This window comes from Bradyrhizobium manausense (genome assembly GCF_018130615.1).
Classification (GTDB): Bacteria; Pseudomonadota; Alphaproteobacteria; order Rhizobiales; family Xanthobacteraceae; genus Bradyrhizobium; species Bradyrhizobium manausense_A.
The window spans coordinates 1-57,671 of sequence record NZ_JAFCKB010000012.1 but is presented as its reverse complement, the minus strand read 5'-3'; the positions used below and the strand labels follow the sequence as shown (position 1 = coordinate 57,671).

The following is a 57,671-nucleotide window of genomic DNA, read 5'->3' as shown; positions in this document are numbered from 1 at the left end:
CCGACGGCGTATTATAGCCGATCAGCACCATTTCGACGCCCTGCAAGCCCATGACACGATAGGTCTCGGGCCAGCGGCGGTCGTTGCAGATGGCCATGCCGATGATGCCGCCGAGCTCACGCCAGACGTTGAAGCCGAGATCGCCCGGCTCGAAATAGCGCTTCTCCAGATGCTGATGCGAGCGCCTGGTGTCGTATTCCACATGGCCCGGCAGATGGACCTTGCGGTATTTGCCGACGATCCTGCCGGACTTGTCGGTAAGAACAGCGGTGTTGAAGTGGTGGCCGTCAGGGGTCAGCTCGGCATAGCCGAAATTCATCGCCATCTGATGTTGCGCCGCCCGCTCGAACAGCGGCCTGGTCGCGGCGTTCGGCATTTCACGCTCGAACCAGCTATCGAACTCCGCCCGGTCCTCCACGTACCAGCGCGGGAAGAACGTCGTCAGCGCCAACTCCGGATAGGCGATCAGGTCGGCGCCTTTTGCTTTCGCCTCGTCCATCAACGCGATCATGCGCTTGACCACCGCCTCGCGGCTGTCGGCCTTCTGAATCGGCCCCATCTGGGCGGCGGCAACGTTGACGATACGCATCAGCGAGTTCCTGATTCTTGATGAGGCTGACGATTGCAGCTTCGACGGCGTGTCGGCGCGCTCAGCATAACGCAGCCTCGCGCCGGTTGACCACCCAAGCAGCTTTCATGCCGTGAGTTGATCGCATCGCTCTCAAAGGGCGCGGCAGCTTGTCCCGAATTTGCGCTTCCGCGTGCGCTCTTCGCGCTTCTGCGGACAAATCGTCCCCTCTGGGCCATAACCATGCAATGACAGCAACCATGCTATGACAGTGTGCGGAACCTCTCTCCGCATCTTGGGTTGTTAAACTCAGCCCCTTACCCCCGATTCCCTCCCGGAGTTACACGAATGACTTCAGCCGACCGGCCGGCGACGCGGCTCGCCACGCGCCTCTCGTTTCTGGTCGCCGGATTCGGCCTCGCGTGCTGGGCACCGCTGGTGCCGTTCGCGAAGGAGCGGCTCGCGGTCGATGACGCCGTCCTCGGCCTGCTGCTGCTCAGCCTCGGGATCGGCTCCGTCGTTGCGATGCTCGCGACCGGAATTTTGAGCGCCCGTCATGGCACCAAGCCTATCATCATCGGGGGCGGGATCGGCCTCGCGCTGGTGTTGCCCCTGCTCGTCATTGCCGGCACGCCCGTGACGTTGGCAATTGCCTTGCTCGCATTCGGCGCGGCGCTCGGCTCCATCGACGTCGCCATGAACATCCATGCCGTCGAGGTCGAACGCGCGGCGCGACAGCCGCTGATGTCGGGCTTTCATGCGCTCTTCAGCATTGGCGGCTTCGCTGGATCCGCGGTGATGACGGCGCTGCTGTCGTTTCATCTTGGGCCGCTGGCGAGCGCGTTGATCTGCTCCGTGCTGATGCTGATCGCGATGGCGCTCGCCTCGCCGCGCCTGCTGCGCAGGGCGCAGGCGCAGGAGGGACCGCTGTTCGTGCTGCCGCATGGCATCGTGCTGTTGCTGGCGCTGTTGGCTGCCGTCACCTTCCTGATCGAAGGCGCGATGCTCGACTGGGGCGCGCTACTCGTCATCGACGCGGGTCTCGTTAGCGAGGCACGAGGCGGGATCGGCTACATCGTGTTCTCGATCGCGATGACCATCGGCCGGCTGGGCGGCGACGTCGTCGTGGCGCGTATCGGTGACCGCGCAACGCTGGTCGGGGGAAGCCTGCTTGCGATCGCGGGCCTGGCGGTGCTGCTGCTGGCACCGAGCCCGGCCATCGCCATTGCCGGCTTCCTGCTCATCGGCCTCGGCGCGTCGAACCTGGTGCCGGTGCTGTTCCGCGGGGCCGCAACGCAGACCGCGATGCCTACGGGGCTCGCGGTGGCGTCGATCACCACCGCCGGCTATGGCGGTGTTCTGGTTGGCCCTGCCGGCATCGGTTTCGTCGCCCACGCCGTCGGCCTGCCGACGGCGTTCTGGATGCTCGCAGCGCTGATGGGCCTCGTCACATTATCCGCGCGCGCCGTCACCACAAAATAGAAGGGCGCGCCACGGCCTGCCGTGACGCGCCCTGCATGAGGGTCGTGCGAGCTTTACGCGCTCGCCTGGGTCACGAACTTGGTGTTGAGGTACCCCTCGATCGCCTCGAGGCCGCCTTCGGAGCCGTAACCGGAATCCTTGATGCCACCAAACGGTACTTCCGGCAGCGCGAGACCGTGATGGTTGATCGAGACCATGCCGCTCTCGACGTCGGCGCCGATCGCCTGCATCGTCTTGGTGGACGTCGTGTAGGCATAGGCCGCCAAACCATACGGCAGGCGGTTCGCCTCGGCGACCACTTCATCGTAGCTGCGGAACGACGTGATCGGTGCCAGCGGGCCAAACGGCTCCTCGTTCATGATGCGGGCATCGCGCGGCACGTCGGTAATGACGGTCGGCTCGAAGAAGAAGCCTTCATTGCCGATGCGCTTGCCGCCGGCCTGCACCTTGGCGCCGCGCTGAACGGCGTCGGAGACGAGACCTTCCATGGCGTCGACACGGCGCGGGTTGGCCAGCGGGCCCATGCGGGTATCCTTGTCGAGGCCGTTGCCAACCTTCAGGCTCTTCGCCGCCGCCACGAATTTGTCGACGAAGGGCTGGTAGACGCTTTCATGCACCAGGAAGCGCGTCGGGGAGACGCAGACCTGGCCGGCATTGCGGAACTTGTTGGCCGAGAGGATCTTGGCGGCGTTGTCGAGATCGGCATCCGCAAACACGATCGCCGGCGCGTGGCCACCGAGCTCCATCGTGACGCGCTTCATATGCAGGCCCGCTAGGGCAGCCAGATGCTTGCCGACCGCGGTCGAGCCCGTAAAACTGATCTTGCGGATGATCGGATGCGGAATGAGATACTCCGACACGTCCGACGGCACGCCGAACACCAGCTGGACGACGCCGGGCGGAATGCCCGCGTCGGCATAGGCCCGCACCAGTTCCATGCAGCTTGCGGGTGTTTCTTCCGGACCCTTGACGATGATCGAGCAGCCGGCGGCGAGCGCGGCCGAGATCTTGCGCACCGCCTGGTTGATCGGGAAATTCCAGGGCGTGAACGCCGCGACCGGGCCGACCGGCTCCTTGGTCACGAGTTGGGAGACATTGCCCATCCGCGGCGGCACGATGCGGCCATAGGCGCGGCGGGCTTCCTCCGAGAACCAGTCGATGAGATCGCCGGCCAGCATGGTCTCGCCCTGGGCTTCCACGACCGGCTTGCCCTGCTCCATGGTCATGACAGGCGCGATTTCGGCGGCGCGCGAGCGAATGATGTCGGCGGCCTTGCGCATCAGCTTGTAGCGATCGAACGGCGAAGTCTTGCGCCAGACTTCGAAGCCGGCCTTGGAAGCCTCCAGCGCGCGGTCGAGGTCCGCCTTCGAGGCGTGCGGGGTCTTGCCGATCGGCTGGCCCGTTGCGGGATTGAGGATGTCCTCCGACTTGCCGGAGGTGCCGTCGGTCCACTCGCCGGCAATGAACATCTGAACTTTCGGGTACATCCTTTGGCTCTCCTGCGTGATTTCAACGGCGGGACTGACACCCTGCCCAATAAGTGGGCGCAGAGCTACACCGAAAGGCAGTCCCCGGAAAGGGAGCAGCAGCGCATCACTGATCTTCCCGGCGGCCATGCGCGTCATGCAGCTCAGGTCGAAAATTTTGCCTGCAAACGCCGCCAGCCGACCACGATGCCGGTGACGGAGAACACCAGCCCCAGCGCACAAAGCCCGACGATCAGGACGTCGCGCAGGCGCGGATGCGCCATCAGGACCGGGAAGTCGAGCGTGTGCAGCGCGCTGTAGGCCCAACGATAGGCTCGGCGCGAGTTATCCAGCCGTTGCAGCACGCTGCCGTCGGCGCCGTCGACGTCGAACCAGAGATCGCCGCAGCGGGAGCGGTAGACCGGCGCGCCGGGAACGATGGACTGCGCGGGATAGTCGTCATTGTCGGCAAGAACAGATGCAACGCCGCAGCCTGCCGCAATGCGCGTCGTCAGGCTGAGGACGTCCTGCTCATCCAGGAACGCCATCTGCCGATCGCGAGTCGGCTGTCCCGCCTTGGTCAAGGTCTGGCTACCAAGACCGGTGCGGTCGCGCCGAAAGACATTCGCGTTGAAAGCAAACCATTCGACTTCGCGCGCTGAAGTCGACAGCGGCTGCTGATAGGGCGACGGAGCCCCGCGCCAGTCCGGCACCGCATTCGTCACGCCGGCCTCAGCCGGGGTTAGTTGCCCGCGCGAGAATAGGCGACCGTGATCCATGGAGAGCCAGCCACTGAAGATCCAGGTCAGCACGAACGCCGTCGCCGCGAGACCGACAATATGATGGAGAGCGTGCCAACCGCGGTAGGGTGAGCCGATCAGCCCTCCTCGCAACCTGATCCGGACAATCCCGACCACCGCGCCCAGTGCCGCAGCGATCAACGCCAGCAGCGATAAGGTCCAGACCAGCCGATCCCACAGCGGCCAGTCGCTTCTCAGGACCGTCGGATAGATCCAGTGCAAGACGCTGCCGGCGAGGTTCCAGCCTCGCTCGAACCGCGTTGTATCCAGCACGACCTCGCCGGTGCGCGATGAGACGTACACTTCCGTTCCGGCTGCGTCGCCGAGAGCGATGCGGAACAGTGGCCGATGACGATCGAAGCCGTTCGGCACGCTCCATTGATCGTAATCGGCGCGCGCAATGATCGTGGCGTGTGTGACATCAAGCCCGCGCCCGCGAGCATGATCTTGCACGATGGCGAGCGCGACGTCGGGGGATTTCACCGATGCATCGGCCCCATCCGATGCACGAACCGACCTTACACGCGACGGTCCCGACACGAGATAGACCGGCCCGTCGCTGCGCCGGATCAGGCGAACACGCGTGGCGTCCGTGATCCCGCTCGCGACGACTGCGCCGCCGACCGCCATGATCGCCTCGCCGCGCTCCACCGGCGCGAGCCCGGCAAAGCGCTCCGCTTCCGTCAACACTGGAAACGGAACGAAGTGCATCACGATTCCGCTCGCGAACCACATCGCGAACAGGAGGCAGAACGCGATCCCGAGCCAGCGGTGCGAGAGGACGATCGCGCCCATCATCCGGTCAGCACCCTACCATTTGAACGCCGCAGAGATCTCGTAGGTCCGCGGCGCGCCCAACAAGATTTGGTCGGGATAGAACGGGTCACCCCAGATCGCGTAGCGCTTGTCGGTGAAGTTGCGCACCCGGAGGGTCAGGCGGGCCTGGTCGACCGCATTGAACACCGTCTTGGGGATATCGACGAAGGCGTAGACATCACCGACGGTGTAGGCATTCATGGTCACCGTGTTGGCGTCGCTGTTGTAGCGGTCGCCGACATGGCGGCCGGCGATGCCGAACTCCACCGGCCATGGTGTGAAGAAGCGCCAGGATGCGCCGGCATTGGCGACGATGCGCGGCACGTTCGGCGGCGTGTTGCCCGAGAACGAGCCCCCGGCAAAGTCATAGTCGGCATAGCGCGCATCGACATAGGCGATGTTGCCCCAGAGCCGCAGAGGCTCGATCGGGCGGATCGACCCGGCAAGCTCGACGCCCTTGGACTCCTGCCGTCCCGCAATATTGAGCGTCTGGCCGCCGGCCGCGGCATAGACGTTCTTGCGGACGATATCGTAGGCCGAGAACGACCACTCCGCCCTGTTGTCCCAAAATACGTGCTTGACGCCGGTCTCATAAGTGCGCGCGGTCGTGAGATCCAGCTTCTGGGTCGGTCCGAGCAAAAAGATGTTGTTGGCCGAGATGTCGGCGCCGGTGGCGTACTGGCTGAAGAAGGTCAGGCCCGGAACGGCTTCCCAGGTGTAGCCGATGCGGCCGGTGACGGGCGCCCAGGACTTCGTGAACGGAAAGCCCGTATTCTCCAGACCAAACTTGTCGGTCGAATTGCGGTCGAGCCCGATATGCTCGGCGCGCAGGCCGCCGATCAGCGAAAAGGTCCGCGTCAGCTTCAGCCGGTCCTCGAACGACAGCGCCTCGTTGTCGATGCGCGCGGTCTGCTGCTTGGTCGTGAGCAGGCCGTAGACGCCCCGGTTCGGATCGACGAGATCAACGGAATCGCTTGGGAAATTCGCAGCACCCGGCCGGACAAAATCGAGGTAGCTCGACGACAGCGTCGTGACGAGACGATTGTCGAAGCCTGCGATGTTCGCATCCCAGGTCAGGTCGGTGATGTTGCCGACCAGGCGCTGGCTGTGCGCCACGTAGAAGCGGCTGCGATCGATCGTATTCGTGGCCGTATTGAACGCCTCGACCTCGTTGTTGAACCACGAACGTTCCGCGCCGTAGGCATAGGCCTGGCTCTTCAGCGTCAAATCGGGCGCGAGCTTCAACTCGAAACCACCGCGCAGCCAGACCTCCTGTGCAACGTTGCGATTGTCGAGCACGTTGTAGTTGGTGTTGAACGTGCGATCGTCGATCGTAATTGGTCCAAGATTCGATTTAGTGAAATCCGACACGTAGGTACCCGAGACGATGCCTGCCGTCGCGTGCGAGCCGCTGAAAGCGACCGGCACCAGCGGCGCGCCCCAATAGGCCTTTCCGCGGTCCTCGCGATATTCGATCGCACCCCAGACCTTGAGGCTGTCGGAGATGCGGTGGTTGAGCTGGCCGGAGACGTCGAGCGTCTTGGTATTGGTGTCGTCGGCAAACCCGTTGAGCGTGGAGCGGCTGATGTCGAAGCGGTAGTCCAGGCCCTGCACATTGGTGCTACCACCGGAGCCGTAATATGCGCGGAACGAATTCAGGGAGTCATATGAGAAGTCCGCCTCGTTCCGGATCGGCCCTGTGTGCGGCTGCTTGGTCACAAAATTGATCGCGCCGCCGGCGGCGCCCTCGCCCGAGATCAGCGAGGCTGGCCCTTTCAGGATTTCCACGGCTTCGAGATTGGCCGTGTCCATGATCCGCGAGGTCATGTTCTGCGGGCCGATCTTGATGCCGTTGTAGAGCGTGTTGATCTGGCTGTTGGTGAAGCCGCGCATCGAGAAAGCCGAGGGCTCGGCCGGATTGTCGCCCGCAGTGACGCCGACCGCACCTTGGGCCACGTCGGAGACGGTGCGATAGCCCTGCTCACGGATGGTTTCGGCAGAAATCACCTCGACGGTCGCGGGCGTCTGCCGCACCGTCAGGCCGAGGCGCGAGGCGCTTTCGGCGACGGCGTTGCTGTTGAGCGGCGTCGGGGCCGCGGCGTTGGGCACGACCGGCTTTGGCGCAGCCACTGCCACGACTGGCCTGCGCGCAGCCGTGCGGCGTGCGCTTGCCGCGTCCCGGCCGGCTGGCTTTGCCCGCTTGCGGGATTGCGGCGGCGATACTTCCACAGCCGGCAGTCGCTCGCGGGCCTGCTGCGCCAAGGCAGCTGGCATGTCGATGGCGACAAAAGACGCGAGAGCGGTGGACGCGATCAAAAGGCGGCGCGGTTGTACAATATCAATGGAAAACACGGTCCTGGACCTCGGTGTGACGTCAGTGGCACGTCACCGCGAACCAAGGTCCCATCTTCCGGCTGTCAGCCGTCCGATGAAGCCGAATGTCTGTACTCCCCGACCGACATCTTCGCGTGTGACCACGGCTGACGGCAGGTCTCCTGGCTCGCGGGTCGTGACCGCTTCGTCGCCTTCCCGGGACCGAGGACCCAGTGGCTCCTGACGAAGGATTCACCGCTTACAGTTGCGGGGGCAGCTACGGCATTGGGGACAATGTCCCCGCACCGCATTCCCTTTTCATCCCCTTTCGGGGAAACCGTCATCGCCATCTAGGATTATGGCGAAGACGGAGTCAATGTGCCTGTTGCGGCGATACTGCCACAGCGGCCAACTTCCCTGGGAGATCTGCATGGAAGGCGAGACCTTCCTCTGGCTGATACGACACGCCCCCGTCGACGGCGCCGCAGGCACTATCCATGCGAATGATGCGCCCGCCGATCTCGGCGACCGCGCGCAACTGGAGGCGCTGCGCCGGTGTCTTCCACGGAATGCCGCGAGCTATGCCAGCCCGGCCCGGCGCACGGTCGAGACCGCGCGCGCGCTCGGGCTTGACGCCGTGCTGGTACCCGAGTTCGGTGAGCAAAATTTTGGCGACTGGACCGGCCGACGCCATGACGAGCTCGCGGCCAGCGGAGGCGAGGCCTATGCGCAATTCTGGAGCGATGCCGCGCGCGGACGGCCTCCGGGCGGCGAGAGCTTCGAGGATCAGGTCGCGCGCGTCAGGCTGGGCCTCGCGCGGATCGGTGCCGGTCCCGCGACGCTCGTCGTGCATTCCGGCACGATCCGCGCCGCGCTCTGCATCGCGCTCGACCTGACGCCACAAGCCGCCTTGCGCTTCGTGATCGATCCGCTGTCGATGACCCGGATCGACCGGCTCGCGACCAGCTGGCGCGTCGGCTCGGTCAATCAGCGGATCAGTTAGGACGATCCGGCACATTGGCCTGCGCGAACGTCGCCATGTCATTGTGAAGCGCGCAGGCCGACCGCACCAGTGGCAGCGCGATCGCGGCACCTGATCCCTCGCCGAGCCTGAGGTCGAGGCTGATCAGCGGCTGCACGTTCAGCGCGCGCAGCACCAGCCGATGCCCCTGCTCGGCCGATTGATGCGACGGCAGCAGGAACGGCTGACACGATGGATTCAGCCGCACCGCTGCGAGCGCGGCAACCGAGACAATAAACCCGTCGATCAGCACGGGAATGCGCGTCTGCGCGGCCGCGATGATCGCACCGGAGATCGCCGCGATCTCGAGACCGCCGACGGCGCACAGGATGTTTTCGGGCGAGGCACCAGCGATGCCATGACGCGCAATTGCAGCATCGATTACGCGCGCCTTGTGGGTACGGCCGGCAGCATCGACACCGGTGCCGCTCCCTGCGATTTCCCCGGCGTCGATGCCGAGCAGGCTCGCGGCTATCGCAGCCGACGTCGTGGTGTTGCCGATGCCCATCTCGCCGAAGATCAGCAGATCAGGCTGATTGACCTTCGCCCGCGCCACTGCGCGCTGCCCGGCCTCGAAGGCGAAGGCCAGCTCCGCCGGCGCGAGTGCAGGCTCAATGCTGAAATCGCGGGTACCGTGGCGCGACTTGTCCGTGACAATGCCCGTCATCTCGTTCTGCGCCAGCGTGCCGGCGTCCACGACCTCAAGGCTCGAGCCGAGCTCGCGTGCCAGCACCGAGATCGCAGCACCACCGGCGGCAAAATTCGCCATCATCGCGATGGTCACGGCCTGCGGATAGGCCGACACGCCTTGCGCGACGATGCCGTGATCGCCGGCGAAGATGATGATCGGTACGCGCACGGCGCGCGGGCGTTCGGTTGCCTGCAGGCCGGCAAGCTCGATCGCGAGTTGCTCGAGGCGGCCGAGCGCGCCGGTCGGTTTTGTCAGTTGCGTCTGCCGCGCGATCGCCGCTTCGCGATGGACGACGGAAATCTCGGGGCATTTTTCGGTAACCCAATCGGGGAGCATGCTGCCTCGCTTATGGCCTGCGCTTGAGGATGTAACTGTCCATGATCCAGCCGTGCTGCGCGCGCGCGTCCTGTCGGGCTGCGACGATGCGCGGGCCGACCTCAGTCAGCGCGCCGGATAGGATGATCTGATCGGCCATGCCGAGATAGGCACCCCACCAGATGTGAAGGCCTTCCGGATCGAGCGACTGGAACGCGGTGCCGCCGTCGAGCATCACAACAACGGTATCGACACCTTGCGGCCAGCCGCCTTCGCGCAAGCGACGTCCCGTCGTGACCAGGAAGGGTTCGCCGATGTCGTTGAGCGGCAGCGCATGCACCGCGCACAGTGCCTGGATCGAGGTGATGCCGGGCACGACTTCAATCTCGGGCAACGGATCGAGCCGCCGCGCGATGCGCAGCGAGGAATCATAGAGCGAGGGATCGCCCCAGATCAGCAGCGCGACCTTGCCATCGCCACCGAGATGATCCGCGATCGTCTGCGACCAGGCCGCGGCGACTGTGTCGTGCCAATCGTCCACGCCCTTGCGATAATCGGCTTCGCCGGCGTCGCGCACGGGAAGATCGAACTCGGCAATGCGCGTGGTGCCGTTCGTGAGCACATCGGCGCAAATGGTCCGCCTGAGATCGGCGAGATCGGATTTTGCGGTCCCCTTGCGCGGGATCAGGACGAGATCGGCAGCGTTGATGGCTTGAATCGCGGCGCGCGTGAGCTGCCCGGGATCGCCGCAACCGATGCCGATCAGCGAGAGCGTCGTCATGACGACCCGCCCTCCGCCAGCGCCCCGAACATGATGACGGCCGCCGTGGAAGCCGCGCCACCGCGGGCAAGCTGCTCGGCCAGCTCGGCAATGGTGGTGCGCATCAGCCGCTCGTCGGAACGGCCGAGGGATTCCGCAAATAACGCCGGAGTGTTCGGCGCAAGGCCGTGCTCGATGAGCTTTGCGACCAGCGCCGGAAAGGTGCGCCGGCCCATATAGACCACTGTCGTCGCATCCGGATCGGCGAGCGCCGTCCAGTTCAAATTCAGCGGCAGCTCGCCGGTGACATCGGCGCCGGTGACGAACTGCACCCGGCGAGAGGTGTGGCGACGCGTCAGGGGAATGCCGGCCCGCGCGGCGGCAACGCAAGCCGAGGTGACGCCGGGAACGATCTCGTAGCCGATGCCGGCCTCCCGCAACGTCTCGAGCTCCTCCTCGAGCCGACCAAAAATGCCGGCGTCGCCCGACTTCAGCCGCACGACCCGCGCCCCCGTTGCGGCATAGTCGACCAGGAGGCGGTTGACGTGGTGCTGTTTCGTCGACGGCCGCCCTGCCCGCTTCCCGACTGCGACGAGGTTCGCGCCGGGCCGTGCGAGATCGAGGATCGCGCCCGAAGCGAGATCGTCGTAAAGCACCACATCAGCCTCGCGCAGCCGCGCGGCGCCCTTGAGCGTGAGCAACTCAGGATCGCCGGGTCCGGCGGAGATAAAGGACACAAAACCGCTCACCGGTCCTCCGCGATCAGATGAAAGAATGTGCCGGTGGCCTGCCCGCGGCGCGAGCCGGTCTCGGCGATGACCGCGCCGGTGGCGTCATGCACGACCGCCAGCGGCGTATCGGGTTGTGCGACGATCGTCGAGTAATGGAATTCATGCCCGCGCAGCCGCGCGCCGGCCTGATGCCCCGGCATGGGGGCAGCGAGCGCGGCCAGGCGATAGCCCAGATGCATGCGGCGCTTGGCAAAGCTCGTCTCCAATCCGAGCAGGCCCGCCATTTCATGACGGACGCCGTCAGCGTCGGTCAACGCAGTTCCCAGCACCATATACCCTCCGCATTCGCCGTGCACGGGCCGCGTCTCAGCAAAGGCGCGCAGACCGCTGCAAAAACGTGCACTCGCCGCGATCTTGCCGGCGTGGAGCTCTGGGTAGCCGCCGGGCAGCCAGCACACATCGGCGCTCGCATCCGGCGCTTCGTCGGCGAGCGGCGAGAATGTCGAGATCTCCGCGCCCGCCGCGCGCCAGGCTTCCAGCATATGCGGATAGACGAAGGAGAATGCAGCGTCCCGGGCGAGCGCGATGCGCTGGCCGGGCGGCGTCACGTTGAGGCCATTCGCTGCTGCTTGCGGTGACCAGACAGCCGCCGCGCGCAGCACCGCATCGAGATCGACGTGCTCGACGACAAAGCGCGCGGCCTCGTCAATCAGCTTGCCGATCTCCGCCTGCTCCTCGGCCTGCACCAGGCCGAGATGTCGCTTCGGCAGGCTGATCTCGGCATGGCGCGGCAGCGCGCCAAACACAGGAATGCCAATGTCGTGCAGCGCACGCCGCACGAGATCTTCATGGCGCAGGCTGGCGACGCGGTTGAGCACGACACCGGCAAGGCGCACGCCGGGCCGATAGTCGCGAAGGCCCGCGGCAATCGCCGCAGCGGTCTGCGCCTGCCCGGAGGGGTCGATCACCAGCACCACCGGCCAGCCCAGCATCTCCGCGATGTCGGCGGTGGCACCAGTGCCGGAAACGCCGCGCGCGGCGACGCCATCGAACAGGCCCATCGAGCCCTCAGCGAGAACGATGTCGGCATTCGTGCCCCGGCTGACCAGATGTTCGATGGTGGCGCGGTCCATCGCCCAGCTGTCGACGTTGACGGAAGCACGGCCCGTGGCGGCGGCATGGAAAGCGGGATCGATATAGTCTGGGCCGCTCTTGAAGCACTGCACGTTCAATCCGCGATCTCGCCAGGCGCGCGCGAGCGCCAGCGTCAGCGTGGTCTTGCCGACGCCGGAGGCAGGCGCGGAGATGACGAGGCCTGCCGGCATCACGAAGCCTCCGGAAAGCGCGGCTCGGCGCCCACCGGCCGATAGCGGCGATCATAGTCGGCCGCATAGAGGCGGCTCTCATCAAAATCCGCAGCCCCAAGCGTCTTGCCGACCAGGATCAGCGCAGTGCGTTCCATCTCGCTGCCGATGGCGGCATCGAGCGTTGCCAGCGTCGCGCGGACGATGCGCTGGTCGGGCCAGCTCGCGCGCCAGACGATCGCGGCCGGGCAGTTTTCGCCATAATGCGGCGCCAGCTCGGCGATGACCTTGTCGAGCAGATGGATCGACAGGTGAATGGCGAGCACGGCGCCCGTCGCGGCGAATGCGGCAAGCTTCTCGCCCTCGGGCATCGCGCTGGCGCGCCCTGGCGTACGCGTCAACACCACCGACTGCGCAAGACCCGGCAGTGTCAGTTCAGCTTCCAACGCGGCCGCGGCGGCCGAGAACGACGGCACGCCGGGCGTGACGGTGAAGGGAATGCCGAGCGCGCGCAGACGGCGAAGCTGCTCTCCCATCGCCGACCAGATCGAGAGGTCGCCGGAATGCAGCCGCGCCACATCCATGCCTTCGGCATGCGCAGCAGCAATCTCCGCGATGATCCCATCGAGCGACAGCGGAGCCGTGTTGACGATGCGCGCGCCGGGCGGGCAATGCGCGAGCACGCCTTCGGACACGAGCGAGCCGGCATAGAGGCAAACCGGGCACGCCGCGATCAGATCGCGGCCACGCAGCGTCAGCAAGTCAGGCGCGCCGGGCCCGGCGCCGATGAAATGCACGGTCATGCGCCATCTCCTTCGGCGATCGCCGCGGTCGCGGAGCGATCCTGCGAGACCACCCGCGTCATGATCAGCCGCGCGCGCGGGCCGGCGACCGCGAGCGCTGCAGCTTCGGCGACGGATCCCGTGCCGAATTTTTCGGCGACGAATTTCGACTGCGTCGCCGTGTCGACGCTCGCAAGCACATCTGCCGGAACCGCCTTGATCGGCAAACCGCATTCGCGCGCGAGCAATTTCAACGCCTCCGCGTCGGCCTTGTCGCTGACGGTCGCCAGCGCCGCAAGGCCTTCAGGGCCGCCGGCTACCAGCAGCGCCTCTCGCAATGAGGCCAGCGTGACATCCTGCCTGAACCCGAGCCCCGCGACCTTCATCGGACCGCACTCCACTGCACCACCGGCCGCGCTGCCTCCCACGAACGGTAACGGCCGAGCGGAGCGCAATGCGCGATCTCGACCCGCATCAATTCGCCGCCATGCTGCCCGTGCAGTTCGCCAAGCAGCGCTTCCGTCTCCAGCGTCACCGAATGCGCGACCAATCGCGCACCCGGCGTGAGCCGCGACCACACCGCGTCGAACATCGTGCGATCGAGACCACCACCAATGAAGACAGCATCTGGCGGGTCCAGTGCGGCGAGAGCTTCGGGTGCCATCCCCGAGACGACAGTGATCCTATGCGCCAGCCCAAACGTAGCCGCATTGTTCCGGATGTTCGCGGCGCGGTCCTCGCGCGCTTCAATCGCGGTCGCCGTCCCGCCGCACAGCGCCCACTCCACCGAGATCGAGCCCGAGCCGGCGCCGATATCCCACAGCCGCTCGCCGGGGCGCGGCGCCAGCGCGGAGAGAGCCAAAGCGCGCACCGGCCGCTTGGTGATCTGGCCGTCATGAACGAAGAGATCGTCCGAGAGTCCCGAGCTGCGGGGAAGGCCCCGCCCACCCCTTGCCTCGACAGCGACCGCGACCAGGCGACAAGCGAGATCGCGCCCAAAGCTGTCGGCGCGATGTTTCGCGATGTCTTCCCGCGGTCCACCAAGCGCGTTGAGTGTCCAGAACGCCGACGCGCCCCATCCACGCTCGCTCAGCCATTTCGCAAGATCGCCGGCGGCCTTGCCGTCGCGGACGAGACAAACGATCCGCGCGCTTGGCGCGAGATGCTGGACGAGACGCTCGAATGGCGCGGCATGAAGCCCGAGGCAGGCAATGGATTCGAGCCGCCAGCCCAACCGCGCCGCCGCGAGCGAGAAGGTCGAGGGTCCCGGATGCGCGATCCACTCGTCGCCACCGAGCTTCTCGGTAAGGCCCGCGCCGGCGCCGTGCCAGAATGGATCGCCGGAGGCCAGCACCACCGTCGGCCGGCCGCGGCAGCCCAGCACGACACTCGCATCGAAAGGCACCGGCCACGCACGACCGCGGCTTCCCACGTCCGCGAGCGCAAGGTGACGCTCCCCCCCGAACACGGTTTCCGCGCGACCAAGCGCCTTTCGGCTTGCGTCGGACAGCCCCGCAAGGCCATCTTCGCCGATACCGATGATGGTCAGCCAGGGATCAGCCAAGGAATCAGCCATGATGCGCGCCCTTATTCTGGGCGGAATTGCCGATGCGAGCCTGCTCGCCGCGGAGATCGCGCGCGCAGGGATCGATGCCGTCTATTCCTATGGCGGCCGCACGCGCGCGCCCGCCGATCAGCCGCTGCCGACCCGCATCGGCGGCTTTGGTGGCGCGAGCGGGCTTGCTGATACCATCAGGCGCGAAGGCATCACGCATGTGATCGACGCGACGCATCCCTTCGCGGCCGAGATGAGCCGCAACGCGGTCGAAGCCTGCGCGGAAACTGCGACGCCACTGATTGCGCTCGAGCGCGCGCCCTGGGCCGAGGTGCCCGGCGACAACTGGATCGAAGTGACCGATGTCCACACAGCGGTCGACGCACTGCCGGAAGCGCCGGCCAACGTGTTCCTGGCCATCGGCCGCCAGCACATCGCACCGTTCGTGAAGCGACCGCAGCACGCCTACACGCTGCGGTTCGTCGATCCGCCCGAGGCGTCCCTGCCTTTCGCAGCCGAATTGATCGTGTCGCGCGGGCCATTCACGCTTGATGGCGAGTTGGCGATGATGCGCACACGCGGCATCAATTGGATCGTCGCCCGCAATTCCGGCGGTGACGGCGCGCACGCCAAGATCGACGCCGCGCGCATGCTCGGCCTGCCCGTGATCATGATCTCCCGGCCGCAATTGCCCGCGCGAAAGCGGGTTGAAAGCGTCACGGAGGTGATGCAGTGGCTCGGTCATCGGACCTGCCTCGGTGCATAAACCCAGCGGCCGACGCGGCGCGTCTGCGAGTTGCCGACGATCACCAGCGTGCGCATGTCGGCCATCTCGGGCGTCGCGTCGTTCAGCGTCACGGTCACGATCTTCTCGTCGGGCCCGCTGACGGCGCGCGCAAGGATCACCAGGCGCTCACCGCAGCCCGCTTCTTTCAGCACCGCGAGCGCGCGGCCAAATCCCTCCGGTCGGCTTGCCGAGCGCGGATTGTACATCGCAATCGAAAAATCAGCCTCCGCAGCGAGCCGCAAGCGCTTCTCGATCACCGCCCAGGGCTTGAGATTATCCGAGAGATTGATCGCGCAGAAATCATGACCGAGCGGCGCACCGGCGCGCGCAGCCGCCGCCAGCATCGCGGTGATGCCGGGCAGCACGCGGATCGGCAGGTTCTGCCATTGCGGCGCCTGTTCGAGCGCCTCGAACACGGCCGAGGCCATCGCGAAGACCCCGGGATCGCCGGATGAGACGACCACCACTTGCCCACCCTCCGCAGCAAGCCGCAAGGCCTTGGCTGCGCGCTGCAGCTCTTCGCGATTGTCCGAAGGATGCAGCGTGAGTCCCGATCGCAGTGGGATGCGCGCGACATAGGGCGTATAGCCGAGAACGTCGGTCGCGGCGGCGAGCGCGGCGGAAACCTCCGGCGTCACCAGCGTCTCACTGCCGGGGCCGAGGCCCGCGATGGTCAGCGTGCCCGTCATTCGGCGGCGTCCGGAAGCCGGCCCTTGCCATGGACGAGCACGATCGCAAAGTAAGGACAGTCGGCGGCGTCGATCTCGGCAAGCCGCGCCACGCGTTCGCCCGGCATGGTGCCGCGCTCGACCAGCCAGGCATCGTCGAGCCTGCCTGCGGACGCAAGCGCACGGCGCACCTTTGCGAGATTGCGGCCGGTCTTCATGATGACGAGCGCATCGGAATCGCGCATGCGACGCTCGAGCTCGGCTTCGGGAAGCGTCCCCATCAGCACCGTCGTCACGTCGTCGCCGAGCGCGATCGGCTGGCCGACGCCATTCCAGCAGCCGACCATGCCGGGAATTCCCGCGATCACCTCGATCTCGACACGGCCTTGCAAGCGCGTGTGCAGATGCATGAAGGAGCCGTAAAAGTAAGGATCACCTTCGCAGAGCACGACCACATCGACAGCGCGCGCCAGTCGCGCCAGGCGCTCCGCCCATTCGTCGTAGAAGCCGGCCAGCAGCTCGACGTATTCAGCGCTGTCGAACGCAATCTCGGTCGTAACCGGATATTCCATGGGGTATTCGGTGACGTCGGCCGCCAGCATGCCCTCGACGATGCGACGCGCCTGGCCGGGCCTACCCTTCTTGCGGAAAAAGGCGACGTGCTTCGCGCCGCGCACCGTGCGATCGGCACGCACACTCATCAGGTCAGGATCGCCGGGGCCGAGACCACAGCAGATGATATGCCCCATGGCTATTCGCTCCGGCTCGCCAGCGCGTTCACGGCGGCAACCGTGATCGCGGAGCCGCCGAGGCGGCCTTCGACCGTCAACGCCGGCGTCGGCGGATCGGCCATCAGTGCGGCCTTGGATTCGGCGGCACCGACAAAGCCGACGGGACAGCCGATGATTGCCGCGGGCCGCGGACAGTCGCGATCCTCCAGCATGTTAAGCAGATGAAACAGCGCGGTCGGCGCATTGCCGATTGCAACGATCGCGCCGTTGAGATGCGGCCGCCACAATTCCAGTGCCGCGGCCGAGCGCGTGTTGTGCATGGATTGCGCCAGCGCGGGAACGGCCTCGTCGCCGAGCGTGCAGATCACGGCATTGGCCGCGGGCAGCCGCGCGCGCGTAATCCCTTCCGAGACCATGCGGGCGTCGCACAGGATGGGCGCGCCCTTCTGCAGCGCGGCCCGCGCGGCGGTCGCCATGCCCGATGTGAAGCGGATATGCGCTTCGAGACCGACCATGCCAGCGGCGTGGATCATGCGCACCACGACCGGCTCCTCGTCGGGCGTGAAACGCGCCAGATCGGCCTCGGCGCGGATGGTCGCAAAGGATTGGCGATAGATCTTCGCGCCATTGGTCTCGTAAGTGTGCGGCATCAGTGCCCTCCCATCAGGATGGAGGGATTCTTGACGATGTCGTCGCGATCCAGGCCGCGCAGGACGGGCTCGTCGCGCGTCGATCCGCCGCGCACGAGATCGAAGCCCGAAGCCGTCGCGACCAGCGTGATCGCGGCAGCGCCGGAATGGGCGCACCCCTTGGCACAGCCCGAGACGTGAAGCCGCGCCGCTGAGCCGAGGTTCGGCGCAAGTGTCGCGGCCAGGGCGCGGGTATCGGCATGGGCCTCGCGGCAGCGCGGCGCGCCGCTACAGGCAATGACGCGCAACGCGGGATCGAAGGCCTCGGTGATCAGGCCGGATGCGGCCGGCATCGTCCGCTTCCCCTCGCTTAGGACCATGCGCCACGGCGTCATCCGCAGCGCATGCCCGCAACCGGAGAGCTGATTGAGTGTCGCATGTGGCATCTGTCCGAAGGCGACACCGATCATGGCACCTTGTGGATAAAGACCGGGACGCGCGGCGGCCATGATGGGCGCAGGCTCTGCATCGCCGCGCAGGGCCGCCGGCAATTCCGCGCCGGCCGCAAGATACGTCGCCATCCGCCCTCGCCCATCCCTGACGCCGGACCCGACGAACCAGCGAGCGACAGCAAGGGCGGTCGCCACGGCCTCGCCGCGCGCGACGCTGCGGCCGAGCCTGGCCCCGTCCGCGCGCACCAGAAGGCCGCCGGTAGCATCGCGCTCGATCCGCACATCGGCGGAATTGCCGGCAAGCACGCGTGACTTGCCGTCGTCAATGGCGAAGCCGAACTTCGCGGGCAGCTCGAACATGCTGTCCGCCAGCGCCTCCTCGAGCTCGGCGGCAAGCGCCTGGGTTTCGTCGCCATCGCGCCAAAACGGCGTGACCAGGATGTTGCGCCGGGATTCTGTGACGGCATCCGGATCGAGCAACGTCAGTTGCGCAAGACCGTCAAGCAACAGCCGGTGGCTGCTCTCGCTGACGCCCCTGATCTGAAAATTGGCGCGGCTGGTCACGTCAATCAGACCATTGCCATGGCGCTCGGCGAGATGCGCGAGCCCGGCGGCCTGCGCCGCATCGAGCCGGCCTCCGAACGGACGCACGCGAACCACGAGCCCGTCGCCCGATTGCATCGGTCGCAACGCGCCGGGGCACCAGCCCTTGACCTTGGACGCGCTCATGATGCCTCCTTCAACGCAGCCGCGATCGAATTGCGGCGCGTTCGCCAGAGCGAGGCTTCGTGCAGGCGCGCAAAACTGGCCTCCATTGCGGCAAGCGCCGCCGGATTTTCGCGGGCCATGAAAGCGCGGACGTCGGCGTCGCCGAGGGTTGCGTCATAATAGAGATCGAACAGATGCGGCGGCACGGCACCGGCGAGATGCGCAAAGGCGGCCATGTGCTCCAGCGTCGCGGTGATCTCGGCAGCCCCGCGAAAGCCGTGGCGCATCATGCCGGCGATCCAGGCCGGGTTGGCCGCGCGGGCACGGACGACACGCGCGATTTCTTCGGTGAGCGTACGCGCATGCGGCTCGTCGGGCCGCGTCGTGTCGAGGTGATAAAGCGACGGCTCCGACGCGCCGAGATGCGCGGCCGCCGCCGCGACGCCGGCTTCATGCGCGGCATAGTCGGCGGCGAGCAGAAGATCGGTTTCCGGCAGATCCTGGAGGTGGACGAAAGCATCGGCCGACGCGAGCCGCTGCTCGATCCCGGCGCGATCGGGCTTGATGGCGCCATCGGCGGAGAATGCCCAGGACGACGCCGACAGCCAGGCCTCGCCGGCCGCATGGCGCGTCTCTGGCGTGAAAGCATCGGGGATCGCCGAGAGGCCAACACCATATTGTCCGGGGCGCGGTGCGAACACGCGCGAGGCACGGTGACGATAAGGATTCTCGTCGCCTTCATCGTCGCGCGATGCAAGCGCTTCCGTGGCGGCTTCGAACAATTGCGCAAGTCCTGCGAAGACATCGCGGAACAGGCCCGACACGCGCAGCGTGACGTCGATGCGGGGACGACCAAGCTCGGCCGGTGCGATGATGTCATAGCCGGTAACGCGGCCGGAGGCGTGATCCCAGCGTGGCGAAAGTCCGGCGAGATGCAGCGCCATCGCAAACTCCTCGCCTGCGGTGCGCATCGTCGCCGAGCCCCAGAGATCGACGATGAGGCCTTTCGGCCAGTCGCCGTGATCCTGCAAATGACGACGCAGCAGCTCTTCGGCGAGTTTTATCCCTTGCGCATGCGCCGACGGCGTCGGCACCGCACGCGGATCGACGGCGAAAAGATTGCGTCCCGTCGGCAGCACGTCTTGCCGCCCGCGATAGGGCGAGCCCGATGGCCCCGGCGCAACGCGCAAGCCCGCAAGCCCGGCCCGCAGCGCATCCCGCTCCGCTTCGCCACAAGCGCCACGGCCGAACACGTGCAGGCCGTCGCCGAACTGGCTTTCCTTGAGATCGCAGACGAAGCGATCGATGCGCGGGATCGCTTCGGCGGGCGCCGCCGACGCGTCGAGGCCGAGATCGTCTTCGAGGCCTGCGGCGCGCGCCTCGTCGCGGATCGCAGCGATCAGGCGCTGGCGGCGGGCGGGGTCGAGACCGTCGGCGGTCGAATATTCGTCAAGCAGGCGTTCGAGCCGGCGGAGGCCTTCGGGCACCACGGATTGTTCGAGCGGCGGCGGCAGATGGCCGATCGTGACGGCGCCGATGCGCCGCTTGGCTTGCGCGGCCTCGCCGGGATCATTGACGATGAAGGGATAGACCACGGGTAAATCGCCGATCAGCGCTTCCGGCCAGCATTGCGAGGACAGCGCGACGGATTTCCCGGGCAGCCATTCCAGCGTGCCATGCGCGCCCATGTGGACGACGGCATCAATCCCCTGCTCGCGGAGCCAGAGATAGAACGCGACATAGGCGTGGCGCGGCGTGCGGGCGAGATCGTGATAATCGGAATCGCGCGTCGTCGCGTCGCCGCGCTCGGGCTGAACTGCGATGATCGACTGGCCGGACTGGATCGCAGCGAAGTGGAACACACCATCACGGCAGTTCGGATCGCTCTCAGGCGTGCCCCAGGCTTGCGCGAGATCGTCTTGCAAACTTTGCGGAAGACGCGGGAGCGCGGCACCATAGTCGGCGACGCTCCAGGTCAGGTTCTGCTTGAGCAGCGTATCGCCGAGCGCCCCAACTGGTTCAACATTGAAGCCGGCATCCCCGAGGTCGGATACCAATGCTTCGACCGAAGCGAGTGCATCGAGACCAACGGCATGCGCGATCTGGTGCAGACGGCCGGGATAGTTCGAGAGCACGATGGCCAGCCGTTTCTCGGCGACCGGTGTCTCAGCGATACGAAGCCAGGCCGCAACGCGTGCAGCGACGGCCTCCACACGCTCCTGATCCGGCCGATGCGCCAGGTGCGAGAACTGGAGATCGGGATCACGCTCCGCCGCTGACTTGAAACTCACCACGCCCGCGAACAGGCGGCCGTCGACCTCGGGCAGCACCACATGCATCGCGAGATCGCCGGGCGACAGGCCGCGCAGCGAGTCCGCCCAGTCCTCGCGCCGCGCCGACGACAGCGCGACCTGGAACACGGGACACGATGCGACATCGAACGGTGTGGTGCCGTCCTCGCCCATCGCAGAGAACGCCGTCGCGTTGACGATTGCGGCCGGAGGCTTCTCTACGAGATGTGCCCGCAACCAATCCCCGACGCCTGCGGCTTTCAGCGACGTCACGAACACGCCATACGCGTCAAAGCCTTTCTCGCGTAGCGCGGCGATCAACGCATCGACCGGCCTCGTGTCCGCGGCGGTGAGATAGGAGCGATAGAACGCCACCAGAGCGCGCGGCTTCTCCTCGCTCGCCGCCGGCGCAGCAATGACGCCACGCGCCGGATCGTAAAAGCCCATCTCGGGCACGTTCATCTCGCCAACGACCGGGCCTGCATAAAGACCGGAGGCCAGCGCGAGCTGCGCGATCGCGGCTTGCGCGGCGACCGGGCCGCCGGTGTCGCACAGCACCTTGAGCCGGCGCAGCGTCGAGACCGGCAGGGTCGAGTACGCATCGAGCCTGATGTCGTCGCGGCCATCGGCCGGCAGGACGGCGAGCACGATGCCGCGATCCTTCGCGAGCTGCTGGAGCGCCGCGAGGCCGTAAGGCCAATAGGACTCTCCGCCGATCAGGCGCACCAGAATGCCGCGTGCCTGCGTCAGCGTGCGTTCGACATAGGTATCGACCGACAGCGGATGACGCAGCTCCGCAAGATTGGCGAGCCGCAGCGACGGCAGACTGTCGCGGCCACGCCGCCAGCCGGCGGCAAACGCCGCGAGATCGGAGTCCGAGAACGAGAGCACCACGAGATCGGCCGGATCCTGGCCGATGTCTCTTGGCGTCGCGGTCTCCTCCAGACCGCGGCTCTCGCGGAAGACGACGTGCATCAGACTCCCAATCCCGCTCGGATCGCGGCCTCGTCGATATCGCCGTGCTCGCCGATCACGACGAGCTTCGACTGCCTGCGGCCTGCGCCCCAGGGCTTGTCGAACTGGTGGCGCACGCGTTCGCCGACAGCCTGAAGCAACAGGCGCATCGGCTTGCCCGCGACCGCGAGATAGCCCTTGGCACGCAGCACGTTCTGCTCGCGCGCCAGCTTCTGGACCGATGCGACCAGCGCATCGATATCAGTGACCTCGGGAAGATCGATCACGACGGAGGCGAAATCATCATGCTCGTGCTCCTCCTCGCCGTCATGATGCGAGGGACGCGCGGCGAGATCATTCTCCGCGGCGGCGCCGAGGCCGAGGATGACGCGCGCATCGATCGCGCCGTCGGTGATGGGGAGCATCGGCACGCGGCGCGGCATCTCGGCGCTGATCGCGGCCTTGGCGGCTTCGATGCCGGCGGCGCCGGCGAGATCGGCCTTGGTCAGCAGCACGATATCGGCGCAGGCGATCTGGTCCTCGAACACTTCGGACAGCGGCGTCTCGTGATCGAGATTCTCGTCCGCCGCGCGCTGTGCTTCCACCGCATCCGGATCCGGCGCGAAGCGGCCGGCGGCGACGGCCTCGGCATCGGCGAGCGCGATCACGCCGTCCACCGTGATGCGCGAGCGGATCTCCGGCCAGTCGAACGCCTTCAGCAAAGGCTTCGGCAGCGCGAGGCCCGATGTCTCGATCAGGATGTGATCGGGCCGCACCGGACGCGCCAAAAGCTTCTCCATGGTCGGAATGAAATCGTCGGCGACGGTGCAGCAGATGCAGCCATTGGCGAGCTCGACGATGTTCTCCTCCGGGCAGTTCGCGTCTGCGCACGATTTCAGGATCTCGCCGTCGACACCCTCGCTGCCGAACTCGTTGACGAGCACGGCGAGCTTCTTGCCGCCCGCATTGCTGAGCAGGTGCTGGATCAGCGTCGTCTTGCCGGAGCCGAGAAAGCCGGTGACCACCGTCACCGGGACTTTTGCGAGCGAGTTCATTCAGCGGCCTCCGGCAACGTGGCAATGGGGGGAATGCGGGCAAGCGATTGCTTGCGGAAGATTTCGGAACGACTGCGCCAGGGCACGAGGCCATCGGGCGCGGCGGCATAGGCGGCGGCGCCGGCGACGACGTCCTGCGCGTTGGCATCCGAGAGGCGGCCATAGACATAGGACCAGCGGCCGGGCGCACTTAGCGCGACCGAGCAGCCCTGGTTGCACGCAGACAGGCATTCCACGGGAACCACAGTAACGCCGTCGGGTACGCCGGCCTCGAGGATCGCCCCATGCAGGCGCTTGCCGGGCGTCGTCTCGCCCTCGCCGAGCGTCTGGCCGGCGCGGCAGGTGATGCAGACGTGCAGTGTGACGGTCATCGCCTCTTCCAGAATATTGAGCGGGAGGCGAAGAGGCCCACGGACCGTTCTTGCGAAGGCCCGTTTCCCCGTCGCGGAACACCCCGTCCGCCGGTCCAAAAATCGTCCGCGTTGGCAGGTCTCCCGGCTTGCGGAGCAGGGTTTCCCCTTCGATCCCCGCCTTCCCGATCCGCAAGATGGATCAGTGGCTTCGGGCATCTCTCCGGTCACGGTCGCGGGGGCGGCTGCATTTTGGACCCAAATCTTGCCGATTCGGACCCTATCGCATTCCCTCTTCGCCTGTCATAGGACAGGAACCAACGCCGGGCCACCATTTGCCCCCGGCCGCCTCTTGTCAAGCCGAAGGACCCCATCCGATGACGCCTGAACCGGATACCCAAACGGCCCAAGAAACCGACGCCAAGACCGACGCCAAGCACGCCGCGAAAATGGCTAAGATCAAGGTCGCCCGCGACAAGATCATGGCGACCAAGAGCGGCGAAAAGGGCCTCATCATCGTCCACACCGGCGCCGGCAAGGGCAAGTCGTCTTCCGCCTTCGGCATGATCGTGCGCTGCGTCGCCCATGGCTTTCCCTGCGCCGTGGTGCAGTTCATCAAGGGCGCCTGGGATACCGGCGAGCGGCGCCTGCTCACCGGCCATTTCGGCGAGCTCTGCCAGTTCCACGCGATGGGCGAAGGCTTCACCTGGGAGACGCAGGACCGCGCCCGCGACATCGCCGCGGCGCGCGCCGGCTGGGAGAAGGCGAAGGAGCTGATAGCAGATGAAAGCCTGCGCATGGTCGTGCTCGACGAGATCAACATCGCGCTGCGCTACGACTATCTCGACATTGCGGAGGTCGTCGATTTCCTGAAGACCTCGAAGCCGCCGATGACGCATGTCGTGCTCACCGGGCGCAACGCCAAGGACGAACTGATCGAGATCGCCGATCTCGTCACCGAGATGACGCTGGTGAAGCATCCCTTCCGCTCCGGCATCAAGGCGCAGGCCGGCGTCGAGTTCTGAAGACACGATGGCGCGCGCATTGATGATCCAGGGCGCCGGCTCGGACGTGGGCAAGTCGCTCATCGTCGCCGGTCTCGCGCGCGCCTTCACGCGGCGGGCCTTGCGCGTGCTTCCGTTCAAGCCGCAGAACATGTCGAACAATGCCGCCGTCACCGTCGACGGCGGCGAGATCGGCCGCGCCCAGGCGTTGCAGGCGCTCGCCGCCGGCGTCGAGCCGCACACCGATATGAACCCGGTGCTGCTGAAACCCGAGACCGATATCGGTGCGCAGGTGATCGTGCAAGGCAGGCGCATCGCGACCGCGCGGGCGCGCGACTATGCGGTGATGAAGCCCTCATTGATGGGCGCGGTGCTGGAGAGTTTTGAGCGGCTGAAGGTGCGCGCCGATCTGGTGCTGGTGGAAGGCGCCGGCAGCCCGGCCGAGGTAAATCTGCGCAAGGCCGACATCGCCAATATGGGCTTTGCCCGCAAGGCCGACGTCCCCGTCGTGCTGGTCGGCGACATCGACCGCGGCGGCGTCATCGCCCAGCTGGTCGGCATCAAGACGGTGATCGACCCTGACGATGCCGCGATGATCCAGGGATTTGTCATCAACAAATTCCGTGGTGACCCCACGCTGTTCGATGACGGCTACAGGCTGATCGCGCAAAAAACGGCTTGGCGCGGCCTTGGCGTGCTGCCCTGGTTTTCGCGCGCCGGCGAGCTGCCGGCCGAGGACGCTCTGGGCCTCAGCGATGCGCGTAGGCCCGGCCAGTGCAAGATCGCCTGCCTTGCGCTGTCGCGGATCGCCAATTTCGACGATCTCGATCCGCTCAAGCTCGAACCGGGCGTCGATCTGGTGATGGTGCGCCCGGGCGAAGCGATCCCTGGCGATGTGCGCCTCGTCATCATCCCCGGTTCAAAATCCACCCGCGGCGACCTCGCCTTTCTGCGCGCGCAGGGCTGGGACATTGATCTGCTCGCGCACCATCGCAGAGGTGGCCATGTGCTCGGCTTGTGCGGCGGCTATCAGATGCTGGGGCGCAGCGTCGCCGATCCCGACGGCATCGAAGGTCCCGCGGGTGACGCGCCGGGCCTCGGGCTGCTGGATGTGACGACCGTGATGAGTCCGCAGAAAACGTTGACGCGTGTTGTGGCTGTGCATGCGGCGACGGATCAGCCGATCGCCGCCTACGAGATCCACATCGGCCGTACCGACGGACCCGATCGCGCGCGACCGTTTGCGAAGCTCGATGGCGAGCCGGAAGGCGCGATCTCAGCAGACGGACGCGTGCAAGGCAGCTATTTGCACGGCCTGTTCACGTCGGATGATTTCCGCAAGGCGTTTTTGGCAAAGCTCGACATTGCCGCAGGCGACGAGCCCTATCATGCCAGGGTCGAGAGCGCACTGGATGCGCTCGCCGATCACATCGAGAAGCATCTCGACGTCGACGGCCTGCTCGCGCTAGCGCGCTAGGACCGCGGCGAGGCGCGTCCATTCGGCTTCGCTGCCGGGAAGCCCGAGCCGGAGCCAAGTTGGATTTTGTACGAAGACGCGCGACCAGATATGGTCACGCGCGAGCTTTTCTTGCGCAGCGAGTGCATGTGGCGTCTCATAGAGACGGAACAGCGAAGCGCCGCCGACGAGCCGCCAGCGCTGCCCCCGCGCCATTTCATCGAGACGAGCCCCGTCACGCGCCAGCCGTGCTGATGTCGCCTCAGACCAAGCCTCGTCTCGCAAGGCGCGGCAGCCGATGGCGATCGCTGCTCCCGAGACCGGCCACGGACCCGACATCGCAGCGAGCCCGGCGATATCCGCCGCATTGCCGATCGCAAATCCGAGCCGCAGGCCGGCCAGACCGTAAAACTTCCCGAAGGAGCGCAAGATCAGCAACCCGGGCCGATCCGCCTCCGGCGCAAGCGACAGCTGTGGAACCGCGTCTGCAAAACTCTCGTCAACGACGAGACGACCGACGCGCGGCAACAGCGCGAGCAGATCCTTTGGCGGAAAACTCCGGCCATCGGGATTGTTAGGATTGACGATCACAGCAAGATCCGCGCCTGCCAGCGCATCGAGCTCGCGGACCTCCTTTGCATCCCAGCCCGCAGCCGAGAGAACGCCGGCATATTCATTGTAGGTCGGCGCCAAAATGCGCGCCCGGCCGCACGGCGCGAGCTGTGGCAACAGTTGAATGGCGGCCTGCGCGCCGCCCATCGCGACGATCGGTGCGCTTGTCGCATAGGCGTGCCGCGCGGCCTGACGCAACGCCTCGATCTCGGATCGCGATGGCAGCGCCTGCCAATGATGCGCGCCGATCTCGCCCACGGGATAAGGCAGCCGGTTGATGCCGGTCGACAGATCGATCCAGTCCGCCGCGCGTCCGCCGAAACGCTGCTGGGCCAGATCGAGATTTCCACCGTGCTCGCGCATACCCTGTTCTTTCACGCGAAAGCCAGGATCGCAAGCAGGCCGGCAAGCAACAGCATGGCGCGGCGGTAGATCGTCAGTCCCTCGACAATGTCCACGGCGAGCGGATCGCGCGCGCCCTCGTTGAGCCAAGGCTCGTCGGTCGCGCTGCCGTGATAGATGCGGGGGCCGCTGAGCCGCACGCCAAGCGCGCCGGCCATCGCCGCTTCCGGCCAGCCGGCATTGGGCGAGCGATGACGGCGCGCATCGCGCGTCATGCACGACAATGCTTGGGATTGCCGCGGCGCGAGCAGCACGAACAAAAATCCGGTCAGGCGCGCCGGAATGAAGTTTGCGACATCATCGATGCGGGCAGCCGCCCAGCCAAACGCTTCATGCCGTTCGCTGCGATGGCCGATCATGGAGTCCAGCGTGTTGATCGCCTTATAACCGAGGATGCCGGGCAGACCGAACAGCGCGCCCCAGAACACCGGCGCGACGATGCCGTCGGACGCGTTCTCCGCGAGGCTCTCGATTGCGGCACGCGCGATCCCGGATTCGTCGAGCGCTGTGGGATCGCGGCCGACGATGCGCGAGACCGCCACGCGCGCAGCCGCGATGTCGCCGCCCAGCAGAGGATTTGCGACGGCCGCGACATGATCATGCAACGAGCGTAGCGCGACCAGCGGCCAGGCCAGGACGCCGATCAGCGTGATCTGGATCCAGCTCCAAGGAAGCAAGAACTGAAGCAGGGACTGCAGCAGCCAACCAAGCGCAGCCGCGAGCGCAATCACCAGAATCGCGCCGGCGACGCCGGCGCCGCGGCGCAGCGCCGGCGCGTCAGACTCGCGATTCCAGCCGGCATCGATGGCGCCGATCAGCCGGCCGAGCCAGGTCACGGGGTGGCCGATCCGGGCAAACAGCGGTGACGGCCAGCCCGAGAGGGCATCCACCGCCATTGCCACCACCATCGCGCCCGCAAAACCCACACCCGCCTCCTGTCCCGCCCCTGTTGCGCAAAGCGGGGGGCGAGCGCAAGCCCCTACCCGCCTGATTTCGGCTTTGTCTTTGGCCTCGTTTGGTGATTAGTCAGGCTCATAGGAGACTTTGATGGCCGTCATCTTGATCACGGGTGGAGCGCGATCGGGCAAGAGCAAGCGTGCAGAACTACGTACGCGCGCCTTTCCCGGGCAGCCCGTCTATGTCGCGACGGCCGAGGCGCTCGATGCCGAAATGGAAGCACGAATCGCAAAGCACCGCGCGCGGCGCGGAACCGACTGGATCGAACGCGAGGTGCCGCTCGACCTCGTGCCCGCGCTGGTCGCAAGCGATGGCGGCGGCGCGAGACTGGTGGACTGCCTGACGCTGTGGCTCTCCAATCTGATGCACGCCGAGCGCAACTGGGAACGCGAGGTGAGCGAGCTCGCCGGCGCACTGCCCCGCCTGAAAAGCCCCGTCGTCTTCGTCACCAACGAGGTCGGTCTCGGCATCGTCCCCGACAACGCGCTGGCGCGCAGTTATCGCGATGCCGCGGGGATCATGAACCAGATCATTGCTGATGTCGCCGACGAGGTCGAGTTCGTCGTCGCCGGCCTGCCGATGAAGCTGAAATGATGCCGCGTACCGAGATTCTGAAAGACGTCGTCGCCGATTTCAGAATCGCAGCGTCCTTCGTCACGATTGTGCCGGTGGCATCGTCGAAACCGGCCGGCGACGGCGCCATCGCGCGCGCGACCTGGGCGCTGCCGGTCGCGGGATTGCTGGTGGGCCTCGCTGGCGCAGCATCCCATGCGCTCGCGAGCAAACTGGGACTGGCGCCAGGTACGGCTGCGCTACTCGCTCTCGTCACAACCACCCTCATCACCGGCGCGCTGCATGAGGACGGCCTTGCCGACACCGCCGACGGGCTCGGCGGCGGGCGCACGCGCGAGCGAAAGCTCGCGATCATGCGCGACAGCCGGATCGGCAGCTATGGCGTCTGCGCGCTGATCCTGTCGTTCGGCCTGCGCTGGAGCGCGTTGGCCGCGATCGCCAATCCGTGGGCCGTCGCGCTCGCGCTGTGCGCCGCGCATGCCGCCGCACGCGCGGGCGTGCCGGCTTTCATGTCGCTGGTCCCACCGGCGCGGCCGGACGGGCTGTCGGCGAGCGCCGGAACGCCGCCTGGACGCAGCGTGGCCGCGGCCTTCGCGCTTGGAACGCTCGTTCTCACTCTTGCGTTAGGACCGGGCAAGGCCCTCGCCGGACTGATCCTGCTGTCACTCGCCGGGCTGATCATGGCGCGGCTCGCCATCCGTCAGATCGGCGGCCAGACCGGCGATATCCTCGGCGCGTTCGAGCAGGTCGGTGAAATCCTGATCATGCTGGTCGCCGCAGCCTTCCTTCACGCGGGAGGATGACAATGGTGGAATTCGACGACGCCTTCCGCCGGCAATTGCGCGATCTGTTCGTATGGCGCCGCGACGTGCGTCGCTTTCGCACCGATGCGCTGCCCGACGGTGCCGTGGAGCGGCTGATCGAGACCGCCTGTCTGTCACCGTCGGTCGGCCTGAGTCAGCCGTGGCGCTTCGTCGTCGTCGATGATGCTGCACGGCGGCGCGCCGTGATCGATGATTTCAAAGCTTGCAACGCCGATGCCCTGAATTGCTATTCCGGCGAGCGCGCCGGCCGCTACGCCGCACTCAAGCTCTCGGGCCTCGAACAGGCGCCAGCCCACCTCGCAATATTCGCCGACAAAGCCAGCGACATCGGCCATGGCCTCGGCCGCGCGACGATGCCCGAGACAACGGAGTATTCCGTGGTCGCAGCGATCACCGCGATGTGGCTCGCCGCGCGCGCCGAGGGGATCGGGCTCGGCTGGGTCTCGATCCTCAATCCGGACCGTATCCATGGCACGCTCGACGTGCCCACCTCCTGGAAATTCATCGCCTATCTCTGCATCGGCTACCCCGAGGCGGAGTGCGACCAGCCCGAGCTCGAACGCGCGAAGTGGGAACACCGGCGTGGTGCGGAGGAATTCACGTTGCGGCGCTAGCCCCAAGCCCGGCCATGACGGAGAGGAAGAAGCCCGCCGGCCTACGACTTGGTCTTGCCTGCAACGGCCGCCACAGGCGTGGTGGTCGGCTGCTTCTCGAACATCAGCAGCGGGCGGACGATGACACGGCCATAGGCTTCGTAATGATGCTGGGTCGAGACCGCCGTCTTCAGCGGCGTCGCATAATTGGCTTCCAATGTCATGAACTGCGCATAAGTCCAGGAGAACCCGACGCCGACCGAGGCCATTTCGGTCACGCCGGGGAATGTCGAATACACCGCGCCCCAGTCGGTGAAGACGTAGGTGTCAAATCCCCTCAGCCATTGCGACCAGTTGTAGTGCAGCTCGGCGTTGAAATAATAGCCGCTGTCGCCGGACGCTGCGTTGGTCGGGTAGCCGCGTACGGTGCTGGGGCCGCCGATCGTGAATATCTGGTCGCCCGGCAGCAGCTTCTCCTGCGTGTACTGCCAGCTCGCCAGCACGTTGGCGCTGAAATTGGCCGGCCCCGCGGCACTGTTCGCGATCAGCGTGCCGGTATAGGTGTTGAACGCACGGTTGTTGCCGAGCACGTGGTCTTGCCACGCGATGTAGTTCACCGCCGGCGAGACCGTGATCGAATAGGTATTGCCGGAATTGGTCACGGAGACGCCGGCCGTGGCCTTGTCGTAATGGTCGTCGGTCACCGCGACGGTCGCGAAGCGGCTCACCGTCTTGCCTTCGGTCTCCGCGGCGTTGAGCAGTATCAGCCAGTTCTGCGTCACCCAGACCGGCTGGCTGAAATTGACAGCGGCCTGGCTCGACCGCCCCGTGACGTCGAGCGCAGCGAACGGCCCGTCGATGATCTTGATCTTGCCCTCGGTATAGCTGACGCCCGCGCGCCCACCCCAGGGGTTGACCGGGATGCTGTAGGCGACGTTGCCGTTGAGATTGCCGTCGGAGCGGACGCCATAGAAAGTCAGACGGTCGTCAACGCCGAACAGGCCGTGACGCTTGTAGAAAGTGCCGCCTTCCCAGCGGCCGGTGTTTTCGGAAGCCTGATTGTCGACAAAGAGCTGCCAGGTGTCGACCGGCGGCTCGATCACCGCGAACTGGAGGTCGGTCAGGCCGAAGCTCGCGCCGGGCTGGAGCAGCGCCTTGATCTGCACGTCGTTGGTCCGGTTGAACCAGGTCACGTCGCGATTGAGCTTTGGAACGTCGAGAACCTCGCCTTCCGGCTCCTTGACGCGCTGGAGGATGTAGTCGGTGCGCGTCTGCTGGTTACCCTCGACGGTCGTCTTCTGCAGCCGGCCCTCGGTCAGCTTGATCTTGACCGTCCCGTCCTTGGGATCCTGATCCGGCAGGGTCGCAATGCCCGTGACGATGCCGCGCTCGGTGTAGATCGCATTGATGTCGGCGACGATCTGCAACAGTGCCGCGATGTCGACATTCTTGCCGACATATTTCTTCGCGATCTCGTCGAGCTCCGCCGGCGTGATGAATTTGGATGAGTCGAATTCGAGCTTGCGCAGGTGAAATTTCGGCCCGCCCGGCTTCATGAGCGGCGACTTCTCACGTGCTCCGCCGATCACGGCCGGGCCGTTCAGCTTGGGCGGCGCGCTCTGCTGTTCGAACTGGCGGCGCTGCCGGTCGACGTCGTTCTGGATCGCGCCGGGATTGATCGAGGGCACCTGCGCGCGCGCGGTTACGATGCTCGACGCAACAAGCCCGATCGTCAATGCTACGCCTAGAACACGCATCTCGACCTACCACGCCTCCGCGAGGCGACTCATCGCCGGATTCGTCATGGCGCCAATTGCCGCATCCTTCCAGCCCGGGCGACCCGCGCGCTGTCCCTGGCGGCGCAGCTTGCGGATGTCGCTGAGCCCTTCAACGTTCACGGCAGGACCAGACCCGACAGTCTCGACCGGACGCGGCGACAGCAATGCGTCGAGCCGTGCGTGGCCGGAGAGACCGAGCTGGTAGAACGTTCCTGCCCCGCTCTTCTGCGCCAGCCAGGTGTCGATCCTCTCATAGCCTTCGCCATCGACGGCCACGTTGCGCGTCATGCTGGCACCGGTGTAGCCGCTGCAGCAGTCGTGGCTCGAACCGTAATTGGTGACGCTCGCCGAGATATCACCGGTGTAGAACACCACATAGGCGTTGGTGACATTGGCGTTGCCGACCTGGCTCATCGTGAACACGCCGTCCGGCTGGTAGAGCTGGAGCGTCGGCCCATTGCTCGGCGCCGGCGTGCGGTTATTCAGCAGCACCTGCTCGGTCGCCGTGGTGAGTAGGAGCTGGCCCGGCACGTAGCCGTTCAGGATCGTCACGGAGTGCGCGTCGGTCAGGAAGTTCGCGTCGACCACCTTGAACTGGTTGACGATGATGGCGTCCGGATCGATCGAGATATTGGCGTACTTCGCGACACCGCCATTGTAGCCGGTAATGTTCAGGACCAGCGGAATCTGCGGATTCGAGCGGACTTGCTCGCCGTGGACGGTGATGGTGTCGGCAGCGAGGTCGAGCTCCCTGACCACGCTGACCCAATTGATGGTCAGGTCGCCCGACGAGGTCATCCTGACGACGTCGCCGCTGATCCGGTCGAACGAGACCGGTCCGGCCACGTCGAAACGGGTATCGCCACTGGCCGAGATTGATCCACCGCGAAGCGAGCCGGTGTCGGACTTGACGATCAGGTTGCCCGCATCGCCCGGGATACCGGTCGTGGTGAGCTGGCTGAAGACGATGTCGTTGACCGCATGCAGGGTCTGCGTGCCGCCGCTGATGGCGGTACCGAGGGTGATCCCTCCGGCCGTCGCAGTGATATCGAGCGTGCCGCCGACATTGAGATTGTCCCACGTGACGACGGAGCCCTTCAGAAGCGCATTGCCGGTCGAGGCCGTGAGGCTGTGCCCCATGTTGGTGCCCGCGGCGATCAGGCTCGCCGAGCCATTGGCCGAGACAGAGCCCAGCGTCGCCACGCCGCCGGCCATCACGGTCTGCGCGAGGATGAAACCGTTATCCGCATTGACGTTGATGTTGCCGACATCGCCATTGATGCCAGTCGCCGTCAGCGCGTTGAAGGTGACGTTGTCGTGGGCGTGAATGGTCTGCGTGCCACCGCTCTGTGCGGTCTGGAAGGTGATGCTGCCCTCGCCCGCGGTCGCGCCCAGCGTCGTCGCGACGTTGAGGACGTTCCAGTTGACCGGGCCGCCGGCGGTCAGCAGGCCTGAGCCGGTTGCCGCGGCAAGCGTGTTGCCGGTGATGGTCGTGGCGGCAAGCAGCGTCGCCGAGCCATTGGCGGAGAGCGTTTGCGCAAGGATGAAGCCGTTGTCCGCATTGACGTTGATGTTGCCGGCATCGCCATTGATGCCCGTCGTCGTCAGCACGTTGAAGGTCACGTTGTCGTGGGCATGGATGGTCTGCGTGCCGCCGCTCTGTGCGGTCTGGAAGGTGATGCTGCCCTGGCCCGCAGTCATCCCCAGCGTCGTCGCGACGTTGAGGACGTTCCAGTTGACCGGGCCGCCGGCGGTCAGCAGGCCCGAGCCGGTCGCCGCGGCAAGCGTGTTGCCGGTGATGGTCGTGGCGGCAAGCAGCGTCGCTGAGCCATTGGCCGAGAGCGTTTGGGCCAGAATGAAGCCGTTGTCGGCGGTGACGTTGATGTTGCCGACGTCGCCGGCATTGCCGGTGGCGGCGAGCGCGTTGAACGTCACGTTTTGGCTCGCGTGGACCATCTGCGAGCCGCTGGTGCTGGCCGTCCCGATCACGATGCCGCCATTGGCGGTGACGGCGCTGAAGCCGCCGCTCGCGCCCGTCACCATGCCCGCCACCACCTGGTCGAGCGTCAGGTTGCCGGTGCCGAGAATGTCGACGTCGCCTTTCGCCGCCGACAGCAGGCTCGCCTCGATGTCGGTGAGAGCCTTCAGGTAGATTCCGCTGTCGGCGGTGCTTGCCGACAGCCGCGCGGCGCTGAGGGCGAGCCGGTTCGTGGTGCTGCCGATGCCGTTCGATGCGTTCAGCGAGACTTCGGCGCCCGAGCCGGACGCGACGAACTTGGTCTGGCCGTCACCATTGTCGATGATCGCGCCGAGCGAAGCGACGCCACCGGCGGTGACGATGATCGACGGCGCGCTGCCGGCCGCGGCGTAGGACAACGACGAGTTGAGCTGGCCGATCGTCGCATCGCCTGTGGTCGTCACCGAAATCACGCCGGCCGCGTTGATAGCCGAATAGGCGCCCATCGACAGCGTCCCGGCCACCAGGGTCACCCCGTCAGGCGCGCTGGTCGCAACCACAGGCGCCGCGCTGGTGCCGGCCGCAAAGGTCATGCCGCGGTTGGCGAGGAGTTGCATCAAGCCGCCGCTGGTGAGATCGGCATTGATGGTGAGCGCGCCGCGCGCCACGTTCAGCGTCATCGCGCCGCCGGCCGTCAGCGCGCCATAGGGACCGCTGGTGCCGACCGCGAGATCGCCGGTGACTGCGAGAAGGCTGAAGTCACCGCCCGCGGAGCCGGTGACGGCGCCGGAGATATTCACCTGCAGCGGCTGGAAGGTCGAGCCGTTGAAGCCGATGTTGCCGGCGGCGCGCAGATCGAGGTCGGTGCCCAGAATGTGGATCGCGCTGCGGTCGGCAAAGCCGGCCTCGCCATAGATGCTGCCGGTCGCGGCCAGTTGGATCTCGTTGCCGGCCGAGATGTTGCCGAGGATGAGGTCGCCGGTGGTCTGCTTCACATAGATGCCTTGTCCGGACGAGACCTGGTCGAGCTGGTCGTTGCCCGGGTTGGCAAAGGCGATCTGGATTGCATTCGCGTTGTTGGCAGGATTGCTGCCGGCGGTACCGGGTGCGCCGATATTGCCGTGCTCAGCAATGAGGGTCAGGTTGGCGATATCGCCCGAGATCACGGGCACGCCGGTCACGCCGGCGGCAGCGGTGATGCCGGTCACCGCGTCGAGCTTGACGTCGCCGCGGCCGGTCACCTGGATGCCGTTGGCCTGCGCCGCCGTGATCGGGCCATAGCTCGCGGTGACGCCGCCGAGCGTAAGGCTGTTCTTGCTGCCAAGATAGACGTTCGATAGCGCGTTGGCCGAGATCGCGGTCGGGTTGTCGAGCACGACGAGGTTCTGCTGCGACAGGCTGACCGTATAAGTCACGACGTGGGTCGTCGGGTCCGTGACCGCGCCGACGGTGAGCTGGCCGGGACCGGCCGATGAGAGCAATGCCCGCTGGTCCGTCGTCAGCTGCGAGGAATCGACGCTGGTGAAGGTGAACGTCTGCGGCGCAGCCGAATTGCCGACCGAACCATGCGGCGCGTAGAGCATGATCTGGTTCGCGCTGATGTTGGCGGCGACGTTCGGATCGATCGGCGGCGGTGCCGCACCGACGGCCGACGACGAGACCGTGTAGGCAAGCTGGCTCTGCGTCCACTGCGCGCCCGCGGTGATGACGCCGTAGACCCGCTCGGTGCTCGCAAGCGTGTAGCTGTAGTGCGCGTTGTAGACATCAAGTGCCGTCTGCAGCGCCGTATTGGTCGGCAGGCGCTGATCGGAGGTCGCCACGCCGTCGAACAGTTTTGCGAACAGGGTCGACGACAGCGAACTGCCGAACACGGTCGCCAGCGGATCCGCAGGCGCCGCGCCGAGCAAGGTCGTCAGCGAGCTCTTGAGCTGGTCGGTGTTGATCTTTCCGAGCAGGAACTGGTCCCGCAGGAACCGCGTCGTCGCCTCGACCTGCATCTGCGTCGTCGTGACGTTGGCGGGATCGATGCCGAGCTTGGCCGCCACCTGCGCCCGCAGCACCGTCAGGCCGACCGAGGTCGGGTTGTAGGTGCTGCCGTTCGCGAAGGCGATGTTCTTGAGCTGGAAATAGTCGTTGTAGGCCGACGTGACCATCGACTGGTAGCTGTTGACGGCGGCGGTGGCGGGGTTGCCGTTGAGCAGGTCGAGATTGGCCCAGACCGACTGGAGATGCGCGCTCTCCGCCGCGGTGATACCGGCGGCCGCCCGGCCGTTCAGGATGCTGGCCTGGTTGCCGTCGGAGCCGGCCGCCTCCAGGAACACCGGGCCGCCGGTCGACTGCACCGTGCCGAGGCGCAGATCACCCTTCGACTGGACGATGTAGGTGCCGGTCGCCGAACTGCTGTCGAGAACGCCGCCGTCGACGGCGCCGCTCGCCTGCACCGTGCCCGTCGCCTGGATCACCAGCGGATTGATGTTGGTCAGGGTGGAGGCGCCGTTGACGACGGCGCTCGTTGCGCCGATCGCCCCGGCGGTGGAGTTGATCTCGATGTTCTTGCCGATCACGACGGGGTTGGCGACGTTGTAGGCGGAGGCCGAATTGATGTCGCCGGTCGCCGACAGGAAGACGCTGCCCTGCGGCGTGGCACCTGCCGAATTCACCTTCACCTGGTTGATCGACAGCGAGCCGATCGCAGAGATCGCGATGTCGCGGTCGATCGAACTGGCCGTCAGGCTGCCGCCATAGATCTGCACCTGGACGGGAGCCTTGTTGGTGCCGAGCGTGCCGATGCCGCCATCGGCCGACAGCGTCACGCTCGTGCCCGAGATCACCGGGTTGTTGGCGTTCGCGGCGACCGTGATGGACGAGTTGGCGCCGGTGGCGTTGAACGTCGTCGTGCCCTGAAGGTTGTTGATCGACCCGTTGATGACGATGCCGGAGGTCGAATTGACCACGACGTCGCTGCTCCCGCCACCGGTGAACTTGATGTTGATCGGGTTCGACGCCTTGACCGTGTTGGTCAGCGTGAGCGTCAGGTGATCATAGATCGCCTGGTACCAGTTGAACTGGGCGTCCGCGCCGCAGCACTTGTCGGCGTGGGTGTTGAGCGGAATGATGTTGCCCTGCGCGTCCACGCCGGCCGCCCAGTGATAGCTGCCGGTGGCGGTCGTCACCTTCTGGTAGTTGCTGCTCTGCGTGCCCGAAACCAGGCTGGTCGCGCGGGTCCAGCCCGCCGGCGTGAACGCCCAGCCGTAGTCGAACTGCGTGCTGGTCGGCGAACGCTCCACTGTCGCGGTGTCGACCCACTGATAGAGCATGTTCTGCTGCGTCGCGTACTGGATGCCTGCCGTACCGGTCCGAGCTGCAAGCATCGAGGCGTCGAACGCGTTCGCGGTGACGCTGTTGACCTCGTACTTCGACACTTGCTGGTTGCTCGCAGCCTTGGGATCGTAGACCCACCACGTCGTCTTGCTCTGGAGCTGATCGACGATCTCGACCACGCTCTGGGCGCTGGCGCCGGTGTTGATGGTGTTGGTGACGAGCTGGAGTCCGCTGGTGTTGTTGACCTTGATCGTGCCGGCGCCGCCCTTGATCTCGATGTTGCCCTGGGTCTGGGTGTTGTCGGTCGAGGTCGAGATGATCTTGCCGTTCAGATAGACGTAGCCGCCCGCGCCCTGCACCACGCTGTTCATGACGAGCTGGTCAGTGAGAGCGTTGTACTTCACCCCGATCTTGGTGTCGCCGCCGACCTGCGTCGTCACAGAGCCCGATACGTCGTAAAAGACGCCGTTCCGCGCATTGGCCTGGGCCGCGGCAAAGTCCGCTCCGTTATTGCGGTTCTTGAGGCCGTTGGCGCCATAGATGGCATCATACGCCGCGGCGCCGATGTCGACCGAGTAATTGCTGCTCGAGCCGGCCTGGATGGTGCCGTTGATGTTGATCACCGACGCCGAGATGATGACCGCCTGGCCGGTGATGGTCCGGGTGGCTGTCGCGGTGGCCGGCGCATCCGCGGTCTTCGGCGTGATCGCATCCGGCTGGATGTTGATGACCTGGAAGAAGCCCGAGCTGTCGCAGGCTGACGCACAATTGAACGGCGTCTTGTAGGGACCGCTATCCGTGTAAACGTTGCGGCCGTCATAAGTCGTTTTCTTCCACTGCGCGAGCACGACATTGGTCGAGGTCGACGACTGCCCCTCGATGATCTTGAGCGTATTGATGTCAGGAACGCTGCCGGCGTTCTCATTGCCGTTGCCGGGCGCGCCATGGCCCACCGGCAGGAAGATCGACGAATAGAGCGAGGTGCCGTCGTAGTACGTCATCAGCATGCGCGCGGTGAAGATCGTGCTGGCGTCGGCGTTGGCGACCGGCTGATACACGCCGTGGACGCCGTCGGCGCAGCAATAATAGAAATACGGATGATCCCCGCCCGAGGCGATATGCGGAGCGGACGCGTAATCGCCGTAGGCGCCGAGATAGGTCGCCGCCGTCATCACCGCCGTCAGCGCGTCTGTCGGACGGTCCTCGGTCGTTTCCCATTGCGAGGTGACCGCGCTGCTGCTGTCGTAGAAGCTCCCGATACCCCCGAGGAAGGTGAACGTGCCTTTGGGCACCACGATCTGGACGGTTGCCGCGCTGAGCGACTCCGACGCGACGACGCTGCCGAGATTATTGATGATCTTGAGCAGGCCGTTCGCGTTGTTGACGGCGCCGTTGAAATAGATGTCGGGCGTGCGGGTCAGCACGTTGCCGTTCTGGTCGATGCCTTGACCGCTGTCGGGATCCAAACGGTTGTAGGTGGCCGAGACGTCGATGACCGGCGTCGCGCTCGGCATCGCGGTGAAGGTCACATTGGAATGCGAGTCCGGGTCGACATGGTCGATCTGGCGGTAGGTGATATTTCCTCCGGTCACATCGGTGACCGTAAGGTTGCCCAGGCTCATGAAATCGAGGCCCTTGTTCTCGATCTTGATCAAGGGCGAGCTGCGCGCGATGACGGCGGGCGCTGCGGGATTCGAGCCGCTGTTTCCGGTCAGCTTCTGCGCCAGGATCGAGACGTTGCCGGCGGACACCAGCATGTCGCCGAACGCGAAGGCGTTGCCGGGCGCGTCGGAGGTGAACGGCGCCTGCTTGATCAACGTGTCGATCTGGCGCTGGATGTCGCCGGTCGGATCGGTGCCGGACGGCGACATGCTGGCAGGCGCCGCGGGCGTCGCCGCCGCGAGCTGGGAGCGAACTTGCGCCGCGGTCAGGCCGGTCAGCGTCGCCAGCTGGTTGACCACCAGCTGGTAGGGATTGAAGTTGCCGACGATGGTGTACTGGACCGCCTGGTGGTTCCAGCTCATCACCGGGCTCAAGTGATTGACGTCGGAAACGGACTCGAGGGTCAGCTCGGAGTAAGGGCTGGTCGTGCTCAGGGTCGGCGCGCTCGCGCCGAGCTCGATCGTGACGGTCAGGTCGTTGTTGATGCCCGCCACCACCAGACCATTGAGTGCGACATCACCGGTTCCGCTGGTGTGGCTGTGGTTGTCGCTGTTCTTGGCGCTGAAGATGTCCAGATACGGATTGTAATTGCTGCCGTTGCCGGCGGCCGTGACCTGCCCCTGTGTCGCACCGAGGTAAATGTTCTGCACGCCGAGCACGCTCGAGGTGTTGGCGAGCGTCAAGCTCGTGGTGTCGTCGGCATTGGCCGTGCCGCGGTAGAGCGTGGAGATCGGAACGACGGTGTTGTTGTAGACGACGGTGGTCGCCGTCGCCTGCACGCTGCTGAAGGCGCTGCCGTCGCCCGCGAGACCGGCGTAGATGGTGATGTCGCCCCAGGCCTCGACCTTCGCGTTGTTGCCGACGTTGACCGCCTGGGTGGCGTGGACCCAGGTGTTGGTGCTGGCGCCGACGCCGGCGATCGCGCCGTAGAGGCTGGCGTTGGCATTGTTGGCCGCCGCCATCTTCGCAGCCGTGCCGACATAGATCTTGCCGGCGCTGAAGAGCTCGCGGGCATTGATGTTGACCTGAAGTGTGGCGTTCGCGATCATGTCGGACTCGGCGCCGCCGCCGGCAAAGAAGCTCGCCGTAGCCAGGCTCACCGTGTCGTTCGTATTCAGCGTGTTGTAGGCCTCAATGTTGATCACCGCGCTCGATGTCCGCGGATCGTCGTTGAGGCTCAGGACGGTCCCGGCGTCGATATTGGTGGTGACGGTCTGGGTGACGGTCGAATTGCTGAGCGCCGCGGCACCCGCGAACATGCCGCCTGAGCCCGACCGCGCGCCGCCGCCGGCCTGATTGACGATGTCATTGGAGATGACATCCATGTTGCCGCCGGCGGAGTTGATGATCAGGTGCGTACCGACCTCGGCGGTCGTATCCGTGGTGACGGTGTTTTGCGCGCTGCCGCCGGAGACGCCGGCGGTGGAGGCCTGATAGGCATCGCCGCTGGCGCCATAATTCGTGGTGTGCTTGGCGCTGATGTTGAGACCACCAAAATAGAGCGTGTTGTCTGTCCCGTTGCCATCCATCCGCGCCTGGGTGGTCGCAGTCGAGCTGGTGGTCGCCACCGCCGCGGCACCAGCATAGGTGCCGCCTGCGCCGACGACAGCATTTGCGGCGTTGACATCGACGCCGGTCGCGGCGATCCGGAGAACACCGGTGTTGGTCGCCGACGTGATCGCGCCCGCCCCGAGATAGGCGTAGGTGTGCGCGCTGGACGAGACCTGCGCGACGCTCGCGCCCAAGGCCAGGAAGCCGGACGAAAGGCCGGTCGCCTCCGCGTACTGGGCGCTGTCGTTTTCGGCTGCAATGGTCACGTTTGCGTTGGGAAGCGTAATTCCGGTCCCGCCATAGGCATTGACTGTCGCGTTCTCCGAAGCCTTGGCGTAGCTGCCCTGGGCACCGATCAGCGATCCGCCACCGCCTGCGAGTGCCCAGGCGTAGATCGTCGTGCCGCCTGTCGGGACCAGCGCCATGGCGGCCACGGAGACCGCGCCGCCTGAGAAGATGGTGTCGTTGCCGATATCGGCCGTGACCTGGGCCCCGACCGTCGACTGGGCGACGGCGACGCCGACCGCACCGCCGCCGACCGAAACGCCGATCGCGCTGCTCGACAAATTGGGCGTGATCGACGCCGACACCAGCGTGCCAACCCCGGTCGCGGATGTCGCGATCGTGGCGCCCGCGCCGATCTCGGCGGTCACGCTCGAATTCTCGTGGGCCTCGGCGTCCGCACCGACGCCTGCGACGATACCGCCGCCGAGCGCCGTTGCGGTCGTCGTCAAGGTGCCCGCACCTTGCGCACCGACCCCGAGCGTCGAGGTGTTGATGTTGGCCCCCTGCAGCACATCTGCCGAGACCGTGCTCGACCGGCTTGCCGTCGAGACCGAGGCGCCGACCGCCGCGGCGCCGGCGGTGACACCGCCGGTGAAGACGATTTGGGTCGTGGAATCCTGCGCCATCACGGCGACGCCGGCGCCGCCCGTTCCGGTCACGGAGCCGCCGAGCTCGGCCTTCACGTGATTGGAGACATTGCCGACCGCCACCGCGGCATCCGCGCCGAAGTAAAGTCCGGCTCCGCCCGCGATCGCCTCGGTGTTGATGGTCTGGCCGCCGTAGGCACCGCCGCTGGCGTCCTTGACCACCGCCGCCACCATGATGGACGGCGCGGCGACCGCCGAACTCAGATTGGCCGTCACATTGCTGCTGACACTGGTGTAGCCGATGCCGGCACCGATGCCGACATTCTTGCCGAAACCGGCGCCGAGCAGGTACATCTTGGTCGCGTTGGCGCTGGTGGCGGCGACATTGACCTGCTGCGTGGTCGCGACGCTGCCGCCCGCGATCTGCGCGGTGACACCGTCGGAGCCGCCGGCCAGCACGGTGCTGACATCGTAGGTCGACGTGACGTGGGCGTTGTTCGGATCGCCGGCGGTGCCGCTCGCGACCGCATCGCCGCCGTGCGAATTGCTGGTGCTGTTGTTGACGGCCGTGATGGTGCCGTTGTTGTGGCCGTTGCTGTCGCGCTGGTCGAGCTGCCCGGTTTCCTGCTGCTGCGTATCTGCATCGGCCGTGTTGGCGCCGATGATGATGACGCCGACCGCAGCGCCGATGCCGACGCTGCCGCCAACGCCCGCGGTGACCGCGTAAGACAACACTTCCTTGGTGCTGAGCGCGCCGACATTGATCGCGCCGGAGGAGTTCAGGTCGCTGTTGTTGATTTCCGCAGTGGTCTGGCTCTTGAAGACGAGCACGTTGGCGGCCGCGCCGATACCGACGCCGGAGCCGCTGGCGCCGATCGCGATCGCGCCGGCGATCTCCTTGATCTCGACGTCCTCATTCGCGCCGACGGTAACCGCGCCGGCCGAACCACCCGCCGGCGAGCGCAGCGTGGTGTCGTAGACACCGGCGATGGTGGTGTTGTTGGCGATCTCGATGTTCGCCATGCCGGCGATCGCGGCCGAGCCGGTCGCGAGCGAGCCCCCGACCGAATAGGCCTGGAAACGATCGACCGTGTTGGCCTCGACGTCGAGCGCGCCGCTGAGATTGAGCGCGGTCGTGTGGGTCGAGCTGCCGCCGTGATAGGCAAATTCGTCGCCGACATAAGCCTCGGTCCGGTTCGCCGAGACCTGGACCAGGAAGGCTGCGGAGACCGCGGCCTGGCTGCCATAGGCCGCCGAGCCGCCGGCCGAGTAGATCGCGGTGGTGTCATAGGCATTCACGGTGAGCGACGACGCCGTCATCCCTCCGCCGTCGACATAGGCCTCGGTGGTCGCCGTGAAGACGTTCAGGGCGACCGAGCCCGTGTTAAAGCCGACGCCGATCGAGGACGCATCCTGCTCGGCATTGGCCTTCACCGTGACCGCGCCGGCCGTTGCGGTCGTCGTCGACGACAGGCTGCCCACGGTCGCGTTGGTGATTGTGGCCATCGTGGTGCGCGACATCGTCGTCGAGATGACGGTCGCGCCGCCGCCGCCGGTGCCGGTCGGCGGCACGATGCCGGCGCCGAACGCGCCGGAATAGGAGAAGCTCGAGGCCGCGACGTCGATCTGCGGCAACAGACCGGCACTGGTCAGGCGCGTATCGATGCTGGCGCCGTCGATGTAGGCCTTGGTCGACCCGCTCAGCACCGAAGTGATCGGGTTGATCATGATGGAGATGCCAGTGCCCGCAGCAACCGTCATGACGTTGGTGACGACCGCCTGGTGCGAGCTCGCGACCACGGCGAGGCCCTTCACAATATCCTGGGTCTCGCTCAGGTCGGGCGTATTGTCGGTCGGAGCCTGGAAGCCGCTGAGATCGCTCGCATGCGCCAGCGTGCCGCTGTTGACCGACAGCGTGTCGGTGGTGCTGGTTCCGAGCGCATCGACCTTGGTGTTGGGTCCGCTGATATAGGCCGAGGTGCTGCCGGTGATCTGGTTCGTCACCATCGAGCCGGCGCCGCCCGCCGGGCCCTTGGAGATCGAGAGCGCACCGGCGGACACGACCACATTGTCGTTATTGCCAGCGATCACCGCGACGTTGTTGTTCGCCTTGACGTCAGCGCCGCCTGTGGTGCCCAGCGCAGCGCTGTCTGTGATGCTGGCCGTGACGTTGGTGCCCATCAAATTGGTGGCAACCGAGCCCGCAAGCCCGACCTGCGACGAGATCGCAATACCGACCGCAACCGTCGAGATGGTGGCGTTCGAGCTCGCGCCGACGGCAACGGTGCCGGTCGAGGCCACTTTCGTGCCGGTGATGCCGGCGTTGACATTGTTTGCGATGTTGCTGTTGACCAGCGACAGGCCCGCAGCGGAGCCACCGCTCGGCGCGATCGCGGCGACCGCGGCCGAGCCGGTGATGCTGGAATTGTCGGCAGCGCTGACCGTCACGTTGCCGCCCGACACCGTCGAATTCACTGAATTCGACAGGCTGTTGCCGATGTTGGCCGAGACAGTGTTCGTGATCGAGCTGATCGTCAGGGAGGCAGTACCGGCGAACTGCCCGCTGGCTCCGCCGATGCCGAGAGCGACCGACTGGATCGACGAGGAGTCAGTTGCGCTCACGTTGACGCGGCCGATCGTCGTCATCTGCACGTTGGCGATGTAGGCCGAATGCGTCGTCGCGATGGTATCGTAGACCAGCGAAGCGCCGATATCGTTCTTGGCGGCCTCGATGACGCCGGCAACGGAGATGATTCCTCCGCCAGGTCCGCGACCAATACCTCCATTGAGCGCAGCCCCGCTGAAGTCGACGCAGTTCTGCCCTCCGGTGCCGCCGTGGGTCGTACAGGTGTCCGACGCGAGGAGCCCGTTGTTCGACGTCTTGACCAGATTTCCGAGTGCAGTGTCCAACGCCGACACGTCGCCGCTGTCGGCGATAACGCTGACGCCCCCGACATTGATGCTGACCGTCGCGCCGCTGTCGATATAGGCCGTCGTGGTCGGCGAGATCTCGTCGACCACGATGGCACCGGTCAGCGAATTGCCGTTCGTCGATGCGCCGCCCGATGCCGCGCCGGCCGCTATCACGCTGGCATTGTCGGCGAGCACCTGCAGCGTGTCGTAATTGGAGATCGAGCTCGAGAGGATGTGGGCGTCGGTTGCCTTCCCGCTCGTGGGATCAGAGATCGAAGCATAGGTCAGCGCGATGCCGACACCCGCCTTGCCACCCGAGAAATAGAGGACGCCGCCGCCGATCGCGATATTCGTGGTCTGGTAGGCGTCGACCTCGAGGGTGCGGTTTACAACGCCTGTCCGGCCCGTGATGGTCGAGTTCTCGATATAGGCATTGGCGCTGTCGGTGATGATGCCAACCGAGGCCGACAACGAGGCGGAATTGGCCTTCGATCCCGAGATGCCCAGCGCGACGACGGTCTCCGAGCCGCCGTTGAGCGCCATAACCTTCACTGTATCCTGATTGTTCAGCGCGGTGTTGTAGATGTAAGCGAGCGTCTTGTTGCTGGACATCGCCGACGCGATGGCGCCGCCGACGGCTACGCTGGTCGATCCCTCGCTTCCGGCCATGTTGGCCGCAGCCGAGCCGGAGCCATTGTCCAGGATGGTGTCGTTGAGCGCCTGGACGAGCGTCTTGGTGCTCACCAAGCTCGTCGTGGTGTATCTATCGATCGTCCCGGCGTTCTTGATATAGGCGCTGGTGCCGAGCGAGACGTCGCTCACCGACGAACTGCCGGCGAGATCGATGCTGAAACCGCTGGTGCTCGATCCGGACTTCCCTGAGACCTGGCTTGCACCGGCTGTAATGCCGGCAGTCCCCCCGGTTGCGGCCGTCGTGACCGCCTGCGCCTTGGTCGCGAAGCTGGACACGCCCGGCTCCGAGATCGCAGCCGCCACCGAGGCCGCCGTGATACGCCCCGACGTCGCCGCGGAAATGATCAGATTGTCGGCATGGACCGAGCCGGTGCCCCCGCCGGTTCCGGAGAACGGATCATCGACGTTGAACGCGCCGCCGCGGATATCGTTGCTGTTGTCACCGATATAGGCCGCCGTGTCGGCGGTCGCGCCGAGATAGGCGACGGCGAGACCGACCGCCGAATTGGCGCCGATCGAGACCGCGCCGGCAATCGACAACATCGACAGGTCCTGCGCGGCATAGACGTTGACGGTCGGCGCCGAAACCGTGGCCCCTGCCCCGATCGACGCATGGGTCGTGTTGTCGACCAGCGCCATCGACGTAATGCCATTCAGTGCCAGCGAACCCTGCGCCTTGCCCGACGTCGGCGCGACACCGAAGAACTGGTCGGTGGTGAGCGCTTCGACGGAGATGTTGTCGCTCGCTGAGACCGTCGCATTGGCGGCAACACCGGCGATCGTGTTGTTGGAGAGCTGGACCAGATTGAGCGAGCCGCCGAACGACGAGCCTCCGGACGTATTGCCGATCCAGCCGAACGTGCCGATGTTGCCGGCGACGTCGATCGAGGCGGTATAGGAGCTCGCCGTGACGGCGAGCGTTGCGTCGAAGGCCTGGGTGCCGTTGTTGAGATTTGCCGTCCACGCGCCACTGCCGCACGACGCGACGGTGCAGGTCGCAGTCAGGTTTGCGGCGGTCGCGACCCACGCCGTGGTGTTGTTGTGGACGATGAAATTGTTCAGCGAACCGGAAATTCCGAGCGTATCGCCAGCATCCGCGCCTGCGTTCGCGTAGCTGGTGATGATGTTGCCGCTGACGCCAAGGCTGCCGTTGAGATGGCTGATCACGTCGGTGAGCCCGGCCCATTGGGTCCAGGTGTTGGTGATCGGCATCGACGTGTTTGCGGCGACGCCGATGTTCGGCGCGCTGATCGTGACGCCGTCGCCGATATAGGCATTGGAATTGTGGGTGTAGGTGCCCCACGCAACGGCAGCGCTGATCGCGTAGGACTGGCCGTCGATCGGGCTCGAGGTGATCGCCGCGGTCGTCGAATTGTTGCGCACGCCGATGTCGGTCACGTTGGAGACCACCGCGACGTTGCCGGTCGTGTAGATCGAGGGCGCGCTGCCGCTCGGATTGGTCGCGATCGCCGCGGTGGCGTTTTCGGTGCTGTTGGCGAGTGTGAGGGCGCCGGAGGCCTTGAGGTTCAAATCGGCCGTGATCAGCGTGCTGGTCATCTGCGACACGATGATACTGGTCGGTGCAGAGCCGACGGCCGCGACACCCTGCAGGCCCGCGATCAGCGTGGGCGTGCCGGTGATGGTCGATGCCATGGTCGAGTTCGACGTGGTGTTCGAGACGGCATTGACCGTCACCGGACCGGTCATCGGATTGGCGCTGGTTCCCAGCGATGATCCCAGCGTGGCGTTGGCCGAGGTGTTGATGTTGCTCATCGCCATCGCGCCGCCGACATTGCCGTTGAGCGCGGGATTATCCAGCGCGACAGATGTCGCAGATGTCGAGAAGCTGTTGTTGTTGGTCGCGTAGATGGCGAGGCCGCCGGCCGAACCGCTCGCCGTTCCCGCACTCAGGTGGGCGCCGGTCTCGACATTGGCGTTGGTCGTCACCGAGGCGTTGGAATAGGCGAACGTTGCCACCACGGCCGCGCTGGTGGTTGCTGCGATTGCAGCAACGTTCACCGTGGCGCCGTTGGTGGAGGTGATGTTCAAGTACCCGCCGGCGTTGATCGTCGCACCGTTTGCGACGTTGGCGGAGACGTTACCGATGACGTTGCCGACCACGGCCGAAGCGCCGAACGGAAGACCACCGCCAATCGTGGAGGCAAGCACCGGATCCGCTGCCGTTTCCGACCCGGTCGCGGTGATCAGGACGTTACCGCTCGCGGAAATGTTGGCATGACCGTTGATGGCAACGTTGGCCGTCGCGCTCGCGGCGACATAGCCGGCATTGACGCCGAGGTTCAGCCCCGCAACGGACTCGCCGAGCATCGCGAAATCTCCGGCCACCGAGCTCAACATGTTCGACACGGCCGTCGAGGTCGCGCCGATGTTGATGTTTCCGCCGGTGATGATGCCGTCAACCGTGATGCCGGTGGTCGCATAGGCGTGGCCGGACACCAGGGTCTGACTTGCCGTCGCAGCGAGGGTGACGCTGCCGTCGGTGTAGCTTGTTCCGGAATTGACCGCCTGGGCCAGAATTTTCGCGCCGCTGACGATGTTGATCGTTTTCGCGTCAAGCTCGACATTGTTGGCGTTACCGGTCGAATGACCGTTGACGTCGAGACGGCGGGCATCGATCAGCGCGTGCGCGGCGAGCGTGATCGAATTGTCCGCCTGCACGACATAGGTCGCACCGGCGCTCAGCGCCGCGATCGCGTTGGCGACGGACGTGTTCGACAGGGTCACGCCGGTGTCGCCCTGCCCCGCATCGCCGATGACCACATCGGTCGGGTCGATCAGCAGCGTGCCCGCCTTGCCGATCGGCGCGCTGAGGTTGATGGAGACGCCGCTGCCGATATCGATGACGCCGTTTCCGCTGAGCTCGACCAGGCCCGCATTGCCCGCCTTCGAGCTGGCACTGATCGCCGCACCGCTCTTCACGGTCAGGTCGTTGCCGGCCTTGACGAGGATGCCACCCGCATCACCCGTCCTGCTCGCAGTCGTCAGTTTCGCATTCTTGCCGATCTCAGCGTTGTTGCCGGCCACGACCGCAATCGTGCTCGGCGTCGTGGTCTTGCTGCGCGCCGTCAGACGTCCGTTGACCGTGGCGTTGTTGACGGCGCCGATATGGATCGAGCCGTTGCTCACGGTGATGGCGCTGGCGCTGCGCAGGCCCTTCGAATTGACGGAGGCGGCGAACTTCGCAGCGTGGTCGAGATTGGCGATGTCGCGCTGGCTCGCGCCGCCGACGAGGACGTTCTGCCCGGTGAGGCGGACGCCGTCGATGGCGTTGATCCGGCCGTAGATCCTGACATTGCCGTCCGGCGAGACCGGGAATGAGCCCGCCATCAGATTGCCGACCGCCGTGCCGTTGATCGCCCCGCCCGGGCCGATCAGGCTGTCGGTAAACTCGCGCGTCGGCGTCGAGACGTTGAGGCTGCCGACATTCACTGCGCCGGAACGGCCGACGACGAAGCCCTTGGGATCGGCGAAATAGACGTTACCGCCGATGGCGCCGTTCATGTAGGAATTCAGCGTGCCGTTGACGTAGACCGGCGCATCGCGAACGATGTTGACGAGGTTTTGCGTGCCGGTCGGCAGTTGCAGATTGACGGTGTTGCCCTGCCCGACGCTGAACTGCGAGAACGAGTTGAAAGCGTTGACGCCCGAGACCGTCGACGTCGTAACGTTGGTGACGCTGCCCGAGGTCTGCAACGACGTACCGGTCCGTCCGTCAGGAACGATGACGTTCGCCGTCTGCGCCTGAAGGCGGACGCTGAACACCGGCAGGAAGACCATCTGCATGGCGCAGAGCAGCGACATCGAGCGGAAGCCTGCAAGTCCCTGCAGCATCCGCTCGTTGTTGGCTCGCTTCGCAGATGGTCCGCGCATTTCAGATCCTCTTCATCGGCATTGACGCCGATCCACAACCGGGTGGGAGAATGGCGTGAGATCGTCCGTGATCAGAACTGGCCCGGCGGAAGCTTGAAGACGTCGGGGCTCTTGGCATCGGCCACGTAGAACAGCAGCAGGCTCGTCGGCGTGAGCACGCGCTGGTTGTTCTCCTTGTTCTCGAACGTGCCCTGGAGCAACAGGATCACCGAACGATCCTTGGCGTCGCTGCCACGGAACATCACGATGCCGCCGTTGACGGGCATGTTGACCGCGATGGAGTCGGGCTTGAACCCTTCGCTGAGGAAGTGCGCGCGCAGGATATTGGCGTTGGAGAACAGCTTCTCCGCCGTCAGTGCCGGATCCGTGCCTTTGGACCAGACTGCGCCGATCTGGATCAGCGACTTGGACTTGTAGCCGAACACATAGGAGAGCTCGGCGGTGCCGCCGTTCGGCAGCAGTTCCGGAACAGAGAGCAGCACGCTGTGGGTCAGCTCGGACGGGTTGTCCTGCGACTTGACCGCGTCGGCCTTCGGGTTGAAGTCCTTGGTGATCGCCGCGCGCACGTCGGTCTCGTTCATGCCGAACCTGGCGGAGCGGAAGCCGTCGATTGCCTTGATCTTGTCGTCAGCGGCGGTTGCTTCGCCCGACGCTGCGGGTGCCGCAGCAGCCGGAGCGGCGGCGGCCGGCGACGCCCCTGCCGCGACCGCCTTCGGCGCCGGCGCGGCCTTCTGCTTGGGCGCTACACCCTGCTGGGTGCCTTGTGCCGCCAGCGGCCCGGCCGCAACGTTGGTGAGAAGGCCGACAAGGGCCGGGACGAGGTAGATTTTGCGCATCGTAGACCTTCGAAACAAACCTGAAACAACGGCTCAAAAATCGGCAGTTACTGGATCGGCCTCCCCGATCCGTCACCGCAACCGAGACGGAAAATGTTGCGATGCCGGAAGGCCATGCAAAGCGTCTCGGAGCAGACATCGATCGAAACAGCGATTCTCGTAGCAATACGGTATCGGGCTGCGCATGGCTGCGAATGAACATTCACAGGCCGGTTTTTTTCCTCAATTGTGGTCGCCAGGCTTTCGCGTTATGCACAGAGACAGAGGCAATTTTTGCGAAACATTTCATGATTGAACGGCCCGCTTCTGCCCGCGTTGTGCCGGCGGTCGCCCGCCGGGATTTCATTCGCCTTGCGGGCGCAACCGCCGCGGGATTCCTTGTGCTCGGCTCAACGCCGGATCGCATGCGAATCGTCGCCACGATCACCAGCCTCTCGCTCGACGACGAGCTGACCAAGCGGAGCATGACCGAAGCTGCAACCACGCGGCTCGGCGGGCTCATCGCGGGCTTGCGGCAGCGCGGCTGGGTCGAAGGGGTGAACTACCGTTTCGAGATCCGCTCCAGTTTCGGCGGACCGGACAAGATAAAGATCGCGGTGCAGGAGCTCATCGATCTCAAGCCGGACGTCATCCTGACCGGCTCGACTGTCGAAACTGCGGCCGTCATAGCGGCCACCAAGACCATCCCGATCGTTTTCGCGACATCCAACGATCCGATTGGCAACGGCTTCGTTCAAAGCCTCGCGCACCCCGGCGGCAACGTCACCGGCTTCACCAGCAGCACCGCCGAGATGGGCGGCAAATGGCTCCAGCTGATCAAGGAGGCCGTGCCGGATATCGAACGCATCGGCGTCCTGTTCAATCCGGTGAGCACCCCTCGTGGCGGGCGCTACTACCTCGACTCCATCGAGCAGGAGGCAGGCGTTACGGGCCTGACCGTCGTCCAGGCGCCGGTCGGCACGGCCGCCGAAATCGACGGCACGATCGGCCGCTTCGCCAAGCCCCCCAAGGCGGCGATGATCTCGCTCGTCGACAGCTTCCTGGTGGCGAACCGCCAGGCGATCATCGCGGCAACGGCGAAGTATCGCGTGCCCATGATCTATCCGTTCCACTACTTCATCGACGCGGGTGGGCTGATGAGCTACGGGCCGACGTTGGAGGTCAGATCGGCCGATTACGTCGATCTCATCCTGCGCGGCACCAGGGCCGGCGATCTCCCGGTGCAATCGCCGCGCAAATACGAGCTGTTGATCAACCGCACCGTCGCCAAGGCGCTTGGATTGACGATCCCGTTCACGCTGCTCGCCCGCGCCGACGAGATCCGCGAGTGAACGAGACGACCGACCAGGGAGATTTGCGGACGCCTCCGGGCAGGCTGTTCCGCAAGTATCTCTACTCGATCGTCGCCCTCGCCTTCGCGGCGCTGGCGATCAACACCGCCTTCGACGTCTGGTTCTCCTATCGCGAGCAGAAGCAGCTTCTCGCGGCGACCCAACGCGAGCAGGCCGCGAGCGCAGCCATTCAGATCGGCCAGTTCATCGGTCAGATCGAAAACCAGATCAGATGGCTCTCGCGCCTGCCCGCGGAGCTGTCGACCAACGAAGACGATCGTCTCAACGCCATTCGCCTGCTGCGCCTCTCGCCCGCGATCGCCGAGCTGACCGAGCTCGATGCACAGGGCCGCGAGCGAGTGCGCGTGTCGCGCCGCGTCGCGGACAGGATCGGCAGCAACGCCGATCTGTCCGCCTCGCCTGCCTTCCGCGGCGCCAATGAAAGCCGGGCCTATTACGGACCGGTCTACTTCTTCGGCGACACCGAGCCCTTCATGACGCTCGCGACCCGCGGGGCCGGCCGCGAGCCCAACGTGATCGTCGCCGAGGTCAATCTGCGGTTCATCTGGGACCTCGTCGCCGGGATCAGGGTCGGCAACACCGGCAAGGCCTATGTGGTCGATCGCATGGGCGTGCTGATCGCGCATCCCGATTTGTGGCCGGCGCTGCAACGGAGCGATCTCTCCGGGCATCCGGACGTGCGCGCCGCGCTCGACGGCGTCGGGCCGCCCTCCGGCGGCCTCGTCAAGGAGGATTTTTCGGGTCAGCGGGTGCTATCGACCTATGCGACGGTTCCCTCGCTCGGCTGGCTGGTCTTCGTCGAGCTTCCGCTCAGCGAAGCCTACGCACCGATCTACGCCTCGATCGGACGGTCGACGCTGCTGCTGATCCTTCTCCTGGCTTTCGCTGCCCTGGTGTCGCTCTGGATCAGCCGCCGGATGACGGTGCCGATCCAGATGTTGAGCCAGGGCGCACGGCGGATCGGCAGCGGCGACCTCGAATTGCGGCTTTCGATCCGGACCGGCGACGAGCTGGAGGCGCTCGGCGACCAGTTCAACCGGATGGCCGCGCATTTGCGTGAATCCTACGCGACACTCGAGCGCAAGGTGATCGAGCGCACCTCCGAGCTCGAGAAGGCGCGCGATCACGCCTTTGCCGAGCACGATGCCGCCGAGCGCGCGCGCAGCGCAGCAGTTGCGGCCAACGAAACCAAATCGCGCTTCCTTGCCGTCGTCAGCCACGAGCTGCGCACGCCACTCAACGGCGTCATGGGGGTGCTGCAGCTGCTCGACGACGGCAAGCTCAGTGAGCTGCAGCGCCGCCACCTCGCGACCGCGGCGGCGTCGGGGGAAACGCTGATCGCGCTGGTCGACGCCATTCTCGAATATGCGCGCCTGGAAGCCAGCACTGAGGCGCTGGAGACGCGCGACTTCCGCCTCGGCCAGCTGATCGAGACGGCGGCCGATCTGATGCGTCCACAGGCCTTCGGCAAGGGACTGACCTTCGACCTCGACCGCGACGCGACGGTCAACATCTCCGTGCACGGCGATCCCGTGCGGCTCAATCGCATCCTGCTCAACCTGATCGGCAACGCCATCAAGTTCACGCCGAGCGGTGGGATCGCGCTGAAGGCGACGGCCGAGCGGCACGACGACCATTTGCGCCTCGGCATCACCGTGCGTGACACCGGCATCGGCATCGCGCCCGACATGCACGAGCGGATTTTTGAAGACTTCGTGCAGGCCGACGACAGCATCGCGCGGCGGTTCGGCGGCACCGGCCTCGGACTTGCGATCGCACGCCGCCTCACCCGCTTGATGCGCGGCGAGCTGACGGTGGAGAGCACGCCGGGCGCCGGCAGCGTGTTCACGCTGCTCGTTCCGCTCGGTCAAGCGGCAAACGGCATCGCGCAAGGAGCGCTGCCGCTGCCATCGCGGCAGCTTCGCGTGCTGCTGGTCGACGACGATCCGGTCAATTGCGAGGTCGGCGAAGCGATCCTGCAACGGCTCGGCCACCGCGCCGCGATCGCAAGGAACGGCGCGGAGGCGGTCGCGCTTGCCCGCGATCAGGCGTTCGAAATCATCCTGATGGATCTGCACATGCCCGACATGGATGGTGTGGAGGCGGCCGCGCGCATTCGACGGCTCCCGCTGCAGCCGGTGCCGCGGATCATCGTCGTGACTGCCGACGTGTCGCGCGGCACCCGCGAACGGCTCACAGCCGCGGGCATCACCAAGGTCGTCGGCAAGCCGATCCTGATCGGTGCCCTTCGCGAGGCGATCGAGGACGAGCCCGAACACGGCGCCGCCGACGCGCCGCTCGAAACCGGCGCGTTGATCGACCGCTACTTCCTCGACGACCAGAAGGAGTTGCTCGGCGCCGCGCAAATCACCAAGCTTCATGATCTGCTGGACCAGACCGGCGAAAGGCTGATCGCCGACATCACTGCGGCGGCCTCGAGCGGCGATCACAAGCAGGTTGCGCGATCCGCGCACCAGCTCGGCAGCGCCGCGAGCGCGCTCGGCCTGGTCCGGCTGTTCGAACGCTGCCGTGACATCGAGCTGACGGCACCGGCGATGTCACCCCACGAATGCCAGGATGCAGCGCGCGAGCTCGCCGCGCTTCGCGAGGCCTCGATGGGCGCGCTGGACGAACTGCTCGCGCCCGCCGAGCCGCGCCCGGTCAGCTAGCCCCCGAGACGCCACGAGCGCTTTAGCTTGGGTTGTCCCGAGCGCTAGTGCGAAGGGCCGCAATTGAAGGTCTTGATCTTGCCGGCATGGTCGAACACGAGGACCGCACTTATGACACCGGTGCTCGTGACGTACGAGATCGCTGCTCCGTCGTGCGAGGGTCGAAGATCGTCGAGACCCGAGGCGGGATCTTCCCGGAGACGGTCAACCCAATGTGCGCGGAGGGCTTCCTTGCCGGTCAAGGTCTTCGCACCGCCGCAGTCACAATGAACCACGGCATTTTCCGCGCACATCTCCAGAATTGCTTCAACATCGCCAGCGCGATAGGCATCGAGCCAATCGACCGCGGCGGCCAACGGGTCGAAGGACATGATCTTCACCGACATGTCGTCATCGCCAGACAGGACGAGCGCCACGACTTTGCCATTTCAGAAGTATCAGTATTCGTTCTGCAGCGTGCTGCAGTGCCTCATGGCAAGCACGGCTCGCAAAGCAAAGCTTTGGTCGACCTTCCCGGCAACTTCATCAGCCTCGGCAGCTCCATCAGATGGTGCGATGGCGTTGCGGTCTTTTCGAGCGGCCAATGCGTCCAACTGCACGGACAACACCGCCAGCGCCAGCCTGATTTGGTCCAGTTCCTGCGATCGATTATCTTGATCCATTCCCCTGCGTCCATTCGACGTCGACCGTTTAGACGTGCGGCGCAGTCACTTCCACTTCGCGGATCTGAAAATCGCGAATGCTCATGCCTGCATCCAAGAGCTCGGTGACCCAGCGTGGTCGTTTGCCTCGGCCACTCCAGGTTTGGTCGGGTCGAGCCGGATTGCGGAACTTTGGTGTCACTGCAGGATAGGGACGCCGGGAATATTCGCTTCCCTGGACCCGCACGGCATTTGCCTGCAACTGAGCCAGCCGCCTGTCGAGCTCGGTTCTCTGACTTTCCAGTTTCGATGCTAGTATGGCCACGATGCTCTGATGCAGATCCCAAAGCTCATCGACAGCCATTTCCATCAGGCTTCGTTCATCCACGGTGCGCCCTCGCTGTTCTTGGCATGGAAAGCCGCCTGAGGGCGGCCTTCCCGATGACCAAAACTTGCCGGACTGCGTTCAGACGATGCGAAGTGTTGCTCCGTCCGAGCGCCGGCGATACGCCAGGAAGCCCACGCCGGCGAAGCCCAGGATCATCATCGCCCAAGTCGTCGGCTCGGGAACTGCGGTAACGGCACTCACGCCCGACAGCTCGAACTGCTTGATCTGCGAGAAGCCGGTAGCTGAGTGAAGAGTGACGAAGGTCAGGTTGGTGCCGTTGATCGAGAATGCCGTAAATTCGTTCAGGCCATTCTTGAGGTTGCTAAGGCTGGCAGTGCCGCCGTTCGAAGCAGTGATCGTGAACGGGTCAGGGCTCAGAATGTCGAAAACAACATCGGTAAACGTGAAGCCCTTCGCGATCGTAATCGTGAGGTCGTGGTACAGCGATTGGGAGAAATCAATCGAGGCGAAGCCGTTCTTGGCGTCGACGATGGACGGGCTGGTGAAGGACACCAACGGCGTTCCCGTCTGACTGCCGACATGGCCTGTGATGTCCGTGGAGAGGGCGGCGTCGAAATAGATCTTTTGCTCGGTCAACGCACTGCTCGGGCCGATTTGAACGTCGAGATTGCCAGTGACATTGACGATGGGCGCTGCGTTGGCACATCCAGCAAAAAAGACGGCCCCTGCGAAGATCGTACCTGCAACTAAGGCCCGATTGAAAATCATCATAATACTCCTGCGATGACTAATGGAGGACTAGGCGGCTCCCCGGTTAATGGTTAAAAAGGATTGGCCAAAAGGCCTCTATTTTAATCCATTAAAAAGATATTAATTGAACGCCCCGGCCCCAGCCATATGCCGGAGGACATAGAACCCCGAGACGAGGTTTAGCTCATGCTCAAGCGGTTCAAAGATGAAGGATCATTCCGGCACTGTATCCGGATAGTGATCGCTGATCGGCAGCCGATCGTCCTGCAGGGGCTCATATCTCTATTTGCGACGCAGCATGACTTCGAGATCATCGCATCGTGCAGCGATGGGACAAGTTTCCTCGAAGCAGTTCGGAATTTCGCGCCGGACGTCGCGCTTCTTTCCGACTCCCTGCCCCGCCTGACCGTCGCCGAAATTCTCGCAGTTGCGAAAACCGAAAACCTGGCCACGCGGCTGGTGTTCTTCACCGATTACGAAAACGACGACGAGCTCGCATCGGCTCTTGCAGCCGGCGCCTGCAGTGCAATTTCCAAGTCCGAGAATCCCGGTGTCGTGCTGGGATCTCTGAGGATGATCGCGGAGCGCAGCGCCTCACCGAAGCAGATCCTGGCTCAATCGGCGACCGGAAAGGAATCCGACAGCGCCAAGCTGGAAAAGATGCTGGGATTGCTAACTCAGCGGGAGCGCGAAATTGTACGACTTGTATCCGATGGCCTGTCGAACAAGGAGATTGCGCGGCAACTGCACCTTTCCCACGGCACGGTAAAGGTGCACCTCCACAACATATTCCAGAAGCTTGCGGTCAATAACAGGACCGTGCTCGCGACGATTGCGTTGTTGCAACGATCGGCCGGCTTCGGCGCGCTCTTCCTCGCCGCACTTGCCTTCGCAATCTTGGACGACGCCGAGGCAGCGAGCAGGAAGGACTCCTCGGGGGATGACGACAGCACCGCATGGAATACCGACGCAGCGCTCGAGCACGCTGAGTCCAAACTGAAGCAAGCAATCGTCCAGCACACCGTCGATGTCGGCGAGAAGATCCTGGCTTCCCCGAGAGGCCCTGCCGATGAGACGAGCCAAGGGGCATCCTCGGCAGCAAGAGCGGAAACGTTTGGGGCGGCTCAGCAGAGCGTCCCGTCCATTCTCCAGAGAAGCGACGGTCCGATTGGATCCAGCACTCCCCCACCTTCTATTTCTCCATCCTTGCGAGCGATCGATAATGGTCAGATCGCAGGCCCCGTAGCGCAGCAGCAATCCGCTCTGCTGCCGCCCGGCTCCAATCCCACGAAAGGCCAGGCCGGCTTTGGTATTTTCACGATGCTGGCCGGCGCGTGGATCTATGGGCTGGAGAGCGCCCACGCTGCGGCACACGCATCTGGTTCGAGCGAAGTGCTGGCCGACACTGCGATGGTCGCGGCCAGAGATGGCGCCGCGAAAGCGACGTCGTGGGCGAACACGATCAACCTGGCAGCCTTTGGCCCTCTGGCGGTCCTGCACTTGACGTCCGCAAACCAGTCAGTGCCGCCCCATACCCTGGCGTGGATTTACGATCCCGCGCGTAACGAAACCATCGTGTATGTGAATTCAACCGATCGCAGCCTGAACATCGGGGATGCCGGCCTGCAGGAAGTTCATATTCAGGGTTTTGTTTCCGCCGCAGACTTGGATTCCATCTTCGGTTCGCAAGCCACGGCTGTTGCTGCGGCCTTGCATGGTATCGATGCCACGTCGATCGCAAGCGACGCAGACTTTCTGACGACGAACACCGCCCATGCCTCTATTCAAGCCGGGGCAAGCGAGAGCGCAGACGGGGCGGCTGGTGTCTGGAGCATGCCTGCCGACGACGACTTGAGATTTCACTTCGGGCGCGACCGCGGCGATTCCGACGTTTCGGCGAAGCGCATAAGTTCAAGTGACGATTCTGCTGCGACCCAACAAGACAGCGACGACTCAGCTGGCGCCCCAGTTCCCGTTTCATCAATCGGAGTTGCTGGTACCAAGATAACAAGCCTTTTCGAAGACAGTCTCACATCGAAGAAGGAAGCTCTCGATACCAACAACAGCGGTTCGTCGACGGATCATGGTAAAGCGCCGGCATCCGCTGAACCTGCAGTTTTGGCGTTTGCCCCGGTAGCGGCAGTTGCCGCGCCGGCCCAATCTAGCGCCGCACCTGGCAAGAGCGCAGAGAATGGTCATTCGCAACACGCTGACGAGACGGCCGCGGACACCGCCGCAGCCAGCGGAGCGGCCGAACCAGACCCCACACCCGGCAAGAGCGAAGAGAACGGTCATTCGCAGCACGCTGCCGAGACGGCCGCAGATGCCGCCGCAGCCAGCGGAACGACCGAACCGGACACCACACCCGGCAAGAGCGCGGAGAATGGTCATTCGAAGCACGCTGCCGCGGCGGCCTCAGATATAGCCGCAGTCAGCGGAACGGCCGAACCGGACACCACACCCGGCAAGAGTGCAGAGAACGGTCATTCGCAGCACGCTGCCGCGGCGGCCGCAGATATAGCCGCAGTCAGCGGAACGGCCGAACCGGACGCCACACCCGGCAAGAGCGCGGAGAATGGTCATTCACAGCACGCCGCCGCGGCGGCCTCGGACGCAGCCGCAGCCAACGAACCGGCCGAACCGGACGCCACACCCGGCAAGAGTGCAGAGAACGGTCATTCACAGCACGCTGCCGCGGCGGTCTCGGACACAGCCGCAGCCAGTGGGCCGACCGAAGCTGACGCCGCGCCCGGCAAGAGCGCAGACAACGGTCATTCGCAGCACGC

Annotated in this window: 38 protein-coding genes and 2 riboswitches (1 of these 40 running past the window's edge); of the genes, 11 read left to right on the top strand and 27 right to left on the bottom strand. The window is 65.5% G+C overall.

Translation table 11 applies throughout. From position 1 onward, the window contains the following. Nucleotides 1–589, bottom strand: the 5' portion of a protein-coding gene (locus tag JQ587_RS22225; protein WP_212300560.1) for an N-carbamoyl-D-amino-acid hydrolase. 344 nt of this gene lie to the left of the window's left edge; only the first 589 of its 933 coding nucleotides appear in the window; the start codon lies at nt 587–589; its stop codon lies off the left edge, out of view. 327 nt (nt 590–916) lie between these two features. Here JQ587_RS22225 and JQ587_RS22220 point away from each other — a divergent pair, with 327 nt between their 5' ends. Further along, entirely contained in the window at nt 917–2,050 is a 1,134-nt protein-coding gene (locus tag JQ587_RS22220; RefSeq protein WP_212426708.1) for an MFS transporter, read from the top strand. Nucleotides 2,051–2,103: 53 nt separating this feature from the next. On the opposite strand, the gene JQ587_RS22215 is transcribed toward JQ587_RS22220, so the two are convergent. The 3 genes from JQ587_RS22215 to JQ587_RS22205 all read right to left on the bottom strand — a co-directional run bounded on the left by JQ587_RS22215 (nt 2,104) and on the right by JQ587_RS22205 (nt 7,484). After that, nucleotides 2,104–3,537: an NAD-dependent succinate-semialdehyde dehydrogenase gene (locus tag JQ587_RS22215; RefSeq protein ID WP_212426707.1), complete on the bottom strand. Its 1,434-nt coding sequence runs from the start codon at nt 3,535–3,537 to the stop codon at nt 2,104–2,106. Between the two features lie 143 nt (nt 3,538–3,680). Next, a complete protein-coding gene (locus tag JQ587_RS22210; protein WP_212426706.1) occupies nt 3,681–5,114 on the bottom strand; it encodes a PepSY domain-containing protein in 1,434 nt (477 codons plus the stop codon). Between the two features lie 12 nt (nt 5,115–5,126). Then, the gene (locus JQ587_RS22205; protein WP_212426705.1) at nt 5,127–7,484 is read right to left on the bottom strand and encodes a TonB-dependent receptor; all 2,358 of its coding nucleotides are present in this window, start codon (nt 7,482–7,484) and stop codon (nt 5,127–5,129) included. 116 nt (nt 7,485–7,600) lie between these two features. After that, nucleotides 7,601–7,802, bottom strand: a riboswitch (cobalamin riboswitch). Nucleotides 7,803–7,875: 73 nt separating this feature from the next. On the opposite strand from JQ587_RS22205, the gene JQ587_RS22200 reads away from it, so the two are divergent. After that, nucleotides 7,876–8,448: a histidine phosphatase family protein gene (locus JQ587_RS22200; protein WP_212426704.1), complete on the top strand. Its 573-nt coding sequence runs from the start codon at nt 7,876–7,878 to the stop codon at nt 8,446–8,448. Here JQ587_RS22200 and cobT read toward each other — a convergent pair. From cobT to cbiE, 7 genes are read right to left on the bottom strand one after another with little or no spacing between them, the layout of a single operon-like run. Next, nucleotides 8,441–9,493 carry a nicotinate-nucleotide--dimethylbenzimidazole phosphoribosyltransferase gene (cobT, locus tag JQ587_RS22195; protein WP_212426703.1) on the bottom strand — a complete coding sequence of 351 codons (1,053 nt, stop codon included), beginning with the start codon at nt 9,491–9,493 and terminating at the stop codon, nt 8,441–8,443. The two genes, JQ587_RS22200 and cobT, sit on opposite strands and share 8 nt — an antisense overlap. Before the next feature lie 10 nt (nt 9,494–9,503). After that, nucleotides 9,504–10,253, bottom strand: coding sequence for a precorrin-6A synthase (deacetylating) (gene cobF, locus JQ587_RS22190; protein WP_212426702.1), 750 nt, complete (start codon nt 10,251–10,253; stop codon nt 9,504–9,506). Further along, nucleotides 10,250–10,981, bottom strand: a complete 732-nt coding sequence (gene cobA / locus JQ587_RS22185; protein ID WP_212426701.1) for a uroporphyrinogen-III C-methyltransferase — start codon at nt 10,979–10,981, stop codon at nt 10,250–10,252. Before cobA ends, cobF begins: the two co-directional genes overlap by 4 nt. After that, on the bottom strand, nt 10,978–12,288 hold the full coding sequence (locus tag JQ587_RS22180; RefSeq protein WP_212426700.1) for a cobyrinic acid a,c-diamide synthase CobB: 1,311 nt from the start codon (nt 12,286–12,288) through the stop codon (nt 10,978–10,980). Before JQ587_RS22180 ends, cobA begins: the two co-directional genes overlap by 4 nt. Next, on the bottom strand, nt 12,288–13,070 hold the full coding sequence (cobM, locus tag JQ587_RS22175) for a precorrin-4 C(11)-methyltransferase (RefSeq protein ID WP_212426699.1): 783 nt from the start codon (nt 13,068–13,070) through the stop codon (nt 12,288–12,290). The genes JQ587_RS22180 and cobM overlap by 1 nt, the downstream gene beginning before the upstream one ends. Next, on the bottom strand, nt 13,067–13,435 hold the full coding sequence (locus tag JQ587_RS22170; protein WP_212426698.1) for a cobalamin biosynthesis protein: 369 nt from the start codon (nt 13,433–13,435) through the stop codon (nt 13,067–13,069). Before JQ587_RS22170 ends, cobM begins: the two co-directional genes overlap by 4 nt. Continuing rightward, the gene (gene cbiE, locus JQ587_RS22165) at nt 13,432–14,613 is read right to left on the bottom strand and encodes a precorrin-6y C5,15-methyltransferase (decarboxylating) subunit CbiE (protein WP_212426790.1); all 1,182 of its coding nucleotides are present in this window, start codon (nt 14,611–14,613) and stop codon (nt 13,432–13,434) included. Before cbiE ends, JQ587_RS22170 begins: the two co-directional genes overlap by 4 nt. A 10-nt stretch (nt 14,614–14,623) precedes the next feature. Here cbiE and JQ587_RS22160 point away from each other — a divergent pair, with 10 nt between their 5' ends. Then, complete coding sequence (locus tag JQ587_RS22160; protein ID WP_212426697.1) at nt 14,624–15,370, top strand: cobalt-precorrin-6A reductase; 747 nt, start codon at nt 14,624–14,626, stop codon at nt 15,368–15,370. Here the strand turns inward: JQ587_RS22160 and cobJ are convergent. Genes cobJ through JQ587_RS22125 form a run of 7 tightly spaced genes read right to left on the bottom strand, consistent with a single transcriptional unit; the run spans nt 15,346 to nt 23,250 of the window. Next, a complete protein-coding gene (cobJ, locus tag JQ587_RS22155; protein WP_212426696.1) occupies nt 15,346–16,080 on the bottom strand; it encodes a precorrin-3B C(17)-methyltransferase in 735 nt (244 codons plus the stop codon). The genes JQ587_RS22160 and cobJ overlap by 25 nt on opposite strands. Next, nucleotides 16,077–16,808, bottom strand: coding sequence for a precorrin-2 C(20)-methyltransferase (locus JQ587_RS22150; RefSeq protein WP_212426695.1), 732 nt, complete (start codon nt 16,806–16,808; stop codon nt 16,077–16,079). Before JQ587_RS22150 ends, cobJ begins: the two co-directional genes overlap by 4 nt. 2 nt (nt 16,809–16,810) lie before the next feature. Then, a complete protein-coding gene (locus JQ587_RS22145; protein WP_212300545.1) occupies nt 16,811–17,440 on the bottom strand; it encodes a precorrin-8X methylmutase in 630 nt (209 codons plus the stop codon). Continuing rightward, the gene (gene cobG, locus JQ587_RS22140; protein ID WP_212300544.1) at nt 17,440–18,600 is read right to left on the bottom strand and encodes a precorrin-3B synthase; all 1,161 of its coding nucleotides are present in this window, start codon (nt 18,598–18,600) and stop codon (nt 17,440–17,442) included. Before cobG ends, JQ587_RS22145 begins: the two co-directional genes overlap by 1 nt. Beyond that, nucleotides 18,597–21,845, bottom strand: a complete 3,249-nt coding sequence (gene cobN, locus JQ587_RS22135) for a cobaltochelatase subunit CobN (RefSeq protein ID WP_212426694.1) — start codon at nt 21,843–21,845, stop codon at nt 18,597–18,599. The genes cobG and cobN overlap by 4 nt, the downstream gene beginning before the upstream one ends. Then, on the bottom strand, nt 21,845–22,879 hold the full coding sequence (gene cobW, locus JQ587_RS22130) for a cobalamin biosynthesis protein CobW (RefSeq protein WP_212426693.1): 1,035 nt from the start codon (nt 22,877–22,879) through the stop codon (nt 21,845–21,847). Before cobW ends, cobN begins: the two co-directional genes overlap by 1 nt. After that, a complete protein-coding gene (locus tag JQ587_RS22125) occupies nt 22,876–23,250 on the bottom strand; it encodes a DUF1636 family protein (RefSeq protein ID WP_212426692.1) in 375 nt (124 codons plus the stop codon). The genes cobW and JQ587_RS22125 overlap by 4 nt, the downstream gene beginning before the upstream one ends. Before the next feature lie 96 nt (nt 23,251–23,346). After that, a riboswitch (cobalamin riboswitch) is annotated at nt 23,347–23,566 on the bottom strand. Nucleotides 23,567–23,606: 40 nt separating this feature from the next. Here JQ587_RS22125 and cobO point away from each other — a divergent pair. Then, entirely contained in the window at nt 23,607–24,254 is a 648-nt protein-coding gene (gene cobO / locus JQ587_RS22120) for a cob(I)yrinic acid a,c-diamide adenosyltransferase (protein ID WP_212300540.1), read from the top strand. Between the two features lie 7 nt (nt 24,255–24,261). Further along, a complete protein-coding gene (locus JQ587_RS22115) occupies nt 24,262–25,710 on the top strand; it encodes a cobyric acid synthase (RefSeq protein WP_212426691.1) in 1,449 nt (482 codons plus the stop codon). Here JQ587_RS22115 and cobD read toward each other — a convergent pair. Together cobD and cbiB are read right to left on the bottom strand one after the other, a co-directional pair. Further along, nucleotides 25,699–26,664, bottom strand: a complete 966-nt coding sequence (gene cobD, locus JQ587_RS22110; protein ID WP_212426789.1) for a threonine-phosphate decarboxylase CobD — start codon at nt 26,662–26,664, stop codon at nt 25,699–25,701. The two genes, JQ587_RS22115 and cobD, sit on opposite strands and share 12 nt — an antisense overlap. Nucleotides 26,665–26,675: 11 nt before the next feature. Next, on the bottom strand, nt 26,676–27,629 hold the full coding sequence (gene cbiB / locus JQ587_RS22105; protein ID WP_349629526.1) for an adenosylcobinamide-phosphate synthase CbiB: 954 nt from the start codon (nt 27,627–27,629) through the stop codon (nt 26,676–26,678). A 121-nt stretch (nt 27,630–27,750) separates the two neighbouring features. Here cbiB and cobU point away from each other — a divergent pair, with 121 nt between their 5' ends. From cobU to bluB, 3 genes are read left to right on the top strand one after another with little or no spacing between them, the layout of a single operon-like run. Beyond that, on the top strand, nt 27,751–28,254 hold the full coding sequence (gene cobU, locus JQ587_RS22100) for a bifunctional adenosylcobinamide kinase/adenosylcobinamide-phosphate guanylyltransferase (RefSeq protein ID WP_212426690.1): 504 nt from the start codon (nt 27,751–27,753) through the stop codon (nt 28,252–28,254). Next, nucleotides 28,251–29,036: an adenosylcobinamide-GDP ribazoletransferase gene (gene cobS, locus JQ587_RS22095; RefSeq protein ID WP_212426689.1), complete on the top strand. Its 786-nt coding sequence runs from the start codon at nt 28,251–28,253 to the stop codon at nt 29,034–29,036. Before cobU ends, cobS begins: the two co-directional genes overlap by 4 nt. Nucleotides 29,037–29,038: 2 nt before the next feature. After that, nucleotides 29,039–29,671 carry a 5,6-dimethylbenzimidazole synthase gene (bluB, locus tag JQ587_RS22090; protein ID WP_212300536.1) on the top strand — a complete coding sequence of 211 codons (633 nt, stop codon included), beginning with the start codon at nt 29,039–29,041 and terminating at the stop codon, nt 29,669–29,671. Nucleotides 29,672–29,712: 41 nt separating this feature from the next. On the opposite strand, the gene JQ587_RS22085 is transcribed toward bluB, so the two are convergent. From JQ587_RS22085 to JQ587_RS22075, 3 genes are all read right to left on the bottom strand, one after another. Further along, nucleotides 29,713–31,407 carry a ShlB/FhaC/HecB family hemolysin secretion/activation protein gene (locus JQ587_RS22085; RefSeq protein ID WP_212426688.1) on the bottom strand — a complete coding sequence of 565 codons (1,695 nt, stop codon included), beginning with the start codon at nt 31,405–31,407 and terminating at the stop codon, nt 29,713–29,715. A gap of 6 nt (nt 31,408–31,413) precedes the next feature. Beyond that, the gene (locus JQ587_RS22080) at nt 31,414–48,288 is read right to left on the bottom strand and encodes a leukotoxin LktA family filamentous adhesin (RefSeq protein ID WP_212426687.1); all 16,875 of its coding nucleotides are present in this window, start codon (nt 48,286–48,288) and stop codon (nt 31,414–31,416) included. 71 nt (nt 48,289–48,359) lie between these two features. Next, nucleotides 48,360–49,124 carry a hypothetical protein gene (locus JQ587_RS22075; RefSeq protein WP_212426686.1) on the bottom strand — a complete coding sequence of 255 codons (765 nt, stop codon included), beginning with the start codon at nt 49,122–49,124 and terminating at the stop codon, nt 48,360–48,362. 287 nt (nt 49,125–49,411) lie between these two features. On the opposite strand from JQ587_RS22075, the gene JQ587_RS22070 reads away from it, so the two are divergent. Together JQ587_RS22070 and JQ587_RS22065 are read left to right on the top strand one after the other, a co-directional pair. Next, nucleotides 49,412–50,455, top strand: a complete 1,044-nt coding sequence (locus tag JQ587_RS22070) for an ABC transporter substrate-binding protein (RefSeq protein ID WP_212426685.1) — start codon at nt 49,412–49,414, stop codon at nt 50,453–50,455. Further along, nucleotides 50,452–53,145, top strand: a complete 2,694-nt coding sequence (locus JQ587_RS22065) for a hybrid sensor histidine kinase/response regulator (protein WP_212426684.1) — start codon at nt 50,452–50,454, stop codon at nt 53,143–53,145. The genes JQ587_RS22070 and JQ587_RS22065 overlap by 4 nt, the downstream gene beginning before the upstream one ends. Before the next feature lie 44 nt (nt 53,146–53,189). Here the strand turns inward: JQ587_RS22065 and JQ587_RS22060 are convergent, their stop codons facing one another. From JQ587_RS22060 to JQ587_RS22045, 4 genes are all read right to left on the bottom strand, one after another. Next, nucleotides 53,190–53,531 carry a nuclear transport factor 2 family protein gene (locus JQ587_RS22060; protein WP_249148787.1) on the bottom strand — a complete coding sequence of 114 codons (342 nt, stop codon included), beginning with the start codon at nt 53,529–53,531 and terminating at the stop codon, nt 53,190–53,192. A gap of 51 nt (nt 53,532–53,582) precedes the next feature. Continuing rightward, on the bottom strand, nt 53,583–53,807 hold the full coding sequence (locus JQ587_RS22055; protein ID WP_212300530.1) for a hypothetical protein: 225 nt from the start codon (nt 53,805–53,807) through the stop codon (nt 53,583–53,585). A gap of 28 nt (nt 53,808–53,835) precedes the next feature. Further along, nucleotides 53,836–54,174, bottom strand: coding sequence for an H-NS histone family protein (locus JQ587_RS22050; protein WP_212300529.1), 339 nt, complete (start codon nt 54,172–54,174; stop codon nt 53,836–53,838). 78 nt (nt 54,175–54,252) lie between these two features. Next, entirely contained in the window at nt 54,253–54,906 is a 654-nt protein-coding gene (locus tag JQ587_RS22045; protein WP_212426683.1) for a PEPxxWA-CTERM sorting domain-containing protein, read from the bottom strand. A 165-nt stretch (nt 54,907–55,071) separates the two neighbouring features. On the opposite strand from JQ587_RS22045, the gene JQ587_RS22040 reads away from it, so the two are divergent. Further along, the coding region (locus JQ587_RS22040; protein WP_212426682.1) for a response regulator transcription factor at nt 55,072–57,671 on the top strand (2,600 nt) is incomplete at its 3' end.

What these genes read in the sequence shown, in the direction of transcription:
- JQ587_RS22075 (WP_212426686.1), bottom strand. Translation starts at nt 49,124, where the DNA reads ATGCGCAAAATCTACCTCGTCCCGGCCCTTGTCGGCCTTCTCACCAAC.
- cobW (WP_212426693.1), bottom strand. Translation starts at nt 22,879, where the DNA reads ATGAACTCGCTCGCAAAAGTCCCGGTGACGGTGGTCACCGGCTTTCTC.
- JQ587_RS22210 (WP_212426706.1), bottom strand. Translation starts at nt 5,114, where the DNA reads ATGATGGGCGCGATCGTCCTCTCGCACCGCTGGCTCGGGATCGCGTTC.
- JQ587_RS22150 (WP_212426695.1), bottom strand. Translation starts at nt 16,808, where the DNA reads ATGGGGCATATCATCTGCTGTGGTCTCGGCCCCGGCGATCCTGACCTG.
- JQ587_RS22145 (WP_212300545.1), bottom strand. Translation starts at nt 17,440, where the DNA reads ATGCCGCACACTTACGAGACCAATGGCGCGAAGATCTATCGCCAATCC.
- cobS (WP_212426689.1), top strand. Translation starts at nt 28,251, where the DNA reads ATGATGCCGCGTACCGAGATTCTGAAAGACGTCGTCGCCGATTTCAGA.
- JQ587_RS22055 (WP_212300530.1), bottom strand. Translation starts at nt 53,807, where the DNA reads ATGGATCAAGATAATCGATCGCAGGAACTGGACCAAATCAGGCTGGCG.
- JQ587_RS22180 (WP_212426700.1), bottom strand. Translation starts at nt 12,288, where the DNA reads ATGCCGGCAGGCCTCGTCATCTCCGCGCCTGCCTCCGGCGTCGGCAAG.
- JQ587_RS22215 (WP_212426707.1), bottom strand. Translation starts at nt 3,537, where the DNA reads ATGTACCCGAAAGTTCAGATGTTCATTGCCGGCGAGTGGACCGACGGC.
- cobT (WP_212426703.1), bottom strand. Translation starts at nt 9,493, where the DNA reads ATGCTCCCCGATTGGGTTACCGAAAAATGCCCCGAGATTTCCGTCGTC.
- JQ587_RS22125 (WP_212426692.1), bottom strand. Translation starts at nt 23,250, where the DNA reads ATGACCGTCACACTGCACGTCTGCATCACCTGCCGCGCCGGCCAGACG.
- cobU (WP_212426690.1), top strand. Translation starts at nt 27,751, where the DNA reads ATGGCCGTCATCTTGATCACGGGTGGAGCGCGATCGGGCAAGAGCAAG.
- cobO (WP_212300540.1), top strand. Translation starts at nt 23,607, where the DNA reads ATGACGCCTGAACCGGATACCCAAACGGCCCAAGAAACCGACGCCAAG.
- cobD (WP_212426789.1), bottom strand. Translation starts at nt 26,664, where the DNA reads ATGCGCGAGCACGGTGGAAATCTCGATCTGGCCCAGCAGCGTTTCGGC.
- JQ587_RS22160 (WP_212426697.1), top strand. Translation starts at nt 14,624, where the DNA reads ATGATGCGCGCCCTTATTCTGGGCGGAATTGCCGATGCGAGCCTGCTC.
- JQ587_RS22070 (WP_212426685.1), top strand. Translation starts at nt 49,412, where the DNA reads ATGATTGAACGGCCCGCTTCTGCCCGCGTTGTGCCGGCGGTCGCCCGC.
- bluB (WP_212300536.1), top strand. Translation starts at nt 29,039, where the DNA reads ATGGTGGAATTCGACGACGCCTTCCGCCGGCAATTGCGCGATCTGTTC.
- cobG (WP_212300544.1), bottom strand. Translation starts at nt 18,600, where the DNA reads ATGAGCGCGTCCAAGGTCAAGGGCTGGTGCCCCGGCGCGTTGCGACCG.
- cobM (WP_212426699.1), bottom strand. Translation starts at nt 13,070, where the DNA reads ATGACCGTGCATTTCATCGGCGCCGGGCCCGGCGCGCCTGACTTGCTG.
- JQ587_RS22200 (WP_212426704.1), top strand. Translation starts at nt 7,876, where the DNA reads ATGGAAGGCGAGACCTTCCTCTGGCTGATACGACACGCCCCCGTCGAC.
- cobN (WP_212426694.1), bottom strand. Translation starts at nt 21,845, where the DNA reads ATGCACGTCGTCTTCCGCGAGAGCCGCGGTCTGGAGGAGACCGCGACG.
- JQ587_RS22115 (WP_212426691.1), top strand. Translation starts at nt 24,262, where the DNA reads ATGGCGCGCGCATTGATGATCCAGGGCGCCGGCTCGGACGTGGGCAAG.
- JQ587_RS22220 (WP_212426708.1), top strand. Translation starts at nt 917, where the DNA reads ATGACTTCAGCCGACCGGCCGGCGACGCGGCTCGCCACGCGCCTCTCG.
- JQ587_RS22080 (WP_212426687.1), bottom strand. Translation starts at nt 48,288, where the DNA reads ATGCGCGGACCATCTGCGAAGCGAGCCAACAACGAGCGGATGCTGCAG.
- JQ587_RS22085 (WP_212426688.1), bottom strand. Translation starts at nt 31,407, where the DNA reads ATGCGTGTTCTAGGCGTAGCATTGACGATCGGGCTTGTTGCGTCGAGC.
- cobJ (WP_212426696.1), bottom strand. Translation starts at nt 16,080, where the DNA reads ATGACGGGCACGCTGACCATCGCGGGCCTCGGCCCCGGCAGTGAGACG.
- cobF (WP_212426702.1), bottom strand. Translation starts at nt 10,253, where the DNA reads ATGACGACGCTCTCGCTGATCGGCATCGGTTGCGGCGATCCCGGGCAG.
- JQ587_RS22060 (WP_249148787.1), bottom strand. Translation starts at nt 53,531, where the DNA reads ATGTCGGTGAAGATCATGTCCTTCGACCCGTTGGCCGCCGCGGTCGAT.
- JQ587_RS22170 (WP_212426698.1), bottom strand. Translation starts at nt 13,435, where the DNA reads ATGAAGGTCGCGGGGCTCGGGTTCAGGCAGGATGTCACGCTGGCCTCA.
- JQ587_RS22045 (WP_212426683.1), bottom strand. Translation starts at nt 54,906, where the DNA reads ATGATGATTTTCAATCGGGCCTTAGTTGCAGGTACGATCTTCGCAGGG.